The organism is Pseudoalteromonas sp. PAR1 (genome assembly GCF_947311895.1).
GTDB lineage: Bacteria > Pseudomonadota > Gammaproteobacteria > Enterobacterales > Alteromonadaceae > Pseudoalteromonas > Pseudoalteromonas lipolytica_C.
This window is the reverse complement of record NZ_CAMZMY010000028.1, coordinates 1-54,003: the sequence shown is the minus strand read 5'-3', so window position 1 is coordinate 54,003 and position 54,003 is coordinate 1. Positions and strand designations below refer to the sequence as shown.

Below are 54,003 nucleotides of genomic sequence, written 5' to 3'. Positions count from 1 at the left end.
GCGGGATGGAGCAGCCTGGTAGCTCGTCGGGCTCATAACCCGAAGGTCGTCGGTTCAAATCCGGCTCCCGCAACCAATTCTATGAATTGGAAGTCAAGTTGTAATGTAAAGCAACTTTAAATAAATCTACAATTTCAGGCGCGGGATGGAGCAGCCTGGTAGCTCGTCGGGCTCATAACCCGAAGGTCGTCGGTTCAAATCCGGCTCCCGCAACCAACTGAAATTATATAATAGGCACGCGAAAGCGTGTTTTTTTATGCCTGAAATTCAGGTTCAGAGCCCGAAGGTCGTCGGTTCGCCCTCAAAATTCACAGCTCCCGCAACCAACTGAAATTAAAAATTAATATGTAATACTAGACACGCAAAAGCGTGTTTTTTTATGTCTGAAATTCAGGCTCACAACCCGAAGGTCGTCGGTTCGCCCTCAAAACTCACAGCTCCCGCAACCAACTGAAATTAAAAAATTAATATGTAATACTAGACACGCGAAAGCGTGTTTTTTTGTGCCTGCAAAAAGTTGCTTTGCATCAACTGCTAATGTTAAATCCTTCTAACACCTTCCTGATAGCTTGATATCCACCCGTAAATTGATAAATGCTTTATAAAAATCAACTTAATTTATATGTATTAGCTTTTAGTAATAAATTATTATAATTAAAATTAAAAGAAGTGTTTTTTGCTTATTTTTCATTCTTTTTGTCGTAATTTACTTACATATCAGAACTGACTGAACTAATCTTAAAGTATGGCTTTAGGCTGTACCTTGATAGGATCTCTTGTGTAAGTATTTGACGGGCAAACATGGCTCAATAACAGCTATGGTTAAAGCATCACTGAGATCCTAACCTCTTACAGTTCAGCTTTCCTTCCTTTGAGTTTTGGCAGCTGAGTATTCAGTTGCTTTTCTTTACTATGCTAGTGGCTTAGTGCGAGTAATGAATCTTCGCTTAAAAGATAGAAAGGTTTATGTTACAACGTCAGTAATATTACTTTTTAGCTACAAACATGACTGAACTTTACCATTGGTTTGATTTATTTGGCGTAGCCGTGTTTGCGGTCTCAGGGACGCTACTGGCATATGATAAAAAGATGGATGGCTTTGGTGTTGTCGTATTAGCCACTGTTACTGCAATTGGTGGCGGCACAGTCCGCGACGTTATTTTAGACATTCCTGTTTTTTGGCTGCATGATCAAAGCTATTTTTGGGCTATTTTACTCTCGGTATTTATCACTACGCGTTTAATAAACAAACAGCGCTCTATTTCGCTAAGTGCACTACAGATTGCAGATGCATTTGGACTCGCGTTTTTTGCTGTTATGGGGGCTCAAAAAGCAATGCTTGCCGGTATGCCAGATACGACTTCGATTATTATGGGGGTTATCACGGCATGTTTTGGCGGAGTCATTCGCGATGTATTAGCAGGCAACATACCCATGCTGTTAAAAGGCGAGCTGTATGCGATAACATGTATCGCCGGTGGTATTGTTTACACAGTAAGTATTTCCTTAGGTTTAGTCACTGAGCTTGCCATGATTATGGCAATGTTAATGACACTGATGCTTCGCTTAGCTGCAATGAGGTGGCATTTAACGTTGCATGTTTTTAAATATCCTGACTAAACTGTATTCATGGATGAACTATAGGGACATATCGGATCGTGTCTTTAGCCCGAATTTTTTCTCGTGCTCAGGTTGGCGTGCAAGCTCCTGAAGTGATTGTTGAAGTGCATTTAGGTAATGGATTGCCAGCGTTTCATATTGTTGGTCTTCCTGAGGCCTCAGTAAAAGAAGCCAAAGACCGTGTACGCAGCGCGCTCGAAAACTCGCAGTTTGGCTTTCCTGATCAACGTATAACCGTTAATCTTGCGCCCGCTGATTTACCAAAAGATGGCGGGCGATTTGACTTAGCCATAGCAGTAGGGATTCTAGTCGCTTCTGGACAGATCACCTGCAACGACATACATCGTTATGAATTTTATGGTGAACTTGCCTTAAACGGTGAAGTAAGAGGTGTGAATGCTATCTTACCTTCAGTGTTGGGTGCTAAAGAGCAAGGGCGCTGTTGCTTTTTACCTGTCGAAAACGATAACTTAGCTAGTTTAGTTTCTGGCGTATCACGAAAAGCGGTTTATTCATTACAAGATGTCTGGAACGACTTACTAAATCAACAACCTCTGCCTTTGAATATCCACTACCCAGAGCAGCAGCCAAACCGAGAGTCGCTACTTGATCTAAGTGATGTGAAAGGGCAGCCCGGCGCAAAAAGAGTGTTAGAAATCGCTGCCGCTGGTGGACATAACTTACTTTTTCTTGGCCCCCCTGGTACAGGAAAATCAATGCTCGCACAGCGTATGCCGACGATTATGCCTACCATGTCTGACGAAGAAGCCATTAGTACCGCAGCATTATATTCGATTATAGGTCAATCGGTAGATCTATCAAATTGGCGCGAGCGACCATTTCGAAATCCACACCACACTTGCTCTGCGGTAGCGCTGGTGGGAGGGTCATCAAATCCGAAGCCCGGTGAAATATCATTGGCACACAATGGCGTGTTGTTTTTAGATGAATTACCTGAATTTGAGCGTAAAGTTCTCGACTCACTGCGTGAACCAATGGAAACAGGTGTAGTGACAATATCTCGAGCGGCAAGGCAAATGGAGTTCCCATCGCAGTTTCAGCTAATCGCCGCATTAAATCCTAGTCCGACAGGGAGTCATACCGATAAACGTGCAACGCCAGACCAAGTCTTGCGATACTTATCTCGGGTGTCTGGGCCATTTATCGATAGGATTGATTTGCAAATAGAGTTACCGCGGCTTACAAGTAGCCAATTGCAGAGCACCCAAGCAGAAGAAAGCAGTGATCAAGTGCGCCAGCGTGTAGAGCGCGCGTATGCTATACAGCTTAATCGGCAGGGTAAGGTGAATGCCAGGTTAAGTAATAGAGAAATGGCGCGTTATTGTGAGCTAGGAGCCGCTGAGTTGCAGTTTTTGGCTAAAGCCAGTGAGAAACTGGCGCTGTCACCGCGTTCTTATCATCGTATTATCAAAGTGGCCCGAACTTTAAGCGACTTAAAAGCCCAGCCAACAATTACCTTAAATGAATTAAAAGAAGCGCTAAATTACCGTGCGTTTGAACGACTAATAAGTCAGTTAACGCAGTACTAGAAAACGAATTAGATTGAAAGCATGTAGCCTTTACCGCGCACGGTGACAATGCGTTTTTGATCTTTTTCATCGCTGAGCTTTTTACGAAGGCGACCAATTAATACATCAACGGTACGATCGCTTGGACTCCAATCAGGCTGGCCAATTTCTTCGGAAATCTTTTCTCTTGATGTAGCTTTACCTGCATTACCAATTAAGCAGATTAAAACTTTATGTTCTGCTTCAGTCAGGCGTGACTCTTCGCCGCTGGGTGTGATCAGCGTGCGATTATCAGGGTGTAATTTAAAGTTGGCGTACTCAATAAACTCTTCGCTTTCGTCGTTTGTTTGAGAGCTCTTAAGGCGTTTATACAGTGCGCGCATTCTAAGTTCTAGCTCGAGTAAATCCACTGGTTTGCAAATATAATCATCGGCTCCTTGCGCAAGGCCTGCGATACGGTCAGCTTGCGAATCTCGGCTTGATAAAACAATGACCCCAATATCAGTCAGAGCATTTAGTTCTTTGGCAAGCAATAACCCATCGCGCTTAGGTAGCACAATGTCGATAACTGCTAAAGAAATAGCTTGTGAAGAAGCTGCACGAGATTGCACTATGCTCAATGCATCAGCACCTGTTGAATCTATCTCAATGTTAAACTCAGTTTCTTTAAAGTGGTTAAGAATGCGTTTAACGAGCAGTTCGTCGTCTTCAACCAATAAAACTTGAATAGTCATTCGCTTTAATTTCACACTTGATTTGTTGTTATGTTAGCACTGTATGGCGAAGGCTGAGAAGTGTAATGGCGAGGTTTGTAACTATTTCTTACAATTTAATGGCTTAGCGATAGTTGAAAAGGGTGAAAGCTGAGCACTCGTGCAGTGCTCAGCCAAGTGATTAAACTATTTTTCAGGATAAAGATATTGCCACCACTGCGGCTGATCTTTTAAGTTTTTATCGAAATACGCCAGCATGGTGTTCCACCAGTCAAAGCGTTTATCACGCGCAAAAATTTGGTGATCTGCTCCTTTGTATTCGATTAGGTCAACATCTTTACCGAGTAGCTTTAATGCCGTGTACATGTTGTGACTTTCACCAACCGGTACGTTGGTATCTGAATCACCATGAAGGAGTAATAGCGGAGTGGTTACTTTATCAGCATGAAACACCGGACTATGTTGGCTATAAAGTGTAGGGTTGTTCCAAGGGTAGCTATTTTTTGATGCCTCAGCTGAATATAAATAACCCCACCAACCTTGACCCCAGTACGAGGTGATATTTGAGATCCCCGCATGAGCTATAGATGCACTGAACATATCTGTTTTAGTTGCTAGTAGCATGGTCATGAAGCCACCGTAAGACGCGCCCAAGTTGCCAACACGCTTACTATCTACATAGCTATATTTATCCAAAAAGGCTTTTGTGCCGTCAATAATGTCATTAGCTGTGTACTCACCCCATGCATTTACATGTTTAGCCGAAAACTCTTGGCCAAAGCCAGTCGCGCCTGTTGGTTGTATTACGTAAACAACATAGCCGTGCTCTGCCCATAAGTTAAATGGGTAACGACCTGTAAAGCCACGTGTTACTGGTGATGTGCCACCGTAATAATAAACCAGTGCAGGGTATTGTTTTTTGCTATCTAAATCATGAGGTAAATAAACACGCCCCTTAATTTCAATGCCATCTTTATTAGTGAAGTTAAATTCTTCAAGTGAGGCTACTTGGGTATTTTCATAGCCAATTGGCTTTGAATCCCACACGACTTTAGCACGGCTCTTGCCTAAGTTGAGCTGCTTAAGTTGCTGTGGTGTTGACGCTGTAGTGCCAGTCACTAAAATGCTTGGATTGCGTTCGTTTGAGTAACTAAATTGCTCAACAACATCAAAGCCTGTATTTACTTTATTGAAACGCTTTTTGCTTAAGTCGTATTGATAAAGTTGTACGGTATCTTGCTCGGTGACTTTAATAAGTGCATCACCGTTTTCTAGTACATTTAACTGGCCGATAGCCGGGTTAAACTCTTTACTTAAAGCGGTTGCTTTTTTACCGTCGCGGCTGAGTAAGTAAAGTTGACCATCATAGTTATTAGCCAGCATGCCTTCAGGAAGGTTTCGGCCTAAGCCATTATTAAAATCTGGGCCAGCAGTGACATAAATACCGTCATCAGTATATTTAGCCTGATTAAAGGTATTAAATTGACCAAGCACCGTGATAGCCGATGTAGCTAGGTTTAGCTCAACAAGCTCTGTTGCAGGCTGTGGTGATAGCTGCATTGCTTGTGCTGAGCGACTCATTAATACGTGACCGTTTTTGGCATCAAAATCTTCAAGTGAATGGCTAAGTGGGCCTTGGCTTAAAATTTTGCTAAGACCAGTTGTGATATCAAGCAAGTATATTTGTGATGTTGTACGAGCATAAGACCAACGGTCTTGCAGGCCTTGATAATGTTTAGTGAGCTTGCCATTGTCTGTTGGTGATTTTGACCAGCTAAAAATTAAGCTGTTGTTATCAAAATATTGAAAGCCACTTGCACCAGAAAGGTTTTTAGCAATCACGCTAAGTTGCATCGTTTTTAGATTTAAACGCTTAAGCTCACCATTTAATAGATACACTAAATTTGTGCTATCAGGGCTCCAAGTAATATTGCTCGGTAGGGCTGACTCAAAGCGATAAAGAGTATTGTTTTTTGCGTCTTTAAGCTCAGTCACGTATTGCGCTTGATTAGCCGTTGCATCTTCGTAATGACGTTGGCTAGTAATAAAGTAATTGCCATTTGGCGCCATTGAAATATAACTTACCGTTGGCGCATCGAATAACTGTTTTGCAGACAAGCCATGTTGTTGTTTAGAACTAAATTGCACAGTATCTAGTTCAGACTTAGCAGTAAAATCAAGCTCAACTTCATTCCAGTTTGCTACTTGCTCAGTGATGATAACAAATTGGTGATCGCCTTGGCTTAAAGCTAACTCATAGCTGTTATTTTTTCTGTTTGCTTTTCACCATCGATAAACAGCTGTGCGTTTTCAATGCCTTTAAGGGTCAACGAGCCTTGGCTAAAGCGCTCGGTTGATGCAGTAAATTTTAGTGCTTGCAGGCCACCTAATGTAAGGGCGCTAACTTTGTCGAATGATTGCCACTTTATCTCGTCGCCAAAAATACGAATATTGTCGTTATTTTTTTGTAAGCTTGGTACTAAGTTGGCAATAATAGCGTCACGATGTTCGGTTTGATAAGGCTTTAATTGCATATCATCGCTAAGAGGGCCAATAAACTGAATTGCTGAACGTTCAATAGCATCTGCCATAGCTGTTGAACTTAGAGAACAAAGTACAAGTGCGCTAAGCGTGGTTTTTAGCTGAGTTTTTTTGTTCAGCCAAGTGGTTGTAAATGTCATAGTTTCGCCTGTTGAAGGTAAGTTTTAGCAATATAGCACGCAGAAAAACTAGCAAAAAGAGCTCTGCGTTAGAATGCTGATGGGTTTGAGGTTCCAGTTATCTGTTGATATGGTGGGCGCTTAGATGAACAATGAGGATGCACAGTGACACTTTTACTTGTTTATATGTTGGTTGCTATTACCGTCTCTTTTTTATGCTCGGTAATGGAAGCGGTGTTATTAAGTATAACGCCAAGCTATGTTGCTATGTTAAGGAAGCAGCAACCTGCATTAGCAAAACGCGTTGCTAAGCTAAAAGATAATATAGACCAACCGCTCGCGGCTATTTTAACGCTTAATACAATTGCGCATACAGCTGGTGCTGCAGGTGTTGGTGCACAAGCTGCAGTGGTTTTTTCAGATGCTGCTGTTGGAATAGCCTCGGCAATTATGACCTTATTGGTTCTTGTACTTTCTGAAATCATTCCGAAAACACTGGGTGCAAATTATTGGCGTGGTCTAACACCTATCGTCAGCATTAGCCTTATTTGGTTGGTGGTCATTTTAAAACCTTTCGTTTGGTTTGCAGATATCCTCACGCGCTTTTTGGGGCGTAATTATGATGAGGCCTACTATATTCGCCAAGAAATTGAAGCCATGGCTGATATAGGCACAGAGTCAGGGGCACTTGGTCACGACGAATCTGAGATTATTAGGAGTCTGCTGCGTTTTCGCCACGCTAAGCTAGATACCATAATGACGCCGCGTACTGTGCTGTTTAAAGTGCATAAAGATTTAACTGTTAATCAGTATTTGTCTGAACATGGCTCATCGTCATTCTCTCGGGTGCTGGTATATGACAAAAATGGTGATGATATTATCGGCTTTGTACATAAAAACGATATTATGCTGGCGTATCATCGTTTAGGTGAAGACTATAAGATAAGTAAGCTGGTTAAACCAATTTATACAGTGCCAGAGACCCTGCATGTGCCAACGCTACTTGAAACCTTATTGTCAGGGCGAACCCATATTTGTTTAGTGGTTGATGAGTACGGAGATGTTCAAGGGATTGTGACCTTAGAAGATTTAATTGAGGCGCTGATGGGGCTGGAGATTGTTGATGAACATGACCAATCTGCAAATATGCAAAAAGTGGCTAAGCAGCGTTGGCGACAGCGCTTAGCACGAAGTAATACCATTGTTAGTGATGACAAACGGGAGCCTTAGCGACGCTGCCCGGTCGCTGTTTTGACCATTTGCCGCCATGAGATTGACCAATTTAAAAAATCTTCTTTGGCTTTCGGGCGGCATAACAAAAAGCCTTGCATTAAGATAAATTCTTTATAGCGGTCTAAGTATTCGAGTTCTTCTACTCGCTCGATCCCCTCGGCGACAATAAATAAATCTTCTTGAATAGCAATATTCACAAGACTACTGACAATGACTTGAGAAAATTGGTCAGTTTCAATATTACTGATCAGCGTTTTATCTATTTTAATCTCGGTAAATGGTAAGGTTTTCAATTGTTGTATGTTGGTAAAGCCGGTGCCAAAGTCATCAAGAGAAATACCAAATCCTCGCATTCTTAATCTGTTTAGTGATTCTAACTGTGCTGCGGTGCGTAAGGCGTATTGCTCGGTTATTTCTAAAATAACTTCACCTGGGGTGAGGTTATTTAAATGTAATATTAGTGCCAATTTATCTGGGCAGCTTAAGTCTTCGAGTTGCGAAGGCGATAAATTAAAAGCCAGTTTTAGGTTAGGATGAAAATGTTCTTTGATTTCAGCAAAGTCGTTGGTCGCTTTTTCAAAGAGCTGAAAGGTAATAAGGTTAATTAAATCTAAATCCTCGGCAACACAAATAAATCGCTCAGGTAGAATTATTTCCTCTTCTTTACTTGTATTTATTCGCGCTAATACCTCAATACTTTCGACACGGTTATCGTGGCGGTTAATTTTGGGTTGGTAAAATGGAATTATTTCGTTGTGACTAATCGCATGAAGTAACAGCGACTCAGAAATAGGGGATTTTGTCCGCTCTACGTGAAATGAAAAATGCTCAAGTTTTTGCAGCAACAAATAAACCTGATTCAACTGCACGGGCTTAGATATATTACCAATCAGATGGGCATTATTTTTACGGGCAATATCAGCTGCTAAATCAATTACTTTGGGATCCATTTCAGAAATGATCGCAATAGCACCATGGTATTTCATTGCGCCTAAATGACGGATCAATTCCATACCATCCATATCGGGCATTTTTAGATCAGTAAAGATAGCATCAAAGAAGTGAGGCGCTTTTTTTACTTTTTCTAGAGCTTCTTCTGCACTTAGGCAGGTAGTGACATGGCTAATTTCCAGCTCATTCAAAATAGCCTGCATAACAATAAGAATCGCTTTGGAGTCATCGACTACGAGAATATGCCTATTTGACTTCACTATATTCACTCCTTGAACGAGAACACTATTACTTAAAAGTAGTAGATAAATATTAGTTAGTCATGTTTTTTGGTTGTTTGTGTGCTGGGAAGAGTAATTTAAATTGTAGAAGCCTCTCTCTCGTAATTTATTTTGTCCTACGTATAATAGCCGCACTCTTATCTAGTATTTTTACAGATTATGGCAAGACTTCAGTTGAGCTTAGCAAATGAAACCTTCACTTTGCATTTGCACGGCTCGCAATTAATACAGTTATTCCATCAACAGCAAGCTATTGCATTTGATAACCCGACTCAGAATAAGTATGAATTTGATTTTCAAGGACAAAAAATTAGCTTAGATACCAGCAAAGTGCATGAAAAAAGCTTAGCTATTTATGTTAATCAGCAATTAGTTAGTGAACTTGCACTTCCTGCGGTAGAAGACGCTGAACCAAAACGCGGCATTATTGGCCTGCTAGCACTGGGCTTTAAATTATTTAAAAGTGCAAAAGTAGTGAAAGCTGCTTTAGCGGGTGCATCAGTTGCTGGTTACGCATGGCTTTTTTCTATTGAATTTGCTTTGATGTTAATTGCTTGCTTGGTTGTGCATGAATATGGTCATGTGCGCGCTATGAAATATTTTGGCATTAAAACTAAAGGTATTTATCTTATTCCGTTTGTCGGTGGCTTGGCCGTTTCCGACGATAAAATTACCACCCGTTGGCAAGACGTGGTGATCTCTCTAATGGGGCCTGCATTTGGCTTAATTACCTCAGTATTCGGAGTAGTGCTTTACTACGCCACTGAAATGGAAATATTCGCCGGTGTGGCAGTACTCAGTGCACTGTTAAACCTATTTAACTTGTTACCTATTTTGCCTTTAGATGGGGGTCATGTACTAAAAAGCATTAGTTTTTCGATGCGTTCTTGGGTCGGCTTAAGCGTGTGCTTATTAGGCGTGTTATTTGGTTTATGGTTGAGCTATACCTTCGGTTTAATGCTCCTCGTGTTCTTCTTGTTTGTTGGCGCGCTTGAAATTGTATTTGAATGGCGTGGTCGTCATTATTCACATTTAATCCCTCTTGATACTTACGGGCAAGGTTTTTCAGCGGTCATGTACGCATTGGTTGTTGCAGGCCACGTTGCAGTAATGATGCATTTTGCTGATTCAGAAAGCGCAATCCTTAGCTTGCCAATGAAGATTTTATCGAATTAAGTATTAAATACGGATATTTTTGAGTACTTTTTTAGGGAAGTGGCTACTTAGTAAAAGTAATTTTTGAAGTCAGGTTAGCTTACAACATCCATATAAAAGTAAGAGAAAATGTTTTAATCAAGGAATAGTTAGTTTAGCTATAGCCTATTCTAATTAGGCTATAGCTTTCATATCAAAAAACACAAAAGTTAAAAAAGCTATCTACTTTTTTATAGTCATCCTCACTGAGTGGTAGGCTATTCTTAGCTGTAATAATTAATTTAGTTAAGTACTCTTTTTTTCTGTATTTATTTAGTTTTATAAAAAATATAACCCTATTTTTATTTTCAAAACTTGTTTTAATTTCCATGTATTTATCTTTAACTAATTTTTCATTCTCAATCGTGAGAAATAATTCACTTTTTAAAAATTTACTAAAGTTGATGTAAACTATTTCATCTATAGACTTTTCAGTACCATTGATGTTTCGTAAAATACTGTCTTGGGATAACTCTGAAAATGAAAAAGCCCATGCAAAATTTTTATCTTCGACTGAGATATTTCTTTTCATTTCTTTTCTATCGAACATATCTTCGTTAAAAGATGAGTTGAAAGAAAACCCAAGGTTATCAGCATTACATCTATCTGTTTGTGACCCATAAGCTAAATTAAATTGAAAAATTAATAAATATAAAAATAATATTTTAATTTTTTTCATCTTCATTCTTAATTTTAGAAAGTTTGTACCCGTAGTAAATCCCTTGGGCATTTGCTAAAAAAAGGATAATATAAAAAATAATATCTTTATGGAAACTGGTTGCATAGCTATAAACTAGTATGCAACCTACAAAGTTTATTAGATATACAGAAATAGGAAGTATAATCTTCATTAGTTGTAGTGCACTGAATCTAAAAGTTTACTCCTATTAGATATTTCTTGGTTTGCCTTGTTCAACTCTGTGGCATTGAAATATAAAGAGCCCCACATAACGATAGTAATCCAACCACCCTTAGACACTTTTTTAGTTTTCCATATTGTCGATGCCAATTCTTTAGCGCTTGCAGCAGAAATTGAAGCACCTAGAATTCCAGCATATGAATTTACCATATCGTGAAATTTTTGGTCTTTTAACAGTTCTGTATTGGATAGCGACCAAATTCCCCATTGGGGATTAACAATGACATCTGTTACTTTTTCGATTAATTTAGCCATTAATGGCTTGTTGTTTAGGGTTTGAATTAAGCGCATGGCTTCTATTTTTTGATTACTGTTTAAGTGCCTATAAATAATCACGCTTGCTATTGCTTCAGATTCTTCTTGGTGGTTGTTACTTAGCTTGTGTAAACTAATAGAACATATACGAGCAAGATATTGGCATTGCGCTTTAGGTGTTTTTGGTAAGGAATAAGGTAGTTCGCTAATATTCATTTAAGTTCCTTTTAAATTGATTTACTAACCTTGTACCTAGTTTTGCTTAGTTTACATGGATAGTCAATACGTAATATAGCTCTGAATAAGGGACTGTTATTAATAAAAACTCAGCATTAACGATATAAACACGCCGGTGATGATCAGCTGCACAAGGCAAAAGCCCATGATGTCTTTTGCTTTTAAGCCGGCAATAGCAAGCACGGGGAGTGCCCAGAACGGCTGAATTAGGTTAGTCCAGGCATCGCCCCATGCGACAGCCATAGCAACACGTGGCATATCAGCGCCAAGTGTTTGTGCTGCAGGAATGACAATCGGCGCTTGCACTGCCCATTGGCCGCCGCCTGATGGCACAAAGATATTCACAAACCCGGCACTTAAAAAACTCCAAAAAGGCAGCGTTTCGGCTGTTGCAATGGCAATAAATCCTTCAGAGATTTGTTGAGCAAGTCCCGTTTTTACCATAATCGCCATGATCCCGGCATAAAACGGAAATTGAATCACAATACCAGCGCCGCTGGGGATTGCTTGCTGTAAGCTTCGAAGTAAATTATGTGGTGTTTGATGCAGTAAAATTGCGCTAAATAAGAAAATAGCGATCACACTATTTAAATTTAAGCCGCCTCCGCTTAGCACAAAATAATAGAATAAATAGGCAAGGCCAACGGCACCTATCCCCATTCCTAATAAACGACTATGCTCTATTACTTCGGCAGGGCGGGTAGGTGTTGCTATTTGCTTAGTTTCATCATCAAGCTTTGCGGGGTCAACATAGACGCTGTCTTTCTCGTTTGGCAGCATGTAGCGATTTACCAGCGGCATGATAATAAACAAGCCCACAACAATAGCGATATTAAATGCCGAAAAGATCGTGTTTTCGGTGCCAATTACACCAATACTTTGCTCTGCAAAGTGGCCGTCGGTCGCGATTGTCAGCGGCACTGAACCGGCTAAGCCGCCATGCCAAACAATAAAGCCTGAATAGGCACTGGCAACCAATAAACGGTAATCAACACGGGTTTGTTTTGCAATTGCTTTGGCGAACAAAGCGCCTATGACTAAGCCAAAGCCCCAGTTTAGCCAGCTCGCTAATAAAGAAACGAGCGTCACGAGTATAATTGCTTTGGCTGGAGTATTTGCTAATGTCGCAAGTTTATTGAGTATACTGCGCATAACGGGAGTGCTTGCTAGCATATAGCCCGTTAGCAGTACTAGCAGCATTTGCATGGCAAATTGTAATAGGTTCCAAAATCCACCACCCCAAGCCGCGAGCACTTGCGTGGGCGTTGACGGCGTAAAGAGACTCGCAACGATAAAGCTCAGCAAGGTGAGTAATATAACAAATACAAACGGATCGGGTAGGTAACGCTCTACTAGTTTAGTGAATGGTTTGGCAACGCGATTTAGCATAGTTTTTATTGTTGTCGTCGAATCGATAAAGCCAATAAATCATGAATAACGATGATTGGCAAATTGCGACGTCGTTGCTTTAGCTTATATCAATAAAATAAATGTTAAAAACGATTACTGAGCATCTTGTTCTAGCACGGCTTTTAAGCGGGCTTGAACTTCTTCCACTAAAAGTATTGGCTGGAACTTAGATAAAAAGGCATTACAACCAACCTTCTCAACCAGGGCTTGGTTAAAGCTACCACTGAGTGATGTGTTAAGCACGATGTGTAAGTTCTTCATTCGGCTGTCGTTACGAATTTCGTGGGTTAAACGGTAGCCATCCATTGCTGGCATTTCTGCATCGGTGATCACCATAAGTAATTCTTTTTCGACATCTTTGCCCTGATCAGCCCAGCCTTTTAACATTTCGAGTGCTTCGAGTCCGTTACGAGCAGGAATAATTTCGATGCCGAGTTGCGATAAAGTATCGCTTACTTGTTTACGAGCCGTTGGTGAATCATCAGCATGAAGAATTTTGCGGCCTGCAAATTCGTTCACGATGCTCTTATCAAGAATATCATCAGAAATATGTACTTCGTACTCAACGATTTCGGCGAGCACTTTTTCTACATCTATTATTTCAACCAGTTGCTCTTGGCCATCGCGTTTCACCTTCGTTAAGGCTGTTAGATAATGATTTTTACCAATCGCAGTTGGTGGCGGCATAATATCAGACCATGTCATATTAATGATTTGATCAACCTTGCCAATTAAAAAGCCTTGTACGGTACGATTGTATTCAGTGATAACGAGGTTTGTATCTTCAATGTGTTTAGCTTCAGGCATGTTAATCGCTCTCCGTAAATCAATCACAGGAATTGACTCACCGCGAATATCAACTACACCTGACACTTTCGGGTGTGCGTGAGGAATTTTGCTGATATGAGGCAGTTTAACGACTTCTTTTACTTTAAAAACATTAAGAGCAAATAAGTGGCGACTGTGAAGGTAAAATAGTAAAAGCTCTAAGCGGTTTTCACCGACTAGTTGCGTACGCTTATCAACTGAAGCAAGAACACCTGACATATTTCACCCAAAACAACTAATACAGAGATATTATAGTCTACTATTATTTTTCATCGACATGCATTAGTAATTTCAATCTGTTGCCAAAGAGCAAGCATTCCAGTACCGTATCGTTAATTTCCACCACTGTAAATTGCAAGGATTATGCACTATTTATTAAATCGTATAGTGGTACTTATCCGCAGTCATATTGATCAAGTAAGTTGGCAGGCTGTGGTGGTTACCACGCTTTTGCATATGCTACTTATATGGTGGCTGCTTATGCTTGCAGGAGAGCAAGCTTTAACACCACTAAGTACCTACGTTTATTATTATGTTGTAACAACATCAACAGTTGGCTATGGCGATTTTAGTGCCAGTACTGAGCTTGGCCGCTGGATTGTTGCATTACTACAAATACCTTTTGGTTTAGCATTATTTGGCGTTCTGTTAGGAAAAACAGGGCAAACAGTAACTTACTTAATCAGGCGCGCTATGACGGGTGATAAAAGCTTCGCACATATAAACAATCACATTATTATTTTTGGTTGGCACGATACTCGTACTAAGAAGATGGTTGACTATATTCTAGCCGATCAAAAACGCTTAGATCGTCGTATTCTATTGGCAGTTACTGAACAAATGGAGCATCCATTTTTAACAAATCCGATGGTTGATTTTGCACGCCTAAGTAGCTTTACCGACTTAGATGAGTTGCAAAGAATCGCAATTGAACGCGCCGATAAAATTATTATTGATGGCCAAGATGATGACCAAACGTTTACTACGGCACTGCGCATAAGTAAGTTGGTAAATAAGGATTGTCATATTAGCGCGCATTTTACTGACGAAACCAAAATCGAAATGCTACATGAGCTTTGCCATAATGTTGAATGCAGTAGTGCCAAGTCAGCCGAAATCTTAGTGCGTTCAATGCAAGATCCGGGTTCGAGCCGTGTGCAAGAAGAGTTGTTATCAACACTTCATGGTGATACTCAGTTTAGTTTGCCTATTCCAAAAGGCGTGCAAGCAATGGAGTTTGGCAAGCTGTTTCATCACTTTAAATACAGCCACGATGCTATATTACTGGGTGTAGCACATAATTTAAGTGCAAAAAACATGGATTTAAATCCGCCACTTGACTATGTAGTCAGTGAAGGAGATATTTTGCATTATATTGCTGCGGAGCGTGTTTTGAGTGACGAAGTTGATTGGTCAGCGTTGGTATAGTACCAATCCGCAATAATACTTTTAATTAAGCGAATTGGTATTTATGAATGAAGTTGCGTTTTTAATTATTGTTTTGAGTGCCTACATTTTACCTGTGGTCATTGTGCTCAATAGTAAACGTACTCAAGGCCACGAAAAGAATGCTTGGTTAATCGGTATCATCTTCTTTTCGTGGTTAGCTTTAGTGATGTACTTAACTATTATCCCTAAACACGGGCGGGTCAAAAAACACCGTAAAATAAAAACGAAGGGTTAACTTACAGCTACTATCTCACTTCAACTGTTTCAATTTATGATCTATCAATGGGTCATCAGGTGAAAGTTGCTGCGCCACCTCTAAAATCTTTATTGCATCGTTTGGGTGTTCATCCTGATGCTTGATTGCGACATCAATCAGCGGCTGAACATCAATTGTGCCATTTTGCTCTTGAATATGCTCTGCTTTTTCTTCAGTCAAAATTGTGTGCGCCTTACTAAGTAAGGCTAAGCGGTGTGCCGAACCGTTGTTGGCTTTATTGAGCCGACGATAATAGTCTTCTTTAAAACGTAACGTTTTTGTCTGCTGTCGAAATTGAGCAATATCGACTTGCTGGTGGCTAATAAAATCAACAGCAACATCTTTATAAAAACCAAATTTATTCAAGTATGTAGCATGAACGCTGTGGCCCATACCGAACACCCGTAAATGGGTGAGTTGTGGGTAGCGTTTAGCATGAGCTCGGTCGATACGATTGGTTGGATCGTAGATGATATAGCCTTTAGCATGACCTAGGTCTAAATCGTGATAATCACCGTTCCAGTCAAATTTTTGTGCGATATCTGTGCTTGAGCGGTCATCCCATGGGGCTTTGTTTTTATTTTTTGTGCTGACAGGATGAAATAACAAGACTTTATCAAGCTTTAATAGATTGGCAAATGCGCCAACAGCAAAGCCACCACGACTCAAGCCATATCCTAATCGTTCTTTAAATCCGCCAATCAATGGTGCTAACTGCTCAATAAAAAACAATAGGTTGCGGTGTCTAAACCAGTTACTAATGCCTAAATGTTGGAAGGCAATTACATTCACATCTTGTTTTTTCGCAAGTTTATAGGCCCAAGGCGAAAAATCATCTGTGAGATCATGTTCTTGGTAGTTGGTTCCCGCTGGTGAGAAGGTGAATAGCAGAGGCTTATTGGCATCGATGATATGGTACTTCACATATACATCACCGAGTAAGTCACCTCCGGTAAATGGGACTCGGCTTTGTTGTTGCTCATGTGGGAGATGGGTCCACTCATCTAACCAATATAATAATTTCATACATCCCCCAAGATACCTCTAAAATAAAGGGACAGAATTATAGCAAAAATCACTGCTCATTAAAAATGCACGCCTTTTTAATGTGTTATGTTTCGCTCATAGCTATAATCTGTTGCCAATCATGTTCAGTTACTGGCATCACAGATAATCGACCGCCTTTTTTAAGGGCTATTTCGGTAATGGACTCATTGGCTTTAATTGCTTGTAGGCTAACAAGCTTTTTAAGATGAGATTTATAAGTAACATCGACTACAAACCAGCGCGGGTTATCAGCAGTTGCTTTAGCGTCGTAGTAATCGCTATTTAAATCAAACTGAGTTGGGTCGGCATAGGCCTCACGGCTGACCGTGGCTATTCCTGCGACACCTACATGTTTACAACTTGAATGATAAATCATTACCAAGTCGCCTTGTTTAATACCATCGCGTAGAAAGTTTCGCGCTTGATAATTGCGCACGCCATCCCACATAGAGGTTTGCATAGGTGCGTTTTTTAAATCATCAATTGAAAATGCATCAGGTTCGGTTTTAAAAAGCCAATAAGCCATAATGGGGTGCTCTTACAAAGATTTACTTCCAATTAGTCTATAGTATCATTAAACGCTTGTCGGGATTGAGGATAAATAAATGAGCCAAGTATTAGATGACTTACTGTCATTAATGTCGTTAGAAGAGATTGAGCAAGGCTTGTATCGCGGGCAAAGCCAAGATTTAGGGTTTAGAGCTGTTTTCGGTGGCCAAGTAATGGGGCAAGCCTTGTCGGCATCAAAAGAAACATTACCTGAAGGGCGTATAGTTCATTCACTGCATTCTTATTTTTTACGTCCAGGTGATGCGAGCAAACCAATCGTTTACGATGTAGAAAATATTCGTGATGGTAAGAGCTTTAGTACCCGCCGTGTAAAAGCTATTCAATATGGTAAGCCGATTTTTTACATGACTGCTTCGTTTCAAGGTGAAGAGGACGGCTTATCACACCAAGCGCAGATGCCCGATGTCCCACAGCCTGAAGAATTAAAGTCATCGCTTGAGTTTTACCAAGCGAATGCTGAACTTATTCCTGAACCAATTCGCAATAAGTTTATTCGTGAAGTGCCAATTGAAATGCGTCCAGTGACCTTTCATAACCCATTTAAACCACAAGCAATGGAACCCGTTAAGCATATTTGGTTTAAAGCCAATGGTGAGATGCCTGACGATCAGCGTATTCATAACTACTTACTTGCGTATGCGTCTGACTTTGAGTTTTTACCAACGGCATTACAGCCGCACGGTGTATCGTTTATGCAGCCGAATATGCAGGTTGCGACGATTGACCATGCAATGTGGTTTCACCGCCCGTTTAGACTAGACGATTGGATTTTATATTCGATTGATAGCCCAAGTGCGAGCTCTGGCCGTGGTTTGGTGCGAGGTCAGTTCTTTGACCGTCAAGGCAATTTGGTTGCCTCAACGATCCAAGAAGGGGTCATGCGTCAGCGTTAATCTTTTGCGTGCTGAGCTTGGCTTTGCACTATATCGTCAATTGACTGCCAGACTCGTGCTGGCAGCAATGCCTTCAGATATAAATACACTTCACACAGCTCATTGCTACCCGTTAAGCCTTGCTCTGTTTCGGTAATTAGTTTTTGCTCTCGCAAGCTTGAGATAAAACCAATAAGTACTTTTTTGTCAAAGAACTCCGGCGTTTTAATGCCGTGCAAGGTGCCTAAACGCTCTGCTAACACTTGGCTTTCGTGCTCAAGTTCTTCACGCTCAATACCGCTACTGGTTTGAATAAAACCAACCACGATAGCGTAACGCTGTAGCGTTAAGCTTAAGGCGCGACCAAGCATTTCGAGTTTTGCTAAGCAGTCGTTGCTATTGGTGATTTTGATATTATCACCTTCAATTTCAATAAGGTCTTGATCAACAAAGCTTGCGAGCACGCGAGTAATGTAGTTTTCATCTAGCTCATGCAAGAACCACTCTTTAGCGAACAGCGGGTAAAAACGTGCAATCAAGGCACGGCAATCTGCCATGGTAGTTTGATGTGCTTTGAATAAATGCAGCGCAAGCAAGCTTGGTACAGCAAATAAGTGCAATACGTTATTACGGTAGTAGTTGAATAGCGTCTTTTCTTTGTCGTTAATAGCGATAATTTCGCCAAATTCATCACTGATGACGTCAAACTTATTAAGCTTAAGTGCATGCTCTAATAGCTGTTCAGCACTTTCGTTAGGTGTTGTTACCTTGTCGCTGTAACTTGCGCTGCGTTGTAAATGTAGATAAAACTCAAGTTGCGCAATCAACTTAGGTTTACTTAACGCATGTTTGTCATTCACCAATAAAATCATCGCGAGTAGATTCACCGCATTGAGTGCAGCGGCACTATTAATATTAACCATTACTTTATCGGCAAGATTCGCTACCTGCGGTCCAAGCCATTGTGGCTTTTGTACATCGGTCGGGTGAATAGACTCGCGCCAATCAGGTTGCTGTTCATTAAGGTATTGATTTATCGAAATAGGATCACCAAAATTTAAGTAACCACGGCCATAGTTTTTCAGGTTTTTAATGGCTTTAAAAATCCCCAAGACCGACTCACCTTTTTTATCGTTACCGGCCAGCTCTTTTAAGTAAGTATTAATTTCCATTACGTGCTCATAACCGATGTATACAGGCACAATCGAAATAGGGCGATCTATGCCACGAAGCATGGCTTGCAACGTCATGGCGAGCATACCTGTTTTTGGTGGTAACAAACGACCAGTACGGCTACGGCCACCTTCAGTGTAAAACTTCACTGAGTAGCCTTTAATAAATAACTGGCTCAGATACTCTTTAAACACTGATGAATATAACTTGTTGCCCGCGAAAGAGCGGCGAATAAAGAAAGCACCACTACGACGGAAAATACCACCTGCCGGGAAGAAGTTTAAGTTGATACCAGCGGCTATATGCGGTGGTACTAAACCTAAGTGATAAATAGAGTAGGTCAGTAATAAGTAATCCATGTGCGAGCGGTGACAAGGCATATAAATAATTTCATGGCCTTTATCAGTGAGCTCGTGAACTTGCTCTGAAAACTTAATGTCGATGCCGTTATAAAGTTTATTCCACAGCCAAGTTAATACACGGTCAGCAACACGAATGGTGGCATCGCTGTAATTGGCAGCAATTTCATCAAGTAGCTTCAGCGCATTTTGACGAGCTTGCTCTTGGCTGATGTTTTTTTCTTTTGCTTCTATTTGAATCGCTTTTTTTATTGTTGGTGATGCAAGTAGCGAATTAAAAAGCTGTTCACGCGATGGCATTTTTGGCCCTGTAGCAGCCAGTTTTTGACGGCGAAAGTGCACACGAGCTACGCGTATTAACTTATGCGGTAGCTCATCAACATCGGCTTTTTCATTGACTAATAAAGATAAGTCGAGTGGTTGGCTAAATCGAATAAAGTTATCACGCCCAGAAAATAGCAACACAAAGAACTTGCGAAACCAGCTGGGTGTTAATGAATGAGACACCAAAGTACCTAAACCAGGCTTTTCTTTTCCTGGGTTACGACCCCATAAAATGGTCACCGGGATCACTTGGACGTTTTGCTCACCAGATTGCATTAGGTGGTCAATAATGTGTTTGCCTTGCTGCAAGGCATTACTTGGTTTGCTTTTATTACCAAATAGCGGTGGTGGGTTTTGAATACCAATAAAGCGGTTAAGTTCGGCATTACCTAATAACTGCTCTTCGGTTGGGTCAGGTAAGCCATATTTTTTACATACCCGCGCCAGTGCCGCTAAATCAGAGCGCGCATTCAACCTCACAATATAAAAAGTTGGGTTGGCAGGGTTTAGATTGTATTGTTCAATAGGGTTCTCAGGCAGAACTTTGCTTTTTACTAGCAAGCGGTTCATCCCAGCAGAAATAGCATTTAAACAACGATTAATGATACGCATCAACTCACCAAAGTTTTATACCAACTAGGTTTAGTGCCTAAGACAGCTCACTTTATTAAGCCAATTGGTATTAGTAAATATACAGTAGACCACATGCGGTCAAAATAAGCGGCATAGAATAACAATTATTAACTGGACTGACCATTGCAACATTGTATGGCTTTTTTTTTTCTTTACCTAACTATAGTAAGCAAAGACATACCTTGGCTGAATTTAGTTCTATTTCATTTAAATTTCATTTTGATAAGGCGTCGAGTGTATTAATTCTAAAAAGTTGTTGCATTTATCACCAATATAACTATAATACGCAGGCTTTCAAAATTCCCTCGGGAACTTGGAAGGAAAAATTAAGCTTGGATTTCAAGCTAATAAACAGGAATTCCGATTTGGAATTCAACGTAGATATAAGAGAACAGCCGACATCTTAGTTAGTAAGATTGTTTCGGTCGTTTTTTTATGCTCTTTTTAAATGCTCTTTATATTGAGGTTTAAGAATGTCAAATCAACGCATTCGTATTCGCCTAAAAGCTTTTGACCACCGTTTGATTGACCAATCAACGGCGGAAATCGTGGAAACTGCGAAACGCACTGGCGCTCAAGTACGTGGTCCAATTCCACTACCTACACGCTTTGAACGTTTTACTGTACTAACTTCACCGCACGTTAACAAAGACGCGCGTGATCAGTACGAAATCCGCACCCATAAACGTCTGATCGACATCGTAGAACCAACTGACAAGACTGTTGACGCTCTTATGCGTTTAGATCTTGCTGCTGGTGTTGATGTTCAAATCAGCCTGGGTTAATCGGAAGATTAGAGAGGTTTTAGGAAAATGGCATTAGGTCTAGTCGGTCGTAAAGTGGGTATGACACGTATCTTCACTGAAGATGGTGTATCTATCCCTGTGACAGTTATCGAAGCGACTCCTAACCGCATTGCACAGATCAAATCTGACGCAACAGACGGTTATAACGCGCTTCAAGTAACCGCAGGCACTAAAAAAGCAAGCCGTGTAAACAAAGCAGCAGCGGGTCACTTCGCTAAAGCTGGTGTTGAAGCGGGTCGCGGTCTGTGGGAATTCCGCCTAAATGGTGGTGAAGGCGATTTTGAAGTAGGCGCTGAGCTTACTGTTGAATTATTCAACGAAATCAACAAAGTTGACGTAACCGGTACTTCTAAAGGTAAAGGTTTCCAAGGTGGTGTTAAGCGCTGGAACTTCAGCATGCAAGACGCTACTCACGGTAACTCTCTATCTCACCGTGCTCCTGGTTCAATCGGTCAAAACCAATCACCTGGTAAGGTGTTTAAAGGTAAGAAAATGGCCGGTCACATGGGTGCTGAGCGTGTAACGACTCAAAACTTAGAACTAGTTCGCGTTGACGCTGAGCGTAACTTGCTTTTAGTTAAAGGTGCAGTACCTGGCGCTATCGGCGGTGACGTTATCGTTAAACCAGCTGTTAAAGCATAAGTCCTGGAGATTTAGTGATGGAATTAGCAATTAAAGACGCTTCTGGCGCTCTTGAAGTTTCTGAAGCTACTTTTGGACGTGAGTTTAACGAAGCATTAGTACACCAAGTAGTTGTTGCTTACGCAGCAGGTGCTCGTCAAGGTACTCGTGCTCAGAAGACACGTTCTGAAGTTAGCGGTGGTGGTAAAAAACCATGGTCTCAAAAAGGTACTGGCCGTGCACGTGCTGGTACAATTCGTAGCCCAATTTGGCGTTCAGGTGGCGTTAGCTTCGCAGCTAAACCACAAGATCATAGCCAAAAAGTAAACCGTAAAATGTACCGCGGTGCGATCAAAAGCATCTTATCTGAATTAGTTCGTCAAGAGCGTTTAATCGTTGTTGAACAGTTTGGTCTTGAAGCACCAAAAACTAAAGAACTAGTTGCTAAGCTTAAAGAACTTGAGCTTAAAGATGTTCTAATCGTGACTGAAGAAGTAGATGAGAATCTTTTCTTATCGGCACGTAACCTATACAAGGTTGACACGCGTGATGTAGCTGGTATCGATCCTGTAAGCCTAATCGCTTTCGATAAGGTACTTATTACAGCTGCTGCTGTTAAGCAACTTGAGGAGGCGCTAGCATGATCCGTGAAGAACGTCTTTTAAAAGTGATCCTTGCTCCACACATCTCTGAAAAAAGCACTATCGCTGCTGAAGAGAACAACACGATTGTTTTCAAAGTAGCTTCTAATGCAACTAAAGCTGAAATCAAAGCTGCTGCAGAAAAGCTTTTTGAAGTAGAAGTAACTGGTGTTCGCACACTAAACGTTAAGGGTAAAACAAAACGTACTGGCATGCGTTTCGGTCGTCGTTCAGACTGGAAGAAAGCTTACGTTACTCTTAAAGAAGGTAGCGAGCTAGACTTTGTCGGCGGCGCCGAGTAATAAGGGGAGTTAGAATTATGGCACTTCAAAAGTGTAAACCAACTTCTGCGGGTCGTCGTCACCTGGTTAAAGTGGTTAACCCAGATTTACATAAGGGTAAACCTTACGCACCACTACTAGAGAAAAACTCTAAGTCTGGTGGTCGTAATAACAAAGGTCGTATCACGGTTCGTCACATCGGTGGTGGTCACAAGCATCATTACCGTGTAATCGACTTTAAACGCACTAAAGATGGCATTCCAGCTGTTGTTGAGCGTCTAGAGTATGATCCAAACCGTAGCGCAAACATCGCTCTTGTATTATATGCAGACGGTGAGCGTCGTTACATTATTGCACCTAAAGGCTTAAAAGCGGGTGATTCAATCCAGTCTGGTATTGATGCACCAATCAAACCTGGTAACACGTTACCAATGCGCAACATGCCTGTAGGTTCGACTGTTCACAACGTAGAATTAAAACCAGGTAAAGGCGCGCAAATCGCACGTTCTGCTGGTGCATACGTTCAAATCCTTGCTCGTGAAGGTCAATACGTAACTCTACGTCTTCGTTCTGGCGAAGTTCGTAAAGTTCCATCTGACTGTCGCGCAACACTTGGTGAAGTAGGTAATGCTGAGCATATGCTTCGTTCACTAGGTAAAGCTGGTGCAAATCGCTGGCGTGGTATTCGTCCGACAGTTCGTGGTGTTGCCATGAACCCGGTAGATCACCCGCACGGTGGTGGTGAAGGTCGTACATCTGGTGGTCGTCATCCTGTGTCTCCATGGGGTAAACCGACTAAAGGTGCTAAGACACGTAAGAACAAGCGTACTGATAAATTTATCGTACGTCGTCGTACTAAATAATAGTTGAGGAATAGCCATGCCACGTTCTCTCAAGAAAGGTCCTTTTATTGACCTACACTTGCTGAAGAAGGTAGAGAAAGCGTTGGAAAGCGGTGACAAGAAGCCAATTAAAACTTGGAGCCGTCGTTCAATGATCATACCTAACATGATCGGATTGACCATCGCTGTCCATAATGGTCGTCAGCACGTTCCTGTGTTTATCACAGACGAAATGATCGGTCACAAACTAGGTGAATTTGCACCAACTCGCACTTACCGCGGTCACGCTGCGGATAAGAAAGCGAAGAAACGTTAAGAGGAGAATGATAAATGCAAGCATTAGCTAAACATAAATTCGCCTCTGGTTCGGCGCAAAAAGCACGTCTAGTTGCAGATCAGATCCGCGGACTTCCGGTTGATCGCGCTCTAGAAATCCTGGCGTACAGCCCTAAAAAAGCGGCTGTATTAGTTAAGAAAGTACTTGAGTCTGCTATTGCTAACGCAGAGCATAACGAAGGTGCTGACATTGATGAGCTTCGTGTAACTACGATCTTTGTGGACGATGGTCCTACAATGAAGCGTATTATGCCACGTGCTAAAGGACGCGCTGACCGCATCCTTAAGCGTACAAGCCACATCACTGTTGTGGTTTCAGATAGCTAGGAGTATAAGTAATGGGACAAAAAGTTCATCCTACTGGTATTCGCCTAGGTATCTCTAAACCTTGGGTTTCTACCTGGTACGCGAATTCAAAAGATTTCTCTGATCAGCTTTTTGGCGATCACAAAGTACGTGCATTCCTAACTAAGGAATTAAAAGCGGCTTCTGTGTCTAAAATCGTTATCGAGCGTCCAGCTAAATCTATCCGTGTAACAATTCACACAGCTCGTCCTGGTGTTGTTATCGGTAAAAAAGGCGAAGACGTTGAAAAACTACGTCAAGCAGTAACTAAGATTGCAGGTGTTCCGGCTCAGATCAATATTTCTGAAGTTCGTAAGCCTGAACTTGATGCACAACTAGTAGCTGACGGTATTGCGTCACAGCTAGAGCGTCGTGTTATGTTCCGTCGCGCTATGAAGCGTTCGGTACAAAATGCAATGCGCATTGGTGCAAAAGGTATCAAAGTTGAAGTTAGCGGTCGTCTTGGCGGTGCTGAGATCGCACGTTCAGAATGGTATCGTGAAGGTCGTGTACCTCTACATACTCTACGTGCTGATATCGACTACGCAACTTCTGAAGCCTTAACCACTTATGGTATCATTGGTGTTAAAGTTTGGATCTTCAAAGGCGAAGTTATTGGTGGTTTACCACTAGTACAAGAGCAAGAGAAGCCAGCTAAACGCGCGCCAAAGAAAGCCAAAAAAAGTGCTAAGTAGAGGTAGCGAGTAATGTTACAGCCAAAACGTACAAAATTCCGTAAAATGCACAAAGGCCGCAACCGCGGTTTAGCGCAAAACGGTAACAAAGTAAGCTTCGGTACTTTCGGTTTGAAAGCTACTGGTCGTGGCCGTATGACTGCTCGTCAAATCGAAGCAGCTCGTCGTGCTATGACACGTCACGTAAAGCGTCAAGGTAAAATCTGGATCCGTGTATTCCCAGATAAGCCAATTACGAACAAGCCATTAGAAGTTCGTATGGGTAAAGGTAAAGGTTCTGTTGAATATTGGGTTGCTGAAATTCAACCTGGTAAAGTACTTTACGAAATGGAAGGTGTTTCTGAAGAGCTTGCTCGTGAAGCATTTAACCTTGCAGCGCGTAAATTACCATTCACAACAACTTTCGTAACTCGGACGGTGATGTAATGAAAGCTAGCGAACTAAAAGACAAAAGCGTAGAAGAGCTAAACGCTGAACTTCTAGGACTTCTTCGTGAGCAGTTCAACCTGCGCATGCAAGCAAGCACTGGTCAGTTAGCTCAGACACACACGCTAAGAACAGTACGTCGCGATATCGCGCGTGTAAAAACAGTTATTAACCAGAAGGCAGGTCAATAATGAGCGATAAAATCCGTACTCTTCAAGGCCGTGTAATCAGCGACAAGATGGATAAATCTTTCACTGTTGCTATCGCACGTTACGTGAAGCACCCAGTATATGGTAAATTCATCAAACGTACGACTAAACTACACGTACATGACGAAAACAACACAGCTCAAACTGGTGACGTAGTTACTATCCGTGAGTGTGCTCCTATTTCTAAGACTAAGTCTTGGACTTTAGTAGACGTTGTTGAACGTCCAAAGCAAGCTTAATTTTTAATTAAGTTTACTTACTAAAAAGCCCCGGCATTTGCTGGGGCTTTTTGTTTTTAAAATAAAGCTATCAGCTTTGAGACGTCAGTTGAGCGGTAGACTTGTTTGCTGCAGAGTTTCCCGCTGCTGTAAAACCTCATATGGCACTCATGCTGAATCCAAATCATCTCTACGAATAGACTTGAGCTAGAACCTTAAACTTTACTCTTGCTAAAACGCCACTTTTTCTTATGAACTAACTCACTCATTTAACACTCTTAAAAATAAAAATGAGGCGTTTGGGTGCTAAAAGGGACTTACAAAGCATGGATCATCTCGATTACGCTACATGCTGTGCTTTTGTTGTTATTTGCTCAATATGGAAAATTTGTGAAACTACCAGTAGCAGCCACAGAGCCGCCAAAAGTAATCAACGCGTATGTGAGTGTCGATTTAACTACCTTACCTAGTTTTCAGAAATCCCAAGACAAACCTTTACCGGAGCAGCCGCAAACAATGCCTGATGAGGCTAAGCCTTTGCCAGAAATAGAAGGAGCTTCTCAGAATGGTTCAGGGCAGAGTAACGGTGTTGAGGTCGTTGAGCACTCAGTTAATGGGCCCAAAGAAGCAACCACTAAGATCGTTAAGTCTAATCAAGCATCTGATAATTCAAAAACAACCGAAGCACCCTTTAAAAAGCTCAACCCGTATGCGCCAATCCCAGAGCTTAAATTTGAAAATAGAGCGACTAGTGCATCAACATTTGGGCAAGTTGAAGCTACGAATAATAATTTGCCTACAGGCAGGGTAACAGTGCCCGAACAACTAACCGTGTCAGATGAGGCAACCGTCATTTGGCAAAGTGGCGATGGTAGCAAGCGTATCGAGGTGCTAAATGGTATGTGTTATGGCATAAATTTCAATTCGGTGTTTGGTAAATCTGGGGTGCCAAGTGGATCGCCAAGACCCTGCGAAGACAAAGACGCTAAGTTATTTAAAGAAATAATGAATAAATGGAGTAATAAATAATAAAACACTTTACCTCAACTTAACTTGAGATTTTAAAGTAGCGTTTTTTGTAATGGATAACGCTATGAACTCACTAGAAAACTATTTATTAAGCTTACAGATTAATTGCTATCAAGCGTCAGCGATTCAAATTTCTCAAGTACAAACGCGTATTTGGCAGTCATTACAAAATAATTCTAGTTATGCACATAGCGTAATCGAAGAGTTTGATTTGAATGGGCAGCCTAGCCATTACCAGCATGCAGCCCTATTTACACTGGTTTTACTGCAGCTTGGCTATAAAATAAAGTCAACGCCGGAAAACGCTTTATCGGTAAGGCATAACCATTTGTTACATGACATTCGCTTGTCGAGCAGTTAAACGCTAGTGGGGCTTAAGTCATCTTGTATCGTATAAAAAGGCACTTAGCCGAAACTAAGTGCCTTGGCTTAACGAAGTTACCAAATCATTTCTACAAATTCTGGGTGATCCACAAATGGGTTGCGGTTACCTTGATGTTCATAAGCTGCTTGGTTACGGTCAAGCTCTAATTGGCTAACAGGATCCTCGTTATGCCATTTTAATAACATAGCAACGACCCAGTTCTCAAAGACCTGATCAGATGAACCATTTAATACAGCATTACTGTAGGTTGTGTTGTTTTGCCATGAGCCAATCACGTTTTCATAGCGCGTTGCCATATAGAAATACGCTCTTGCAAAGTCACCTTTAAATTCATCAATAGGTTCAAAAACCGTTCCTGAGTAATTTAATGAGCTAGCAGCGCTGCCTAATTTGCTGCCGTTACTAGAGGTGTAACTTGCACTACCTACTTCACCAAACGGGTAGTTACTGCGTTTTGAATTGACATAACCATCAGTGGCAAAAATGTGATGCACGTCTGAATTCATTGGCTCAACTGTACCGCCAAACCAACTTTTCGGGAAAGAATGCTCACGGTTGTAGCAATCTGCTTCGCTGTTGTATGTCCCACATTGGTCGCTCACAGCAACATAGTTGTAACTGTCTTGGCCTGCAGGGTTTTCTGAATAACGGTCTAAAATAGAGTTGTCGTTTTCAAAATACTTATCGCGTGAGGCAACATCGTAAAAACTCCAAATTGCTGAATAGCCTTGTGAGTTGTGATCTTTAATGATGTTGTATAACTCTGTTTTCAGTGCATAACCACTAAGGCCTTGCGTTGTAACATAGTATCCCGTTGGCTCTGTTGGTGTTTTACCACCACCGTCACCGCCGCCTGAGTTATCACCTAAACTAAACGGCGTAGCTTCCGAGCTTTGGAAGCTTGCACCACTGGCAAGTACTGTTTGACCTAAAGAAAGATTGTAACTGCCATTGCCGAATGAGCAGCATATGCCATCACCATAGCTATCAAAAATAGTAAAGGTATAGTCACCATCAGTTAAACATGCTTGCTCACTGTACTGAGTATTTGCAGCATAGCTGCCGCCTGATGCTACTGTGCTACCTTGGCTATTAGTGATATGCCAGCTGGTTTCTTCACCATAGTTATCGGTAGTGAGGGTTAAAGATACTTGGTTATCGGCGCAGCTGCCCGAAGGTGGTGGTGTTGAGCCCGTGCTTGGTGCAAAGTTATCAACATAAACCACTTCGCTGCCATCAAAGCCTGTTACATCGTAAAAGCGCAGGCCAACACTAATTGAGGTAGTCGCAGAAGCTGTATACTGATAGCTGATTTGTTGCCATTGATTCGTTAATGCTGAATTAGAGTAACCTTGATAGCCATCAACCACTAAGCGAGCTTTTACGCCGCCTTCAGTATGGTAAACCCAAGCAGAAAACTCATAGCTTTCACCGGCCACTACATCAACTAATTGCTGTAAATCGGTATTACTTTGCGTGCCAGTATTAACCACAACTTGCGCTGAGTAATTACCTGAGTAAACCACATTACTATTAGCGCTAAGACTAATACCGCTATCTATGGTGCTCCAGCTTGCAGGAGTGTTTGCAGACCAGTTTTCGAAGTCGGCATTATTAACATTTGCCAATGCTGAACTCGCTAAACACAGTAAACTACTGGCTAGCATGTATTTTTTACATGTCCCGTGTGACATCGTTGTTTCCTTTTTATATTTTAATAGTTTTTGCTGTTCTCAAAATGAACACAGCGAGTATAGGCTAATCGGCTTATGTTGCAATAATGTTAATTAATAAAAATTTCTTATTGGGTAATTTTTGCTTTTAACATGTTTTTTTTGGATAAATACTAAATTAATAACTAAATGGAATATCAAAGCAGATTCTATTCTTTTTTAATCGCCTCAGACCCCGTTATTCTTCACGCTCAGATAAACCTTTAAAGCATTTTTGTTTAGTCTTTAAAGTCGAAAAAATTGTTCGCGAAATGACGGTAGTAAGTTCGTTTCGCAGTTAACTTTTCAGGGTTACGAGGAATAAATTCATGTTGTTAAGTCAACTAAATGCAGCGGCGAGCCCGCTATCGCAAGAGCAAGTACAAAAGCTGCAAGGCTTAGTGGCTGAACTTAATCCAATTCAGCAAGCGTGGGTAAGTGGTTACTTAGCCGCTAACGCAAACGCAGGCGCATTAACCGGTGGTGTTGCTGCCGCTCCAGCTGCGGGTGATGCTGCACCGCTAACTATTTTATACGGTTCGCAAACGGGTAACGCTAAAGGCGTGGCGAGCAAGTTAAAAGAACAAGCAGAGTCACGTGGTCTATCGGTTAAGCTAGTAAATATGGCTGACTACAAGCCAACTGCCCTGAAAAAAGAAAAGTTCATCACGGTTGTTGTTTCAACTTACGGTGAGGGTGAGCCACCTGAAGATGCTGAAAGCCTGCATGAGTTTTTAACGACTAAAAAAGCACCAAAACTAGATGGTGTTAAAGTGGCTGTGATTGGGTTAGGTGACTCAAGCTACGAATTCTTCTGCCAAACAGCAAAAGATTTTGAAGAGCGTTTTAACAAGCTTGGCGCAGAAACTATTTTCCAGCGTGCCGACTTAGATGTTGATTACGATGATGAAGCTGCTAAGTGGATTGATGGTGCACTTGATGCGTTTGAACCTGATCTTAAAGCGCAGCAACAAGCAAGCAGTGGTCAAGTTGTGGCTATGCCATTTGGTGCAGCGACACCAGCAGCAAGCCAATACACCAAGCAAAACCCATTTGCTGCAGAGCTAAGCGTTGTGCAAAAAATTACCGGTCGTGACTCAACTAAAGATGTGCGTCATGTTGAAATTTCATTAGAAGGTTCAGACATTACCTATACACCGGGTGATTCGCTAGGCGTTTACTTCTTAAATGACGAAGCACTTGTTGATGAAGTACTTACGCTTACTCAAATTGATGCATCTAGCACGGTTAAATTAGGCGATGAAGAGCTCAGTATTCGTGATGCATTAATCGAAAAATTAGAGTTAACCCAGTCATACCCAGGTTTTGTTGAAAAATATGCAACAGCAACTGGCAACCCTGAATTATTAAAGTTAGTTGAAGATAAAGCGGCAATGCGTGAGTACATCGAACCTCGCCAAATCTTCGATATTATTCGTCAAAATCCAGCTCAACTAGAAGCGCAAACCTTAGTCGACTGCTTACGTAAACTACAAGCGCGTTTATATTCGATTGCATCTAGCCAAGCTGAAGTTGAAGATGAAGTTCACTTAACTGTGGGTCTGGTTGAGTTTGATGCATTTGGTAGCGAGCACTTAGGTGGGTGTTCTGGCTATTTAGCGCGTCGTGCTGAAGAAGGTTGCAAAGTAAAAGTATTCAGTGAGCATAACGATAATTTCCGTTTACCGGCTAATGATGAAACGCCAATTATTATGGTAGGTCCGGGTACGGGTATTGCACCATTCCGTGCGTTTTTACAAGAGCGTGATGCTCGTGAAGCAAGTGGTAAAAACTGGTTATTCTTTGGTAACCCACACTTTACTCAAGACTTCTTATATCAAGTTGAAATTCAAGGTTACTTGAAGTCAGGTTTACTGACTAAAGTGGATGTGGCGTTTAGCCGTGACCAAGCGGAAAAAGTATATGTTCAAGACAAACTTCGCAAAAACAGCCAAGAAGTATTTGCTTGGTTAGAAGCGGGTGCTCATTTCTATATATGTGGTGATGCAAACCGTATGGCGAAAGATGTTCATCAGGCGCTTGTAGACATTATCAAAGAAAATAGCGGCAAAGATGATGAACAAGCTGAGCAATATTTAAAAGATTTACGTAGCGCAAATCGCTATCAGAAAGACGTGTACTAATCACGTTTAAAGCTAACAGCCGTCACTGTAACAAATTTAGGAAATACCATGAGCGAACAAGACAAAAACGTAAAGCTTTCTGATAACGAGCGTTTGAAAAGAGAAAGTAATTTTTTACGTGGCACAATTGAGCAAGATTTAAAAGACGAGATCACCGGTGGTTTCACTGCTGATAACTTCCAACTGATCCGTTTCCACGGCATGTACCAGCAAGATGACCGTGACATTCGCCCTGAACGCGCTAAACAAAAATTAGAGCCGTTACATAACGTTATGCTACGTGCTCGTATGCCTGGCGGTATCATCAAGCCAGAGCAATGGTTAGCGATTGATAAGTTTGCTGAAGAGAAAACCAGCTATGGCAGTATTCGTTTAACCACGCGTCAAACTTTCCAGTTCCATGGTGTGCTTAAGCCAAATATTAAAGGCATGCACCAAATGCTTAATAGCGTGGGCATTGATTCAATTGCAACGGCGGGCGATGTAAACCGAAACGTATTATGTACGACTAACCCTGTTGAGTCTGAGCTTCACCAAGAAGCTTACGAGTGGGCTGCGAAGATCTCAGAGCACCTATTACCAAAAACCAAAGCATACGCTGAAATTTGGTTAGATGGTGAAAAGAGTGAAACCACTGAAGAGCCAATTTTAGGTTCAACTTATTTACCGCGTAAGTTTAAAACCACAGTAACAATTCCACCGAATAATGAAGTGGATGTGCATGCGAACGACCTAAACTTCGTGGCAATTGCAGAAAACGGCAAGTTAGTTGGTTTTAACGTGTTAGTGGGTGGTGGTCTTGCGATGACTCACGGTGATACAGCAACGTATCCTCGTAAAGCGGATGACTTTGGTTTTATTCCACTTGAGCACACCTTGAAAATTGCTGAACACGTGGTGTCTGTACAACGTGATTGGGGTAACCGCTCAAACCGTAAAAATGCAAAAACTAAGTACACACTTGACCGTGTAGGTTCTGATGTATTTAAAGCTGAAGTTGAAAAACGTGCCGGTGTTAAATTTGAACAGAGCCGCCCGTATGAGTTCACTCACCGTGGTGACCGTATCGGTTGGGTTGAAGGTATTGATGGTAAGCACCACTTAACGCTGTTTATTCAAAGTGGCCGTATTTTAGATTACCCAGATAAACCGCTAAAAACAGGCTGTCGTAAAATTGCTGAAATTCACCAAGGTGATTTCCGCATGACGGCAAACCAAAACTTGATCATCGCAGGTGTTCCGGCTGATCAAAAAGCGGTAATCGAAGAGATCGCTCGTAACCATGGCCTGATTGATGACAGCCATACAGAGCAGCGTAAAAACTCAATGGCGTGTGTGGCATTACCAACGTGTCCGTTAGCGATGGCAGAAGCTGAGCGTTATTTACCAAGCTTAATTGAGAAAACAGAAGCGCTATTAGCGAAACATGGTATTGGCGATGACAACATCATTATGCGTGTTGTGGGTTGTCCGAATGGCTGTGGCCGTGCAATGTTGGCAGAAGCGGGTCTGGTTGGTAAAGGTCCAGGAAAATACAACGTGTACTTAGGTGGTAACCGTGAAGGCACGCGTATTCCAAAACTGTATTTAGAAAATGTTGGCGAAGACGTATACCTAGACGCATTCGATAAGCTAATTGGCCAATGGGCAAGTGAGCGTAATGAAGGCGAGTGTTTTGGTGATTTTGTAATTCGCAAAGGCATTGTTGCTGAAGTTAAAGTTTCAGTAACTGATTTTCACGCATAATTTTATAAGCGACACCGCTTTAAGGTTTGGAATTAACCATGAGTGAATTTAAAAACATCTTAACGATGAGCAAAGAAGACCAAACAGCCATGCTGGCTGATATAAATGGTCTTCTGGCTGATAAAAGCGCTGAAGAGCGTGTTGCTTGGGCGCTTGAAAACTTACCAAGCACGCACTTTTTGTCGTCGAGTTTTGGTATTCAAGCGGCGGTAATGTTGCACTTAGTGACATCACAGCAGCCAGATATTCCGGTGGTACTGACAGATACCGGTTATTTGTTTCCTGAAACCTATCAATTCATCGAGCAAATGACGGAGCGACTATCGCTTAATCTTAAAGTTTATAAAGCTGAGCTTAGCCCTGCGTGGCAAGAAGCGAAGTTTGGTAAGCTTTGGGAGCAAGGTGAAGAAGGCATTAAGCAGTACAATCAACTGAATAAAGTTGAGCCAATGACTCGTGCCTTAAACGAGCTGGATGCAGGTACTTGGTTTAGTGGCTTGCGTCGCGATCAGTCATCTAGCCGAGCTGATAAGCAAATTGTTGAAATCAGCCGAGGTACTGTGAAAGTGTATCCGCTTATTGAGTGGAACAACCGTGACATCTATCAGTATCTAACTAAACATGATTTACCTTATCACCCACTTTGGGAGCAAGGTTATGTGTCGATGGGCGATGTTCACACAACACGTAAACTTGAACCGGGCATGACAGAAGAAGAGACGCGTTTCTTTGGTTTAAACCGTGAATGTGGCTTACATATCGATGGTGATGGTATCTAATCCTAAATTCCTATCAGAATTTTCGTAAAGCGTAACCAAGGTTGCGCTTTTTTTGTGCTATTTATATACAATCTCAGGCTTAATTCTGTGAGAGAAAATTATGAGTCGTGTTGTTGTATTTTTATTTTTATTATTTATTGCTCCTTTAGTACGAGCTGAAACGCTGCGTGTTGCACTCTATGACACAGATTACCCTCCTTATCATTTTGCGAGTGAGAAACAAAAAGGCTTAGTTGATGATCTACTTGAACGTTTCGCTGAAAAGTACAAAGTGCAAATTAGTTATATTCTCGTACCTGAAGTGCGCTCTCAGCATTTACTGGATGAGGGAAAGGTTGATGTGAGGTTGGAGTCTGAGCAGTGGTACAGAGGCGAAAATCACTATTATTGGAGTGATATGATTGCTGTTGTCGAAGACGTGCTGGTGATGCCAAATGGTTGTCATATCCCTCCACTTGATAAACTGAATGGTTTTGCTGTACTGACGCGATTTGGCTATACCTATCCGCAATTTGAAGCTTTGTTTGCTTCAGGAAAAGTACACCGAGAAGACTTCTATTCTGAATTAGACATGTTGAATGCTTTACTTGATCAAAAACAAAATCAACGTGTTGCCGTCATCGCAAAAAATACCTTGCAATGGTATGCCGCACAAAATGATGCCTTTAAAAAGTTTACTGTTAGCGACTACAACGTGGGCAAAGCGCCAATGCAATTACAGTTTGCTTATAATGAAAAAGGGAAGCGTATGAGCGAGCAATTTAATGAATTTATGAAAAATCTTAAATCATCCGGTGAATTTGCTAAGATTGAGAGTAACTACCAATAATGTGTAAATGGAATTATGAAACGTTTTTGTTATTTTGCTGTGATGCTGCTCTTAACCAGTGTTGCGCTGCTGTTTTACATTAAAAAGCCAGACGGTAAACCTTACCTAGAGCTTGGTATGTTTGAGCGTTATTCAGAAAAAGTAAGTGCTGATGTGAGTGATTTTGCTTCGCAAGGAGCCGATACTCTTACTAGCCAAGCTAAAAAGCTCACTGAGAAGTTGAGCTTGAGCAAAGACGCAAGTAAACCAGTCGTGGTGTATAAATGGCAAGATGAACAAGGGCAGTGGCACTATGCTGATACACCCCATCCTAATTATTTTAGTATCGCGGTAAGTTTAGATCCGAACGACATAACTGTGTTACCTGCAGAGACATTTCAAGCAGATGAGAAGCAAGCAGCAACAGTTAAAACTGACGAAACACCTTCAACGCTTGGGGTATACGACCCTAAAAACGTACAAAAAATGATGCAAGATGCTGAGCAAGTAAAACAGCTTATGGAGCAACGTAACAAGCAGCTTGAGCAGCAGCTCAAAGAGCAAGGTGGAAATTAGCTCTGTTTGTTATGTGCTTTGAGATCGCTTTCCATTTTCATTAGTAAAATAGTAAGATAAATTTTGGTAGGCAAAGAGAATAGCACACCAACAGCAATACACGCTGCGCTGATCATAATGCCATGTATACCCATGCTATCACTTAAGTAATTACCGGCTAATAAAGAGTGCCCCAATATAATTAGGCAAATGCCTAAAATAATAAAGGTTTTTAAGATTCGAATGATGGTTTGTTCAGTCATACAAGCACCTACACTTTAGCCTTAATTAAAGTGTAGGTGCTGTTGTAATTAATAGGATTGTTCTAAATCAAGCAATTGTCGGTTATTTGCCCAATTTTACTGGGCCGTTGATGTTATCGATACTTAAATCACCAGAACCCGCTTCGATAATTGTCAGGCCAAGTGTGTCATCCACATAAATGCTGCCAGAGCCATCGGTAATCGTAACCAGCCCTTTGATTTGTCTTACATCTATATCACCAGAGCCATCTTCGATAGTGAGCGCACCAGCCAATGTTTTAATGCTGATACTACCTGATTCATCAATAATACGTGCAGGGCCTTGGCTGTTTTCGATGCGGATATCACCAGAGTCATCTTCAATATCAATACGCCCTTGACCTTGGTCTATCATAATTGAGCCAGAATCGTCTTCAATGCTGATATTGCCGCTGACATTGCTAATGCGAATATCGCCGGAGTCATCATCTATGTTGATATTTCTGCCTTGTTCAATAATGATTGAGCCAGAATCATCATCAATGCTGATATCGTTTTGCATCGCACGTATCACGATATCACCTGAGTCATCATCGATCTCTAGTTTGAGGTTGCTAGGCACAGAGACAATTAAATCAATATGAGGGGATGAGCCACTGTAAAACGACAAGCTACCATTATTGAGCTTGCTGATAAGCTCAGCCGTGTCGCCGTTTTTTTCGAGGGTTAGTGTATAGGTTTCATCGCCTTTAGCCGCATAGATATTAGCATTCACTGTGATAGCCGTGGCGTTGCTGTCGCCTTTGATGATCAGTGAACCGGCTTCGGCATCAATTTTTAATGCGCTGATATTTGCAGCCGACACGCTTAAGTCTTGTTGTTTTTGTTCTGCGATTTGACCCGGAGAGACATGAATAACACAGCCCGTTAATAATAAACTTGATGAAATGGCCGTTGCGCAAATTGCGCGTTTGAATGATGCAATAGTCATATGGATTCCAAAATTATTGTGATTGTTATCTGGTTAGCATTTGCAAACTATGGTCCAATTTTAACATGCTGATTTTTATGTGCTTTTCATTTTTTGTAAATAAGTGTGTTGGTCTAAACTGCAATTAATTTTTAAACAAAAAAAGGGGCTGAAAATTCAGCCCCTTAGTTAACTTAAAAGCAGTTATTGCTCAGCCAGCATATTACGAAGTACATACTGTAAAATACCGCCGTGTTTGTAGTAATCCCATTCTTTAGGAGTATCTATGCGCACATCAACACTAAAGCTAATTTGTTTGCCTTCGCTGTTAGTGGCAATCACACTGACTTCATTGGTTTTGTCGTATAAGCCCTCAAAGTCGAATGACTCTTGACCTGTAAGGCCCAGTGACTCATAGCTTTCACCTTCTTTAAATTGTAGTGGTAATACACCCATACCTATCAGGTTAGAGCGGTGAATACGCTCATAACTTTGTGCAATAACAGCTTTAACACCCAGTAATAATGAGCCTTTTGCTGCCCAGTCTCGTGATGAACCTGTGCCATATTCTGCGCCCGCTAAAATAATCAGAGGTGTGCTGTCTTGCTGGTACTGCATTGCTGCATCATAAATACTGGCAAGTTCATCACTTGGTTGTATACGGGTAACACCGCCTTCAGTGCCCGGCGCTAGTAGGTTGCGTAAACGCACATTAGCAAAGGTACCGCGCATCATCACTTCGTGATTACCACGGCGTGATCCATAAGAGTTAAATTGTGCTTTTTGTACACCGTGATCTTGCAAGTAAAGACCTGCAGGAGCATCAGCTTTAATCGCACCTGCTGGCGAAATGTGGTCTGTTGTAACTGAGTCACCTAATTTTGCTAAACAGCGTGCACCACTAATGCTCGGAATTCCTGGAGGCTCAATTTCCATACCATCAAAGAATGGCGCTTTTTTGATGTAGGTTGACGCATCATCCCAATCATATAGTTTGCCATCAGGAATTTGAATTTTCTGCCAACGATCATCGCCTTGATACACATTGCCATAGCTTGATGCGAACATTTCTTTGGTCACTGTTTCACGGACAAGGTCGTTAACTTCGCTAACACTTGGCCAGATATTTTTCAGGTAAATGTCATTACCATTCGGATCTTGCGCTAATGGCTCGTTATATACATCAATATTTGTGCGACCTGCAATAGCGTAAGCAACAACGAGTGGCGGTGAGGCTAAGAAGTTCATTTTCACATCTTGGTGTATACGACCTTCAAAGTTACGGTTACCCGATAAAATAGAGCTTACGACCAGTTTATGCTTTTGAATTGCTTCACTGATCTCATCGGCCAGCGGGCCTGAGTTACCGATACAGGTTGTACAACCATAACCGACAAGGTTAAAGCCTAACGCATCTAAATCATCCATTAAGTCGGCTTTTTTCAAGTAATCAGTCACCACTTGTGAGCCTGGAGCGAGTGAAGTTTTAACCCAAGGTTTAACCTTTAAGCCTAATTGTTTTGCTTTCTTCGCAACTAATCCAGCAGCTAGAATTACACTTGGGTTTGAGGTGTTTGTACAACTTGTGATTGCAGCAATCACACAAGCGCCGTCTTTAAGCTCAAACTCCTCGCCTTTAAAGTTAACCTTGGCAGCACCCATGTATTGGGCTTCGTTTACCTGATCATCTGGGTTAGTTGTTGGACCTTCATCTTCAATGCGGGCTTCTTGAACATCGCTTTTATCACGTTGTTGCATGCGCTCTTCTTGAAAGCCACGAAGGTGTTCACCGATAATGCTACCAGCTTTATCAAGGGCGATTCTATCTTGCGGGCGTTTAGGACCTGCAAGGCTTGGCACGACATCATCAAGTGATAATTCAAGCGTATCTGTGTAGTGAGCTTCATCGCCAGGGTTACGCCATAAGCCTTGGTGCTTAGCATAGTCCTCAATAAGCTTAAGCTGCTCCTCATCACGGTTAGTTAAACGTAGGTAGTTAATAGTTTCGTCGTCAATCGGGAAAATACCGCAAGTTGCACCATACTCAGGCGCCATATTGGCGATTGTCGCGCGGTCAGCAAGTGGTAAATCAGCAAGACCATCACCATAAAACTCAACAAATTTTCCAACCACACCATGTTTACGCAGCATTTCTGTCACGGTTAGCACAAGGTCGGTTGCAGTTGTACCTTCAGGCAGGCGACCATTGAGCTTAAAGCCAATAACTTGAGGAATAAGTAAGCTGATTGGTTGGCCAAGCATTGCGGCTTCGGCTTCGATACCACCTACGCCCCAACCAAGTACCCCAAGACCATTGATCATAGTCGTATGTGAGTCAGTACCAACGAGGGTATCTGGGTAAGCGAGTGATTTACCGTTTTTATTATCGTTAAATACCACGCGGGCTAAATATTCTAAATTAACTTGGTGAACGATACCGGTTGCTGGTGGCACAACTTTTAGGTTATCAAAAGCGGTTTGGCCCCAACGTAAAAATTCGTAACGCTCTTTGTTGCGCTCATATTCAAGCTTCGCATTTAGATCAAATGAGCCATCTTCACCGTAGCCATCGACTTGCACTGAGTGGTCAATAACCAGCTCAGCAGGTGACAGAGGATTTATCTTTGCAGGATCACCACCGAGTTTTTCCATGGCATCGCGCATCGCCGCTAAGTCAACAATTGCAGGAACCCCAGTGAAGTCTTGCATTACTACGCGTGCAGGTGTAAAGGCAACTTCAGCAGATGGTTTAGCTTGTGGGTCCCAGTTGAGTAAGGCTTCAATGTCTTGCTTTTTAATGTTGACGCCATCTTCATTGCGCAACAGGTTTTCGAGTAATATTTTTAACGAAAATGGTAGACGTTTGGCTTTGTCGCCTAAACCTTGTAAAGAGTGAATATGGTATTGTTCACCATTAATTGTAAGCTGTTTTTGGGTATCAAAACTATTATTCATTATTTGCCCCTGTGGTTTGAGCAAGCAAAGCTCGCTTTTGTGTTTCCTTTTGAAATAGACACATTGCTGTTGCAAACTTAATACCAGCTGGTAAATTTTTCTGCTGATGAAAAAAATATGCTACTTAAATATAGTTGATGCCTATGTGATTTATTTCAAGTGTAAAGGGCAGATTAAAGTGTAGATATTTAAAATAGTTCTCATGAATAAGTGTGTTAATTAAGCCAGCTTTCTTGCTTACCTTTATTACTAATCAAAAGTAAGACTAAGCCAATCACAATAACGCAAAATGGCATTGCCAGCGCACTACTACCAAACATGGCAAGGCTATCGATCACTACAAAGTTATAATATTGTTGTATTAACACAGCGATAAATGACACTAAAAAAAACTCTCTGGCTAGGGCTTTTCGAACAATTAGCATAATACTGCCAAGGCATGCTGAAAATACCGCTACAGCAAAGGCTGTAGTAGACCAAAGGGGGATGTTGCGGTATGCGTCTTGTTGATTCTCGGGTAGTAAAGCAATCATTTCAGGAGTCATTAACTGTTGCATGATAAACGCAAAAACACCTAACAGATTCCAAACAAGTGCAGCCCAAGCAAGTGGTTTAAGCCAAGCAGGAGGGGTCATAAATCACCTTTTATTGTTGTTATTATCACATTCAATTAAAGGTGATTTATGCTAACTAAGCAAGATTTAGTTAACCAAAAGAGATAGGGCGGCGGCCGGTTTTTTCGTCTACTTTTGGTTTTTTAGTGCGTTTACGTTTTGATTTTTTTGGTGCTTCTTCAGAGCTTTGTGGTTGTGCTTTTTGTACTGATTCTGGTGGACGAGGATTTGGTGTTGCATCTTCGCTTAATGTAAGCTGGAACAACTCACCATCAAAAGCAAGCACGTCACCACTGTATAATTTTTTCCGCTTTATTGTACAAATTTCATAGTTAACCCCAACATAACCTTCACCAATTAAGGCTTTTGCTTGGCCACCTGTTTCGACTAGGTCGAGCACTTTTAGCAAGTTACATAGCTCTATTGGCTCTTCTTCTAGTTCAATTTCGATGAAATCTTCGTTCATGTTGGTCTCTCTTAATTCAATCGCAGCCATTATAAAGCCTAGCACTCAATTGAACCAAGATTAAATTTTCAAGCTCTTCAAGCGGTTAAAATTTACAGCAATAAATAATCTGAGATTTTTACAAACAGTAAAAAAACTGCAGTATTTGCTGGCTACACTGCGCGCGTATGAAATTGGTGTACAAATTGCTAATTGCTTATCCGTTTAATATTTTTAGATTCGTTCTGGAGTAGTAGTAATGGGCGTAAGATCAGCGCTAAGAAAAGAGTTAATGGGATTACAAGATTCATCATTGCTAGCGGCAGATGATGTGCGAGCTTTGCTAACTCAAGCTATAAAGTCGCAGCCTGAAAAGTCAGAACAGGGATTTGCATTAATTTCTCGCTTTAATGATAACCATAGCCAATTGACTTCAGGTGAAGCAAATAAAGAAAAACTGCTTCAGCATCAAACCCACCGCTTATTTAAAGATATTCTCTACACTCGGCAAAGTGTTAATAATTGGCTGAAAAAGCACCTGAATTAATTGATTTATTGTTTTTCTCGCTTTAGACTACACTTGTAATCTAGAGCGAGAAAGAAAATGAAAAGGATAATTTCAGCAGCCATATTTTTAATTTTGGCAGGTTGTCAGCAACCAACAGTCTACGTATACACAGAAAATCTTGATCAACAACAGTTGCACACATTAGAGCAAGCTTTAAATGAGCAAAGCTTACCCTACGAATACACAAAGCTCCCTATTCCAAGAGACTTTGCTGATGCAACCTTAATGTTATCGAGCGATAAAATTCTCACTCATGAAACCGAGCAACTTGCAGAAATTATGCAGGGGCTGGGTTATCAAGCTGAAATTAAGTACACCACAGAGGCTAATCACTTTTACAATCAAGGCAATATAGGCTTTTACTTACGAGCAAAAAATGGCTCAACTAGTTTCACTATGCCGGCTCGAGTAATAACAACGGGTTGCGTTGAGGATGAGTTTAACGGCCTTGCGGTCAAATTTAGTGATAAACAGGCCGAGTTTAACCTAGCGAGTGGTAGACGAGTCTCATTGGACTGGGATTACTTATACGGCTATTTAGTCATTTATTATAAAAACTATTCGCAAAGTTACAGCCATTTAACGCCAGAAGTGAGTACGCCTTTTGGTATGAAACCATCAGATACCTACCGTTACACAGCACGTGTAAATAAACCAGGGTGGCTTAATTGTTCATTGCAAGTTGTGTATATGGATTAGCTACGTGATTCGAGATAATTACTCAATTTCACAATACGCTCACTCATGCCTTCGATTATGCGATCTTTAATTTTCTCGCGGATCACATTGGGCAAGCGGGTGAGTGCTTCGGGGGCGATAGCTAATAAAATAGTATCCACTCTAGCACGGGCGCTTGTGCTATGTTCCCGGTTGTTAATAAAAGCACCTTCACCGATAAACTCACCTGGGTCAATAATCCCAAGTTCATGTAAATGACTTTGCTTGAACACCATCAGTGAACCACTTAGAACAATATACAAACGCTTGTCATTGTCGTACTGCTTGAAAACAGCACGGCCTTGTTTAACCAAATATAAATGACTAAATGACTCTAATAACACTTGTCGTTCACTAAGAGTAAACTCTCTAAAGAACGACAATCTGTTAATTATTTCCATTTGTTTAATGAGTGGTATGTGTTCGATTAACTTCATTGATTCACATTGTTATGGCAATAAATTAGCTAATATTGCGCTCTTTTAACTTACGGGTCAATGTATTGCGGCCCCAACCAATTTTCACCGCGGCGTCTTGCTTGTGCCCCGCACAATTGGCTAATGCTGTTTTAATCAAGCGAGTTTCTAGCTGTGCTTGTATAGCCGGCCAGATATTTTCTTTACCTTGTTTAAGCTCAAGGTTGAGCCACTGCTGAAATGCATCCAGCCAATCACCTTCCTGTTCCACTGGAGCTGCGGCAACTATTTCGGGCGGTAAATCTTGTTCGCTGATAAGCTCACCCGGAGCCATTACTGTTAACCAGCGACAGGTGTTTTCTAGTTGGCGCACGTTACCAGGCCAATTGAATAAGCGTAGTTGCTCTGTGGCTTTAGGGCTTAGTATTTTGCTTTCAACTTGAAGCTCTTTGGCACTTTTATGTAAAAAGTGCTGTGCAAGGCGTTCAATGTCTTCGGTACGTTCGCGTAGCGCTGGTAAGCGTAAACGCACAACGTTAAGACGATGAAACAAGTCATCACGAAACTTGCCTTGTTTAACTAAATCTTCGAGATTTTGGTGTGTTGCAGCGATAATACGCACATCCACTTTAATGCTTTGATGGCCACCAACTCGGTAAAATTCACCATCGGCTAATACACGTAACAAACGCGTTTGTACATCAAGTGGCATGTCACCAATTTCATCTAAAAATAAGGTACCACCATTAGCTTGTTCAAAACGACCTTTACGAATACTGTCGGCCCCTGTAAACGCGCCTTTTTCATGGCCAAACAATTCTGATTCTACTAACTCTTTTGGAATGGCAGCCATATTTAAAGCGATAAATTGGTTTTCTTTACGCGGACTATGATTGTGTAGGGCACTGGCAACAAGCTCTTTACCTGTTCCTGACTCACCATTAATTAGCACGCTCATACTTGATGCTGATAATTTACCGATCGCGCGAAACACCTCTTGCATCGCAGGCGCTTCGCCTATGATATGGGCATTCGTTTGTGGTGCTTGCTTACGCTTGGTTTTTTTTGTTGAATTAGCACGACAGGCGCTCTCTACCAGCGCAACTGCTTCATCTAGATCAAATGGTTTTGCAAGGTATTCAAATGCGCCTTTTTGGAATGCATTTACCGCTGAGTCTAAGTCTGAGTGTGCAGTCATAATGATGACTGGCAACCCAGGGTTTTGTTCGGCAATTGTTTCAAGTAATGCCATACCATCCATACCAGGCATTCTAACATCTGACACTAGAACGGTAGGCTGACTAAACTTGAGTGCGTTAAGCACATCTTGTGCATTTGCATAACTTTCTGTTTCAAATCCTGCTCGCGCCAGCGCTTTTTCTAATACAAAGCGTATTGAGGCATCATCATCAACTAACCAAACTGTTTTCATGACTACTCCAAAAAACCATTAATCCGTAAAAGGCAAATAGATATTAAATTCTGTATGGCCTGGCCAACTATCGCAGTCAATGTGTCCACCGTGTTGATCAACCAAAGTCTGTGCAATGGATAACCCTAGTCCTGAACCATTTTCTTTGTTAGTGATCATTGGATAAAACAAGGTTTCTCTTAAACTCTTATCTATTCCTGGACCATTATCTGAAATCTGGATCAGCAAGGTTTTCTTCGGTGCTTTACCAGGACGTCTATGTTGATGGTTAATACGGGTTTTTATTCTAATTTCGCCACCATCAACCAGAGCCTGCTGTGCATTGCGAATAATGTTAAGTACCACTTGTTGAATTTTACTTTGGTCAATGTACACACTCGGTATACTTGGATCATAGTCTTTCACTAAAGTGATATTAGCGCTGTTATCTAACATGCTAAGCTTAATCACTGACTCAAGAGCTTGGTGAATATTGCCATATGATTTATGTGGCAATTGGTTTGGACCAAGTAAACGGTCTACGAGCTCTCGTAATCGGTCAGCTTGCTCAATGATAAGCTCTGCACATTGATCACGCTCTTGCTGATCAACCTCGTACTGCAATAATTGCGCCGCTCCGCGTATTCCACCCAAAGGATTTTTAATTTCGTGTGCTAAACCACGAATTAAATTGCGTGCGGCTTGATATTGGTGCATTTGATTTGATGCTTGATCGTGGCGAATTTCATCATCCATTTGTCGGCACTCAAACAAAATATAATTTTCATTATTGCTGTTTATTCGGCGGGTGCTAATGGTTAGCTTAGCATGGCGAGAATCGACGAACACCACGTCAGCTCTATGCTGGTGGCAGTCAACGCCATCAAACAACGAGTACTGAGCAATACGTTTTAGGTCAATGGAGTGGTAGTTAAATAAGTTATCGAATGGCTGATTAATTATACGCTTTGGACCTAAGCCTAATAGCTCACTGGCACTATCATTTGCATAAACCAGTTTAAAATCATTATCGAGCAAAATAACGGCTGTACTTAAATTTTTCCAAATACTTTCGAGTAGTTCAGAATTAAAATGTGTATCACTGAGCATGTTTGCACCATTTTAGTGCGTTGCAATTAACAGCAGCTTAGCACAATCCATTTACTTTGCATGATACCGACTCGAAAAAATTAGTTTCAATTAAGTATCGATGCTCTGTGCATGTAGAAAGTGCTAACAGGGCTAACCGAAACGACTTTATTATTCGCATCTATAAGTTTTGCTTGTAATGTGTGTTCGCCTCGGTCGACATTTCGCAATGCAAAGGTCGTGCTATTACTCGATTTTCCGTGAGGTGTGCCATCGACTATCAGCTGTACTTTGAAGCCTGTTGCAAAACGCGGACTCACTCGTGCTGTGACGTATACTGAGCCTGTATTCTCTCGAACGGTTGCCTCATTTTCTGGTGAGGAAATCGTTATTTTAAAATTTACAGGTGTCGCACTAGCCGGGTTATCAAGTATGCTGGTGTCGGTTTTAGGCATGGTAAGGTTTTGAGTATTGAGCTTTACTTCTTTAGCCCCAGGGCGAGGTGAGTCTGAGAACACTAAAACACCATTCTCATCTTTCCACGAGTAAATTTTTTTTACTTCACTTTGTGCGTAATTGCATACTGTAAAAAGGAGTAATACTAATAAAATCGTGTTTTTCACTCTGTGACCCTAGGTTATCTAATCTAACTAAAACTTTAGAGTAGAATTGGCCAAATTACCATCAAAAAAGCCCGCAAAGCGGGCTTGAGAACACACATTTATTATCAATCTGATAATTCTGATACGGCGTTAAATTAAACGCTGTAGTACATTTCGAACTCAACTGGGTGAGTTGTCATGTTAAGCTTTTCAACTTCTTTGCCCTTAAGTGCAATGTAAGCATCGATAAGGTCATCAGTGAATACGCCGCCAGCTTTTAAGAACTCACGGTCAGCATCTAATGAATCTAATGCTTCTTGCAGTGAAGATGCAACTTGTGGGATCTCTGCAGCTTCTTCAGCTGGAAGATCGTATAAGTCTTTATCCATTGCATCACCAGGGTGGATCTTGTTTTTGATACCGTCAAGGCCAGCCATAAGCATTGCAGAGAACGCTAAGTATGGGTTAGCTGTTGGATCAGGGAAACGTACTTCGATACGACGTGCTTTAGCAGACGGTACCACTGGGATACGGATTGAAGCAGAACGGTTACGTGCAGAGTATGCAAGCATTACTGGTGCTTCGAAGCCCGGAACTAGACGCTTGTATGAGTTAGTTGACGCGTTAGCGAATGCGTTGATTGCTTTAGCGTGCTTGATGATACCACCGATGTAGTAAAGTGCTTCTTCAGATAGACCAGCGTATTTGTCACCAGCGAAGATGTTTACGCCATCTTTACCTAGAGATTGGTGACAGTGCATACCAGAACCGTTATCACCTACGATTGGCTTAGGCATGAATGTCGCTGTTTTTCCGTATAAGTGAGCCATGTTATGGATAACATATTTCATCTCTTGGATTTCGTCAGCTTTTAATACCATTGTATTGAAGCGAGTTGCGATCTCATTTTGACCTGCAGTTGCTACTTCGTGGTGGTGAGCTTCTACTACTTGACCTAGTTCTTCAAGAACTAAACAAGTTGCTGAACGCCAGTCATGTGATGAATCAACAGGTGAACACGGGAAGTAACCGCCTTTAACACCTGGACGGTGACCCATGTTGCCACCTTCGTAATCTTTATCTGAGTTCCAAGCAGCTTCTACAGAATCGATTTTGTACATAGAACCAGACATGTCTGATTTGTATTTAACGTCATCAAAAAGGAAGAATTCTGGCTCTGGACCAAATAATACAGTATCAGCGATACCTGTAGAACGCATGTACTCTTCAGCGCGTTTTGCAACTGAACGTGGGTCACGCTCGTAACCTTGAAGTGTTGAAGGCTCAACTACGTCACAACGGATGATTAGTGTAGCTTCTTCAGAAAACGGGTCCATTTTAGCAGACTCAGGAACAGGCATAAGCACCATATCTGATTCGTTGATGCCTTTCCAACCTGCAATTGAAGAACCGTCAAACATTTTGCCGTCTTCGAAGAAATCTTCATCAATTTGGTGATGAGGAATAGAAACATGCTGTTCTTTACCTTTGGTATCAGTAAAGCGTAAATCAATGAACTTAACGTCATTTTCTTTGATAAAATCTAAAACCGATTGTGACATGTGTCCTCCAATTGTTGGGTTTTATTTTTGCTGCATTATTGCTTTTGCTCTATGTAAGCTGGTTTCATGCCATTTTTTTAAGGTGTTGTTAAGGCTGATAAAAAAGAAACCGCTTGTTGTTATGTTAACTTTTTATGCACTGTTTTGGTGCGAAAAAAGATCATTTTGGTGCGTAAAAAGAATGACGACGATTTGCACAATTACTGAGCGTGCCAATTTATCGGTTCTAAATACGATTAAGTGCCAAAATATGGTTTAAAAAATGCAATTTTGCCAGTTTTATGCTTATAAAAATTATTATTTTCATAAATTTGTCATTTATAAAACAGATACTTATAAAATGCCTGAAGAAAGTTTTGAAAATTGTATTGGATAAACTTTCATCCATGCCATTATTAAGGGATAATATGCGCCCTTTTAAATCCTATGCTGGGACATCTGGTGAAAATGCCGGTGAGTGCGTAGATCTTGCAGGATCAATGAGATTCAATTTCTCTGAGAAAAAATATGAGCATCGAAAAGTTAAGAAATATAGCGATTATCGCCCACGTTGACCACGGTAAAACAACTTTGGTTGATAAACTGCTTGAGCAATCAGGCACATTAGAAACGCGCGGCGGTAATGAAGAGCGCGTAATGGACTCAAACGACATTGAGAAAGAGCGTGGTATTACCATTTTAGCTAAAAACACAGCTATCTCTTGGAATGACTACCATATCAATATCGTAGACACCCCAGGACACGCCGACTTCGGTGGTGAAGTAGAGCGCGTACTTTCGATGGCTGACTCAGTATTACTACTTGTTGATGCTCAAGAAGGTCCAATGCCACAAACGCGTTTCGTAACGCAAAAAGCATTCGCACAAGGTTTAACACCGATCGTTGTTATCAACAAAATCGACAAGCCAGGTGCACGTCCTGACTGGGTTATGGACCAAGTATTCGACTTATTCGATAACTTAGGTGCAACTGACGAACAGTTAGACTTTAAAGTAATCTATGCATCAGCTATCAATGGCTGGGCTACATTAGATTTAGACGAGCCATCAGATAACATGGAACCAATGTTCCAGATGATCGTTGATGAAGTATCTCCACCGGATGCCGATCCTGAAGGTGCTTTCCAAATGCAAATTTCTCAGCTTGACTACAACTCATACATCGGTGTTATCGGTGTTGGTCGTATCAAGCGTGGTACTGTTCGACCTAACCAACAGGTTACTGTTGTAAGTGCAGACGGTACTAAGCGTAACGGTAAAGTTGGCCAAGTAATGAGCTACTTAGGTCTTGAGCGTCATGAAGCAGAATCTGCAGGCGCTGGTGACATCATTGCTATCACGGGTCTTGGTGAGCTGAAAATCTCAGACACTATCTGTGATGTAAATACCGTTGAAGCATTACCACCGCTTAGCGTTGATGAGCCTACAGTAACAATGACGTTCTCTGTAAACACTTCACCATTCGCTGGTAAAGAAGGTAAATTCGTAACGTCACGTAACATCCTAGAGCGTTTACAGGCAGAGCTTGTTCACAACGTAGCACTACGTGTTGAAGAAACTGACAACCCAGATAGCTTCCGTGTTTCTGGTCGTGGTGAGTTACACTTAGGTATCTTAATCGAGAACATGCGTCGTGAAGGCTACGAGCTTGCGGTTTCTCGTCCACAAGTAATCCTTCGTGAAGTTGATGGTCAAAAAGAAGAGCCATACGAAACACTTACAATCGACTGTCAAGAAGAGCACCAAGGTTCTATCATGGAACAAATTGGTCTTCGTAAGGGTGAACTAACAGACATGTCTCCAGATGGTAAAGGCCGTGTACGTATGGACTTTATGATCCCAAGCCGTGGCTTAATTGGTTTCCAAACTGAATTCATGACATTAACGTCTGGTTCTGGTCTTCTTTACCACACATTCGATCACTACGGCCCACATAAAGGCGGTACTATCGGCGCGCGTAAGAACGGTGTAATGATTGCTAACGCAACAGGTAAAGCACTTACTAACGCATTATTCAACCTACAAGATCGTGGTAAGTTATTCATCGGTCATGGTGTTGAAGTTTACGAAGGTATGGTTATCGGTATCCACAGCCGCGATAACGACCTAACAGTAAACGCACTTAAAGGTAAGCAACTTACTAACGTTCGTGCATCTGGTACAGATGAAGCACAAACGTTAACACCACCACTTAACTATACGCTTGAACAAGCGATTGAATTCATCGATGATGATGAGTTAGTGGAAGTGACACCTCAGAGCATCCGTATTCGTAAACGTCACTTAACTGAAAGTGAGCGTAAACGTGCGAGCCGTCAAGCTAAAGACTAATAAGGTCTTTTAGTTTCACAAAATTAGAACCGCCGTATTGAAAGATACGGCGGTTTTTTTTAGTGGTCAGCCAAGTAGGTTGAGCGCAGCGATACCCAACTTTATTCATGTAAAATTTTAAACTTAACTGCACTTTTTTGCTAAACCCCCCATCTGTACTATCTTTTCTAAATCGACCTTGCAGGAGAGTGAGATGTACTTAGTTAGACTTATTTATACAAGTGAAATTAGCGATGGGTTTGGGCCTGGGGATATTGAAAATATTCTTGAGAAAGCCAAACAAAACAATAGCAAAATGAATGTTACAGGTTTGCTTTGTTTTAATACTACTCACTTTTTACAGTGCTTGGAAGGCTCTAGAAGTGCGGTAAATGCAACTTATCACCGTATTTTGAATGATACGCGGCATAAAAATATTATTATGCTAAATTATTGTGAGATTTTTGAAAGAGAGTTTGAGAACTGGTCTATGGGCTACATTCCTTACTCTAGACTCGTTACTCCGATTACCCTCAAATATTCTGGTACGAGTGAGTTTAACCCGCTCGCTATGTCTGCAGGTAGTGCACACAAACTAATGTTGGCGCTCAGGGATTTACTGCTTAAAAGTTAGCTTAATACCAATTCGCTCAATTAAGCGAATTGGTATACTAGAACAAGCAGCATTATAGTGAAACTTGCTCACCTTCATTAAGAATGTACAAAGGGAGCTTGCTAGCCATTCTTGCTTTCATTGTTAGTAATCTTAGTAGTGCCGAATGGCTTGAATGGTCGCCCATTTGCCAGCTTGAGTTACCATAACCCCAAGGGATCATCACTTTACAGCCTAGCTCCTCAGCTGCGTTAATAGCATCTTCAGGTGTAGTATGAACATAGCGATACCACTTACCATCTTCTTCATGGTAATAAGAAGCTATCGGCATAAGGCATACATCAATCTCGCCGTATTTCTGCTTAATATCCTGAAAATGTTGTGAGTAACCGGTATCGCCAGCAAAAAATAAGGTTTTACCATTTTGTTCTAGTAACCAGCCATTCCAGAGATCTTTGTTGTGATCTTCATAAATGAATGGGACTAGAGTTCGGCTACTAAAATGGTGTGCTGGCACCGCATTAACAGTTAAGTCATTAATTTGTGTACTTGCGTACCACGCCATTTCTGAAATATTAAAGCCGCCAGTCGGAAAGTTATCTGCAAATCCTAATGGCACTAAATAACGCGGCGAATTGCCAATTTCTTCTATGTCGGCTTTGTTAAAATGATCATAGTGAATATGTGAATATATCACAGCATCTAAGCCATCAAGTTCTGCTTGTGTTGGCCAAAAACCTGGTTTGCGATAGATACCTCCAGCTAGCTTAAAGGCCAAGTCTACAGGCGAATCAAATTGCTCTTTGACTGGGTCAAATAATAGCTGCTCACCATTGGGTGATTGAATATAAAAGCCTGCATGACCTAACCAGCGAACTGTAAACCCTGAGTTTATTTCAGGTACGCTTTGTTCTGCTTGATATTGGCATTGTGAGTTGCTGTCGTCACATATAAGTAGCTCTGATGGTTCATAGCAATTGTCAGTGCAGGTTGTTGGGTATTCTTTATCACCAGGATATAGGTTATGAAAGCGACCTTCGTAGTCACCTTCAGTTTTTAACGGAGTAATAGTGCCTTCACCGGCAATAACATTGACAGTATTAGGGCTGCTACAAGCAGTTAAGAGTGCAGCTGCAATGAGTGCTGAGAGTGTTTTTAAGTGCATACTATGTTTACTTTTTATTCTTTGCCGTGAGTTTAGCAAAATAAAATTTAAGATAAATCATTAAAAAGTAACAAGAGATTACACAAAAAAGCCTACGTTTAAGTAGGCTTTGTAAAAACTCGTTTGCGCTAATTAACCAGCTTTATTCATTTGCTCAATGAACTTATTAGAGTCTTCAATTGATTTGTTCATGTCGTCCATTAACACTTTTATATCGCGTTTAAGATTCGTAAATTCACCCTTGATAGCTGTAACAGCCTGCGCGTTGAGGTTGTGCTTTAAATACAGGACGTTGTCATGCAGTGATGATAATACCGGCTCCATTTTGCTTTCTGCGCTGCGCATTGAGCGAAGTAGTTGATCAAATTGGCGCTTAGTTGCATTGAGCTTTTTGCTGCTTTCACGTTTTAGTGAGGCGCTTTTGTATTGCTCTAGCTCATCAGCCCATTCTTCAAATAGTGCCTCAGCGACATCTTCAACTTTATTGATATTATTTGTTACGTCATTTGCAGCCGCTAGGCTTGATTCATAATCATCATTTAGTTGCTTATATGCATCCTCAAGTTCACCGCCATTGAAATTGATTAATGTGGTTAATCTATCTAGGGCTGATTGAAATTCTTCTTGGGATTCTTGTTGTGATTCTTTTGTTTCTTCTACGCGGTCGACTAAAATGTCGCGTTTGTGCACTCCTACAGATTCCATAGCAGAGTAATAAGCTGACTGACAGCCTGATAATGCCATGGTTACTGCAAATAGTGGTGCACTTAAAAGTGTCAGTTTTTTCATTGAGAATCCTTTTTAGGTACCTGTCATTTCAAATTATGTGGTGGATTGCTATGATTATCAAAACATTTTAGCAGAAATTAGATTCTATGGATGAGAAGCTCACTCGTTATAAGCTGCAAATAAGCATTTTCTTAAAGCAACAACCTACTTGGTGGATGCAGTATCTCAATCGTTGTATTGACGATCAAATTACTGTTAATGCAGGTTATTTGGCTTATGTAACCTTGTTATCAATCGTGCCATTAGTGGCGGTTGGTGTCGCTATTTTTTCAGCTTTTCCTGGATTTGAAAGCACCTTGGTAACCATAGAAAATTTCTTATTTACTAATCTTGTGCCGACTTCTTCTGATGTTATTAAAGAGCATATCAGCGCCTTTGCCGGTAATGCTAATAAAATGACTGCGGTCGGTGTGGGATTTTTAGCAGCAGTGTCCTTGTTACTCATTCGCAATGTCGATGCCACATTGAACCGAATTTGGCGTATTAAGAAAAAACGCCCCATGATGATTTCGTTTGCCGTTTATTGGATGGTGCTTAGCTTAGGTCCAGTATTACTCGGCGCGAGTATTGGTGTTACCTCATACATTGTGTCTTTAGTATCATTCGCTGATCAAGGTATTCCTGGATTCAGCGGCTTTTTATTGAAACTATTACCTTACATAATTTCCATGATTGGCTTCATTATGCTCTATACTTTAGTGCCTAACACACGAGTTCCATTTAGAGCGGCAATTCCAGGAGCATTGTTTGCAGCTATGTTGTTTGAGCTGACAAAAAAAGGCTTTGCTCTGTATATCAGTCACTTCCCATCTTATGAAGTTATTTATGGGGCGTTGGCGACGATACCTATACTATTTGTTTGGGTCTATCTGTCTTGGATTGTCGTATTACTCGGTGCAGAGTTTACGGTATGTATCAGTCCTGAAGATATTGAGGATACACCTGATATAGACGTTTAATAGCGACTGCACCTAAGGAGAGCGAGGTGCAGTTACATCCACATTATGTTGCCAACCGTGATTACCATTTGAGTGTTGGCGATGGCCATCAAATCCATGTGCAAGAATATGGTGCGTCTACAGGGATTGCTGTGGTGTTATGTCATGGCGGGCCCGGAGCGGGGCTGTGCCCTGAAAATTGCCGCTTTTTTGATTTAGAACGTTATCGAGTGATCATGTTCAGCCAGCGCGGTTGTGGTCATTCAACCCCCCATGATATCAACACAAACACCACATTAGATTTAGTCGCTGATCTCGAGTTTTTACGCCAGCAACTCGGCATTGAAAAATGGCTGGTGTGCGGCGAATCGTGGGGAGCAACTCTTGCACTTGTGTATGCAATAAAACATCGGGAGCACATCGCAGGACTTATTTTACGGGCTAGTTTTTTAGCCTGTAACAGTGACTTTGAATGGCTTTACACAACTAAAGGCGCGGGCGCGCATTTTTACCCAGAATGCTTTAAAGAGTTTGCTCATGATTTTACCGATTGGCATGCCTTACTCGACTTTTATCAGCAACAACTAAATAGTAGCGATCAAATTAAAGCCAGCAAATTCGCCAAACTATGGTGCCATTGGGAGCAGGTGTTATGTCATGGTGAGCCATTAAATAATTGGAGTTTGCAAGAGCCCCATGTAGGCTTAAATCAAGCAAGGTTAATGGTGCATTATTTTCGTAATCTTTGTTTTATTGAAGAGGGTTACATCGCAGAAAATGCGCATGTTTTGACTCATTTACCCATTTGGTTTATTCATGGCCGGGCCGATTTGATCTGTCGATATAGTGCCGTACAGCAGCTTGCTGAACAGTTAAATGCACAATTATTGATATTAGATGGTATTGGGCACAGTAGTGATAATCAGGTATATTTGGCAGCAATGCGACGTGCTGCAGATTTAATGTATATCAAGTTATCGAGGGATCAATGCAAGGTTTAATTCAAAGAGTAAAACAGGCAAAAGTAGAAGTGGCGGGCGAAGTCGTCGGTGAAATTTCACAAGGTATTTTGTTGCTATTAGGCGTTGAAAAACAGGATACCGAACAAAGCGCTCAGAAGCTTTTACATAAAGTAAGTAATTACCGAATTTTTACCGATGAACAAGGAAAGATGAATTTAAGCTTGAATGATATCAAGGGTGAACTGTTGGTGGTTTCGCAGTTTACACTAGCCGCAGACACTAAAAAGGGCATGCGTCCGAGCTTTTCAAGTGCTGGTACGCCTGATCAAGCTAATACGCTCTATGAGTATTTTATCGCTGAAGCTAAAAAAGCCGGGTTAACAGTAGCCACAGGGCAATTTGGTGCTGATATGCAAGTAAGCCTATGTAACGATGGTCCCGTTACTTTTAATTTATCTGTGTAATAACATATATGGACTATCTCCGATTGCAAGACAGTAATTGATAGAATTTCAAAGTTCATTGCTGCCATATATTCGGCTTT

General features: G+C 41.3%; 54 protein-coding genes, 1 tRNA gene and 1 pseudogene. 33 read left to right on the top strand and 23 right to left on the bottom strand.

The annotated features are described in order from the left end of the window. Window positions 1-139: 139 nt before the first annotated feature. The 3 genes from QL229_RS18260 to QL229_RS18250 all read left to right on the top strand — a co-directional run bounded on the left by QL229_RS18260 (window position 140) and on the right by QL229_RS18250 (window position 3,170). Window positions 140-216: transfer RNA gene (locus tag QL229_RS18260), tRNA-Met, on the top strand. A gap of 789 nt (window positions 217-1,005) precedes the next feature. After that, window positions 1,006-1,620 (top strand): trimeric intracellular cation channel family protein, encoded by a 615-nt coding sequence (locus tag QL229_RS18255; RefSeq protein WP_135923194.1) that lies wholly within the window; start codon window positions 1,006-1,008, stop codon window positions 1,618-1,620. 38 nt (window positions 1,621-1,658) lie between these two features. Beyond that, the gene (locus tag QL229_RS18250) at window positions 1,659-3,170 is read left to right on the top strand and encodes a YifB family Mg chelatase-like AAA ATPase (protein ID WP_135923195.1); all 1,512 of its coding nucleotides are present in this window, start codon (window positions 1,659-1,661) and stop codon (window positions 3,168-3,170) included. An 8-nt stretch (window positions 3,171-3,178) separates the two neighbouring features. On the opposite strand, the gene QL229_RS18245 is transcribed toward QL229_RS18250, so the two are convergent. Continuing rightward, a complete protein-coding gene (locus QL229_RS18245; RefSeq protein ID WP_135923196.1) occupies window positions 3,179-3,883 on the bottom strand; it encodes a response regulator transcription factor in 705 nt (234 codons plus the stop codon). 165 nt (window positions 3,884-4,048) lie between these two features. Beyond that, window positions 4,049-6,543: pseudogene (locus QL229_RS18240) on the bottom strand (S9 family peptidase). Window positions 6,544-6,687: 144 nt separating this feature from the next. On the opposite strand from QL229_RS18240, the gene QL229_RS18235 reads away from it, so the two are divergent. Further along, window positions 6,688-7,752 (top strand): hemolysin family protein, encoded by a 1,065-nt coding sequence (locus QL229_RS18235; protein WP_135923198.1) that lies wholly within the window; start codon window positions 6,688-6,690, stop codon window positions 7,750-7,752. Here QL229_RS18235 and QL229_RS18230 read toward each other — a convergent pair. Next, window positions 7,749-8,969, bottom strand: a complete 1,221-nt coding sequence (locus QL229_RS18230) for an EAL domain-containing response regulator (protein WP_135926214.1) — start codon at window positions 8,967-8,969, stop codon at window positions 7,749-7,751. The genes QL229_RS18235 and QL229_RS18230 overlap by 4 nt on opposite strands. Before the next feature lie 177 nt (window positions 8,970-9,146). Here QL229_RS18230 and QL229_RS18225 point away from each other — a divergent pair, with 177 nt between their 5' ends. Beyond that, entirely contained in the window at window positions 9,147-10,163 is a 1,017-nt protein-coding gene (locus QL229_RS18225) for a site-2 protease family protein (RefSeq protein WP_281547266.1), read from the top strand. A 172-nt stretch (window positions 10,164-10,335) separates the two neighbouring features. On the opposite strand, the gene QL229_RS18220 is transcribed toward QL229_RS18225, so the two are convergent. From QL229_RS18220 to QL229_RS18205, 4 genes are all read right to left on the bottom strand, one after another. Next, the gene (locus tag QL229_RS18220; RefSeq protein WP_281547265.1) at window positions 10,336-10,860 is read right to left on the bottom strand and encodes a hypothetical protein; all 525 of its coding nucleotides are present in this window, start codon (window positions 10,858-10,860) and stop codon (window positions 10,336-10,338) included. 171 nt (window positions 10,861-11,031) lie between these two features. Next, window positions 11,032-11,571, bottom strand: a complete 540-nt coding sequence (locus QL229_RS18215) for a hypothetical protein (RefSeq protein WP_281547264.1) — start codon at window positions 11,569-11,571, stop codon at window positions 11,032-11,034. 99 nt (window positions 11,572-11,670) lie between these two features. Continuing rightward, entirely contained in the window at window positions 11,671-12,981 is a 1,311-nt protein-coding gene (locus QL229_RS18210; RefSeq protein WP_281547263.1) for a short-chain fatty acid transporter, read from the bottom strand. A 114-nt stretch (window positions 12,982-13,095) separates the two neighbouring features. Next, window positions 13,096-14,049: a chemotaxis protein CheV gene (locus QL229_RS18205; RefSeq protein WP_281547262.1), complete on the bottom strand. Its 954-nt coding sequence runs from the start codon at window positions 14,047-14,049 to the stop codon at window positions 13,096-13,098. 144 nt (window positions 14,050-14,193) lie between these two features. Between QL229_RS18205 and QL229_RS18200 the strand changes: the two genes are divergently transcribed. Further along, complete coding sequence (locus QL229_RS18200; RefSeq protein WP_135923204.1) at window positions 14,194-15,258, top strand: potassium channel family protein; 1,065 nt, start codon at window positions 14,194-14,196, stop codon at window positions 15,256-15,258. Window positions 15,259-15,301: 43 nt separating this feature from the next. After that, window positions 15,302-15,514: a hypothetical protein gene (locus tag QL229_RS18195; RefSeq protein ID WP_135923205.1), complete on the top strand. Its 213-nt coding sequence runs from the start codon at window positions 15,302-15,304 to the stop codon at window positions 15,512-15,514. 15 nt (window positions 15,515-15,529) lie between these two features. Here QL229_RS18195 and QL229_RS18190 read toward each other — a convergent pair whose 3' ends face one another. Next, window positions 15,530-16,561 carry a cytosolic protein gene (locus tag QL229_RS18190; RefSeq protein ID WP_235383964.1) on the bottom strand — a complete coding sequence of 344 codons (1,032 nt, stop codon included), beginning with the start codon at window positions 16,559-16,561 and terminating at the stop codon, window positions 15,530-15,532. 85 nt (window positions 16,562-16,646) lie between these two features. Continuing rightward, window positions 16,647-17,108 (bottom strand): EVE domain-containing protein, encoded by a 462-nt coding sequence (locus tag QL229_RS18185; protein WP_135923207.1) that lies wholly within the window; start codon window positions 17,106-17,108, stop codon window positions 16,647-16,649. A 79-nt stretch (window positions 17,109-17,187) separates the two neighbouring features. On the opposite strand from QL229_RS18185, the gene tesB reads away from it, so the two are divergent. Continuing rightward, window positions 17,188-18,045: an acyl-CoA thioesterase II gene (gene tesB, locus QL229_RS18180; protein ID WP_281547261.1), complete on the top strand. Its 858-nt coding sequence runs from the start codon at window positions 17,188-17,190 to the stop codon at window positions 18,043-18,045. Here the strand turns inward: tesB and plsB are convergent. Continuing rightward, complete coding sequence (plsB, locus tag QL229_RS18175) at window positions 18,042-20,492, bottom strand: glycerol-3-phosphate 1-O-acyltransferase PlsB (protein ID WP_281547260.1); 2,451 nt, start codon at window positions 20,490-20,492, stop codon at window positions 18,042-18,044. The two genes, tesB and plsB, sit on opposite strands and share 4 nt — an antisense overlap. A 494-nt stretch (window positions 20,493-20,986) precedes the next feature. Between plsB and rpsJ the strand changes: the two genes are divergently transcribed. The 13 genes from rpsJ (at window position 20,987) to QL229_RS18110 (ending at window position 27,323) form a co-directional block, all read left to right on the top strand. Further along, the gene (rpsJ, locus tag QL229_RS18170) at window positions 20,987-21,298 is read left to right on the top strand and encodes a 30S ribosomal protein S10 (RefSeq protein WP_002957900.1); all 312 of its coding nucleotides are present in this window, start codon (window positions 20,987-20,989) and stop codon (window positions 21,296-21,298) included. Window positions 21,299-21,325: 27 nt separating this feature from the next. Continuing rightward, window positions 21,326-21,961 carry a 50S ribosomal protein L3 gene (gene rplC, locus QL229_RS18165; protein ID WP_004588685.1) on the top strand — a complete coding sequence of 212 codons (636 nt, stop codon included), beginning with the start codon at window positions 21,326-21,328 and terminating at the stop codon, window positions 21,959-21,961. A 17-nt stretch (window positions 21,962-21,978) separates the two neighbouring features. Beyond that, window positions 21,979-22,584, top strand: coding sequence for a 50S ribosomal protein L4 (gene rplD / locus QL229_RS18160; RefSeq protein ID WP_062568199.1), 606 nt, complete (start codon window positions 21,979-21,981; stop codon window positions 22,582-22,584). Further along, window positions 22,581-22,883, top strand: a complete 303-nt coding sequence (rplW, locus tag QL229_RS18155; RefSeq protein ID WP_135923210.1) for a 50S ribosomal protein L23 — start codon at window positions 22,581-22,583, stop codon at window positions 22,881-22,883. Before rplD ends, rplW begins: the two co-directional genes overlap by 4 nt. A 17-nt stretch (window positions 22,884-22,900) precedes the next feature. Continuing rightward, on the top strand, window positions 22,901-23,725 hold the full coding sequence (gene rplB / locus QL229_RS18150) for a 50S ribosomal protein L2 (protein ID WP_135923211.1): 825 nt from the start codon (window positions 22,901-22,903) through the stop codon (window positions 23,723-23,725). 16 nt (window positions 23,726-23,741) lie between these two features. Next, entirely contained in the window at window positions 23,742-24,020 is a 279-nt protein-coding gene (rpsS, locus tag QL229_RS18145) for a 30S ribosomal protein S19 (RefSeq protein WP_010376377.1), read from the top strand. 14 nt (window positions 24,021-24,034) lie between these two features. Continuing rightward, window positions 24,035-24,367 (top strand): 50S ribosomal protein L22, encoded by a 333-nt coding sequence (gene rplV / locus QL229_RS18140; protein ID WP_004588690.1) that lies wholly within the window; start codon window positions 24,035-24,037, stop codon window positions 24,365-24,367. Between the two features lie 11 nt (window positions 24,368-24,378). Next, window positions 24,379-25,080, top strand: a complete 702-nt coding sequence (gene rpsC, locus QL229_RS18135) for a 30S ribosomal protein S3 (protein ID WP_063701047.1) — start codon at window positions 24,379-24,381, stop codon at window positions 25,078-25,080. 12 nt (window positions 25,081-25,092) lie between these two features. After that, window positions 25,093-25,506: a 50S ribosomal protein L16 gene (gene rplP, locus QL229_RS18130; protein ID WP_036974208.1), complete on the top strand. Its 414-nt coding sequence runs from the start codon at window positions 25,093-25,095 to the stop codon at window positions 25,504-25,506. Further along, complete coding sequence (gene rpmC, locus QL229_RS18125) at window positions 25,506-25,697, top strand: 50S ribosomal protein L29 (protein WP_054552371.1); 192 nt, start codon at window positions 25,506-25,508, stop codon at window positions 25,695-25,697. The genes rplP and rpmC overlap by 1 nt, the downstream gene beginning before the upstream one ends. Next, window positions 25,697-25,954: a 30S ribosomal protein S17 gene (gene rpsQ, locus QL229_RS18120; RefSeq protein WP_135923212.1), complete on the top strand. Its 258-nt coding sequence runs from the start codon at window positions 25,697-25,699 to the stop codon at window positions 25,952-25,954. Before rpmC ends, rpsQ begins: the two co-directional genes overlap by 1 nt. Window positions 25,955-26,323: 369 nt before the next feature. After that, window positions 26,324-26,962, top strand: coding sequence for a hypothetical protein (locus tag QL229_RS18115; RefSeq protein ID WP_281547259.1), 639 nt, complete (start codon window positions 26,324-26,326; stop codon window positions 26,960-26,962). A 64-nt stretch (window positions 26,963-27,026) separates the two neighbouring features. Further along, window positions 27,027-27,323 carry a hypothetical protein gene (locus tag QL229_RS18110; RefSeq protein ID WP_281547258.1) on the top strand — a complete coding sequence of 99 codons (297 nt, stop codon included), beginning with the start codon at window positions 27,027-27,029 and terminating at the stop codon, window positions 27,321-27,323. A gap of 77 nt (window positions 27,324-27,400) precedes the next feature. Here QL229_RS18110 and QL229_RS18105 read toward each other — a convergent pair whose 3' ends face one another. Further along, window positions 27,401-29,041 carry an endonuclease gene (locus tag QL229_RS18105; protein ID WP_281547257.1) on the bottom strand — a complete coding sequence of 547 codons (1,641 nt, stop codon included), beginning with the start codon at window positions 29,039-29,041 and terminating at the stop codon, window positions 27,401-27,403. Window positions 29,042-29,388: 347 nt separating this feature from the next. On the opposite strand from QL229_RS18105, the gene QL229_RS18100 reads away from it, so the two are divergent. The 5 genes from QL229_RS18100 (at window position 29,389) to QL229_RS18080 (ending at window position 35,112) form a co-directional block, all read left to right on the top strand. Further along, the gene (locus QL229_RS18100; protein WP_281547256.1) at window positions 29,389-31,203 is read left to right on the top strand and encodes an assimilatory sulfite reductase (NADPH) flavoprotein subunit; all 1,815 of its coding nucleotides are present in this window, start codon (window positions 29,389-29,391) and stop codon (window positions 31,201-31,203) included. A gap of 48 nt (window positions 31,204-31,251) precedes the next feature. Next, window positions 31,252-32,949, top strand: a complete 1,698-nt coding sequence (gene cysI, locus QL229_RS18095) for an assimilatory sulfite reductase (NADPH) hemoprotein subunit (protein ID WP_199527622.1) — start codon at window positions 31,252-31,254, stop codon at window positions 32,947-32,949. Window positions 32,950-32,987: 38 nt separating this feature from the next. Further along, window positions 32,988-33,728 carry a phosphoadenylyl-sulfate reductase gene (locus QL229_RS18090; protein WP_135923218.1) on the top strand — a complete coding sequence of 247 codons (741 nt, stop codon included), beginning with the start codon at window positions 32,988-32,990 and terminating at the stop codon, window positions 33,726-33,728. Between the two features lie 100 nt (window positions 33,729-33,828). Continuing rightward, entirely contained in the window at window positions 33,829-34,557 is a 729-nt protein-coding gene (locus QL229_RS18085; protein ID WP_281547255.1) for a transporter substrate-binding domain-containing protein, read from the top strand. Window positions 34,558-34,572: 15 nt separating this feature from the next. Then, window positions 34,573-35,112, top strand: a complete 540-nt coding sequence (locus QL229_RS18080; RefSeq protein WP_281547254.1) for a DUF4124 domain-containing protein — start codon at window positions 34,573-34,575, stop codon at window positions 35,110-35,112. Here the strand turns inward: QL229_RS18080 and QL229_RS18075 are convergent. The 5 genes from QL229_RS18075 to QL229_RS18055 form a co-directional block, all read right to left on the bottom strand. Further along, complete coding sequence (locus tag QL229_RS18075; protein ID WP_058584005.1) at window positions 35,109-35,354, bottom strand: hypothetical protein; 246 nt, start codon at window positions 35,352-35,354, stop codon at window positions 35,109-35,111. The genes QL229_RS18080 and QL229_RS18075 overlap by 4 nt on opposite strands. 82 nt (window positions 35,355-35,436) lie before the next feature. Beyond that, complete coding sequence (locus QL229_RS18070) at window positions 35,437-36,324, bottom strand: hypothetical protein (RefSeq protein ID WP_281547253.1); 888 nt, start codon at window positions 36,322-36,324, stop codon at window positions 35,437-35,439. Between the two features lie 183 nt (window positions 36,325-36,507). Next, window positions 36,508-39,258: an aconitate hydratase AcnA gene (gene acnA / locus QL229_RS18065; protein WP_281547252.1), complete on the bottom strand. Its 2,751-nt coding sequence runs from the start codon at window positions 39,256-39,258 to the stop codon at window positions 36,508-36,510. A 215-nt stretch (window positions 39,259-39,473) separates the two neighbouring features. Next, on the bottom strand, window positions 39,474-39,893 hold the full coding sequence (locus tag QL229_RS18060; RefSeq protein ID WP_281547251.1) for a hypothetical protein: 420 nt from the start codon (window positions 39,891-39,893) through the stop codon (window positions 39,474-39,476). Window positions 39,894-39,963: 70 nt separating this feature from the next. Beyond that, window positions 39,964-40,338, bottom strand: a complete 375-nt coding sequence (locus QL229_RS18055) for an RNA-binding S4 domain-containing protein (RefSeq protein ID WP_138556717.1) — start codon at window positions 40,336-40,338, stop codon at window positions 39,964-39,966. A 238-nt stretch (window positions 40,339-40,576) separates the two neighbouring features. On the opposite strand from QL229_RS18055, the gene QL229_RS18050 reads away from it, so the two are divergent. Further along, a complete protein-coding gene (locus tag QL229_RS18050; RefSeq protein WP_253038543.1) occupies window positions 40,577-40,864 on the top strand; it encodes a hypothetical protein in 288 nt (95 codons plus the stop codon). 57 nt (window positions 40,865-40,921) lie between these two features. Next, window positions 40,922-41,584 (top strand): hypothetical protein, encoded by a 663-nt coding sequence (locus tag QL229_RS18045; RefSeq protein WP_281547250.1) that lies wholly within the window; start codon window positions 40,922-40,924, stop codon window positions 41,582-41,584. On the opposite strand, the gene QL229_RS18040 is transcribed toward QL229_RS18045, so the two are convergent. The 5 genes from QL229_RS18040 to glnA form a co-directional block, all read right to left on the bottom strand. Next, on the bottom strand, window positions 41,581-42,039 hold the full coding sequence (locus QL229_RS18040; protein ID WP_135923226.1) for a cyclic nucleotide-binding domain-containing protein: 459 nt from the start codon (window positions 42,037-42,039) through the stop codon (window positions 41,581-41,583). The two genes, QL229_RS18045 and QL229_RS18040, sit on opposite strands and share 4 nt — an antisense overlap. 25 nt (window positions 42,040-42,064) lie before the next feature. After that, on the bottom strand, window positions 42,065-43,450 hold the full coding sequence (ntrC, locus tag QL229_RS18035; protein WP_135923227.1) for a nitrogen regulation protein NR(I): 1,386 nt from the start codon (window positions 43,448-43,450) through the stop codon (window positions 42,065-42,067). An 18-nt stretch (window positions 43,451-43,468) separates the two neighbouring features. Continuing rightward, on the bottom strand, window positions 43,469-44,539 hold the full coding sequence (gene glnL / locus QL229_RS18030) for a nitrogen regulation protein NR(II) (protein ID WP_135923228.1): 1,071 nt from the start codon (window positions 44,537-44,539) through the stop codon (window positions 43,469-43,471). A gap of 86 nt (window positions 44,540-44,625) precedes the next feature. After that, window positions 44,626-45,141 (bottom strand): DUF4124 domain-containing protein, encoded by a 516-nt coding sequence (locus tag QL229_RS18025; protein ID WP_135923229.1) that lies wholly within the window; start codon window positions 45,139-45,141, stop codon window positions 44,626-44,628. Window positions 45,142-45,275: 134 nt separating this feature from the next. Continuing rightward, window positions 45,276-46,682 (bottom strand): glutamate--ammonia ligase, encoded by a 1,407-nt coding sequence (glnA, locus tag QL229_RS18020; RefSeq protein ID WP_135923230.1) that lies wholly within the window; start codon window positions 46,680-46,682, stop codon window positions 45,276-45,278. 507 nt (window positions 46,683-47,189) lie between these two features. On the opposite strand from glnA, the gene typA reads away from it, so the two are divergent. Both typA and QL229_RS18010 read left to right on the top strand, forming a co-directional pair. Continuing rightward, the gene (gene typA / locus QL229_RS18015; protein WP_135923231.1) at window positions 47,190-49,013 is read left to right on the top strand and encodes a translational GTPase TypA; all 1,824 of its coding nucleotides are present in this window, start codon (window positions 47,190-47,192) and stop codon (window positions 49,011-49,013) included. 193 nt (window positions 49,014-49,206) lie between these two features. Further along, window positions 49,207-49,626, top strand: coding sequence for a BLUF domain-containing protein (locus QL229_RS18010; protein WP_199527628.1), 420 nt, complete (start codon window positions 49,207-49,209; stop codon window positions 49,624-49,626). Between the two features lie 52 nt (window positions 49,627-49,678). On the opposite strand, the gene QL229_RS18005 is transcribed toward QL229_RS18010, so the two are convergent. Further along, on the bottom strand, window positions 49,679-50,770 hold the full coding sequence (locus QL229_RS18005) for an MBL fold metallo-hydrolase (protein ID WP_138556665.1): 1,092 nt from the start codon (window positions 50,768-50,770) through the stop codon (window positions 49,679-49,681). A 132-nt stretch (window positions 50,771-50,902) separates the two neighbouring features. Beyond that, window positions 50,903-51,559: a DUF2959 domain-containing protein gene (locus QL229_RS18000; protein WP_135923234.1), complete on the bottom strand. Its 657-nt coding sequence runs from the start codon at window positions 51,557-51,559 to the stop codon at window positions 50,903-50,905. 86 nt (window positions 51,560-51,645) lie between these two features. Between QL229_RS18000 and QL229_RS17995 the strand changes: the two genes are divergently transcribed. From QL229_RS17995 to dtd, 3 genes are read left to right on the top strand one after another with little or no spacing between them, the layout of a single operon-like run. After that, on the top strand, window positions 51,646-52,518 hold the full coding sequence (locus QL229_RS17995; RefSeq protein ID WP_135923235.1) for a virulence factor BrkB family protein: 873 nt from the start codon (window positions 51,646-51,648) through the stop codon (window positions 52,516-52,518). 26 nt (window positions 52,519-52,544) lie between these two features. Next, window positions 52,545-53,498 carry an alpha/beta fold hydrolase gene (locus tag QL229_RS17990; RefSeq protein ID WP_171040378.1) on the top strand — a complete coding sequence of 318 codons (954 nt, stop codon included), beginning with the start codon at window positions 52,545-52,547 and terminating at the stop codon, window positions 53,496-53,498. Next, window positions 53,486-53,923, top strand: a complete 438-nt coding sequence (gene dtd / locus QL229_RS17985) for a D-aminoacyl-tRNA deacylase (protein ID WP_135923237.1) — start codon at window positions 53,486-53,488, stop codon at window positions 53,921-53,923. The genes QL229_RS17990 and dtd overlap by 13 nt, the downstream gene beginning before the upstream one ends. The last annotated feature ends 80 nt before the right edge of the window (window positions 53,924-54,003 follow it).

Coding starts and splice junctions, on each gene's coding strand:
- QL229_RS18005 (WP_138556665.1), bottom strand. CDS start 50,770: ATGCACTTAAAAACACTCTCAGCACTCATTGCAGCTGCACTCTTAACT.
- QL229_RS18075 (WP_058584005.1), bottom strand. CDS start 35,354: ATGACTGAACAAACCATCATTCGAATCTTAAAAACCTTTATTATTTTA.
- QL229_RS18085 (WP_281547255.1), top strand. CDS start 33,829: ATGAGTCGTGTTGTTGTATTTTTATTTTTATTATTTATTGCTCCTTTA.
- rplC (WP_004588685.1), top strand. CDS start 21,326: ATGGCATTAGGTCTAGTCGGTCGTAAAGTGGGTATGACACGTATCTTC.
- cysI (WP_199527622.1), top strand. CDS start 31,252: ATGAGCGAACAAGACAAAAACGTAAAGCTTTCTGATAACGAGCGTTTG.
- rplW (WP_135923210.1), top strand. CDS start 22,581: ATGATCCGTGAAGAACGTCTTTTAAAAGTGATCCTTGCTCCACACATC.
- QL229_RS18200 (WP_135923204.1), top strand. CDS start 14,194: ATGCACTATTTATTAAATCGTATAGTGGTACTTATCCGCAGTCATATT.
- QL229_RS18210 (WP_281547263.1), bottom strand. CDS start 12,981: ATGCTAAATCGCGTTGCCAAACCATTCACTAAACTAGTAGAGCGTTAC.
- QL229_RS18105 (WP_281547257.1), bottom strand. CDS start 29,041: ATGTCACACGGGACATGTAAAAAATACATGCTAGCCAGTAGTTTACTG.
- dtd (WP_135923237.1), top strand. CDS start 53,486: ATGCAAGGTTTAATTCAAAGAGTAAAACAGGCAAAAGTAGAAGTGGCG.
- typA (WP_135923231.1), top strand. CDS start 47,190: ATGAGCATCGAAAAGTTAAGAAATATAGCGATTATCGCCCACGTTGAC.
- rplD (WP_062568199.1), top strand. CDS start 21,979: ATGGAATTAGCAATTAAAGACGCTTCTGGCGCTCTTGAAGTTTCTGAA.
- QL229_RS18090 (WP_135923218.1), top strand. CDS start 32,988: ATGAGTGAATTTAAAAACATCTTAACGATGAGCAAAGAAGACCAAACA.
- rpmC (WP_054552371.1), top strand. CDS start 25,506: ATGAAAGCTAGCGAACTAAAAGACAAAAGCGTAGAAGAGCTAAACGCT.
- QL229_RS18220 (WP_281547265.1), bottom strand. CDS start 10,860: ATGAAAAAAATTAAAATATTATTTTTATATTTATTAATTTTTCAATTT.
- rpsQ (WP_135923212.1), top strand. CDS start 25,697: ATGAGCGATAAAATCCGTACTCTTCAAGGCCGTGTAATCAGCGACAAG.
- rplV (WP_004588690.1), top strand. CDS start 24,035: ATGCAAGCATTAGCTAAACATAAATTCGCCTCTGGTTCGGCGCAAAAA.
- ntrC (WP_135923227.1), bottom strand. CDS start 43,450: ATGAAAACAGTTTGGTTAGTTGATGATGATGCCTCAATACGCTTTGTA.
- QL229_RS18045 (WP_281547250.1), top strand. CDS start 40,922: ATGAAAAGGATAATTTCAGCAGCCATATTTTTAATTTTGGCAGGTTGT.
- QL229_RS17995 (WP_135923235.1), top strand. CDS start 51,646: ATGGATGAGAAGCTCACTCGTTATAAGCTGCAAATAAGCATTTTCTTA.
- QL229_RS18205 (WP_281547262.1), bottom strand. CDS start 14,049: ATGTCAGGTGTTCTTGCTTCAGTTGATAAGCGTACGCAACTAGTCGGT.
- QL229_RS18185 (WP_135923207.1), bottom strand. CDS start 17,108: ATGGCTTATTGGCTTTTTAAAACCGAACCTGATGCATTTTCAATTGAT.
- QL229_RS18215 (WP_281547264.1), bottom strand. CDS start 11,571: ATGAATATTAGCGAACTACCTTATTCCTTACCAAAAACACCTAAAGCG.
- rplB (WP_135923211.1), top strand. CDS start 22,901: ATGGCACTTCAAAAGTGTAAACCAACTTCTGCGGGTCGTCGTCACCTG.
- QL229_RS18190 (WP_235383964.1), bottom strand. CDS start 16,561: ATGAAATTATTATATTGGTTAGATGAGTGGACCCATCTCCCACATGAG.
- QL229_RS18000 (WP_135923234.1), bottom strand. CDS start 51,559: ATGAAAAAACTGACACTTTTAAGTGCACCACTATTTGCAGTAACCATG.
- tesB (WP_281547261.1), top strand. CDS start 17,188: ATGAGCCAAGTATTAGATGACTTACTGTCATTAATGTCGTTAGAAGAG.
- glnL (WP_135923228.1), bottom strand. CDS start 44,539: ATGCTCAGTGATACACATTTTAATTCTGAACTACTCGAAAGTATTTGG.
- QL229_RS18110 (WP_281547258.1), top strand. CDS start 27,027: ATGAACTCACTAGAAAACTATTTATTAAGCTTACAGATTAATTGCTAT.
- QL229_RS18070 (WP_281547253.1), bottom strand. CDS start 36,324: ATGACTATTGCATCATTCAAACGCGCAATTTGCGCAACGGCCATTTCA.
- QL229_RS18255 (WP_135923194.1), top strand. CDS start 1,006: ATGACTGAACTTTACCATTGGTTTGATTTATTTGGCGTAGCCGTGTTT.
- rpsJ (WP_002957900.1), top strand. CDS start 20,987: ATGTCAAATCAACGCATTCGTATTCGCCTAAAAGCTTTTGACCACCGT.
- QL229_RS18010 (WP_199527628.1), top strand. CDS start 49,207: ATGTACTTAGTTAGACTTATTTATACAAGTGAAATTAGCGATGGGTTT.
- QL229_RS18080 (WP_281547254.1), top strand. CDS start 34,573: ATGAAACGTTTTTGTTATTTTGCTGTGATGCTGCTCTTAACCAGTGTT.
- QL229_RS18050 (WP_253038543.1), top strand. CDS start 40,577: ATGGGCGTAAGATCAGCGCTAAGAAAAGAGTTAATGGGATTACAAGAT.
- QL229_RS18225 (WP_281547266.1), top strand. CDS start 9,147: ATGGCAAGACTTCAGTTGAGCTTAGCAAATGAAACCTTCACTTTGCAT.
- plsB (WP_281547260.1), bottom strand. CDS start 20,492: ATGCGTATCATTAATCGTTGTTTAAATGCTATTTCTGCTGGGATGAAC.
- QL229_RS18060 (WP_281547251.1), bottom strand. CDS start 39,893: ATGACCCCTCCTGCTTGGCTTAAACCACTTGCTTGGGCTGCACTTGTT.
- rplP (WP_036974208.1), top strand. CDS start 25,093: ATGTTACAGCCAAAACGTACAAAATTCCGTAAAATGCACAAAGGCCGC.
- QL229_RS18195 (WP_135923205.1), top strand. CDS start 15,302: ATGAATGAAGTTGCGTTTTTAATTATTGTTTTGAGTGCCTACATTTTA.
- QL229_RS18245 (WP_135923196.1), bottom strand. CDS start 3,883: ATGACTATTCAAGTTTTATTGGTTGAAGACGACGAACTGCTCGTTAAA.
- rpsS (WP_010376377.1), top strand. CDS start 23,742: ATGCCACGTTCTCTCAAGAAAGGTCCTTTTATTGACCTACACTTGCTG.
- QL229_RS18100 (WP_281547256.1), top strand. CDS start 29,389: ATGTTGTTAAGTCAACTAAATGCAGCGGCGAGCCCGCTATCGCAAGAG.
- glnA (WP_135923230.1), bottom strand. CDS start 46,682: ATGTCACAATCGGTTTTAGATTTTATCAAAGAAAATGACGTTAAGTTC.
- QL229_RS18055 (WP_138556717.1), bottom strand. CDS start 40,338: ATGAACGAAGATTTCATCGAAATTGAACTAGAAGAAGAGCCAATAGAG.
- acnA (WP_281547252.1), bottom strand. CDS start 39,258: ATGAATAATAGTTTTGATACCCAAAAACAGCTTACAATTAATGGTGAA.
- QL229_RS18040 (WP_135923226.1), bottom strand. CDS start 42,039: ATGAAGTTAATCGAACACATACCACTCATTAAACAAATGGAAATAATT.
- rpsC (WP_063701047.1), top strand. CDS start 24,379: ATGGGACAAAAAGTTCATCCTACTGGTATTCGCCTAGGTATCTCTAAA.